The sequence below is a fragment of the Streptomyces sp. NPDC004667 genome (assembly GCF_040609475.1).
Classification (GTDB): Bacteria; Actinomycetota; Actinomycetes; order Streptomycetales; family Streptomycetaceae; genus Streptomyces.
On the sequence record NZ_JBEXKC010000003.1, the window covers coordinates 113489 to 169079 of the forward strand.

The 55591-nt window shown below is 74.6% G+C and carries 52 protein-coding genes and 2 pseudogenes (2 of these 54 cut by a window edge); 25 read left to right on the plus strand and 29 right to left on the minus strand.

The genetic code is table 11. The features are described from left to right. Window positions 1–70 carry the 3' portion of a hypothetical protein gene (locus ABZW32_RS02640; protein WP_356210206.1) on the plus strand. 533 nt of this gene lie to the left of the window's left edge, so the window shows 70 of its 603 coding nt (coding positions 534–603); its start codon lies beyond the left edge, outside the window; the stop codon is at window positions 68–70. On the opposite strand, the gene ABZW32_RS02645 is transcribed toward ABZW32_RS02640, so the two are convergent. Both ABZW32_RS02645 and ABZW32_RS02650 read right to left on the minus strand, forming a co-directional pair. Further along, window positions 48–374 (minus strand): DUF6191 domain-containing protein, encoded by a 327-nt coding sequence (locus ABZW32_RS02645; RefSeq protein ID WP_356210208.1) that lies wholly within the window; start codon window positions 372–374, stop codon window positions 48–50. The two genes, ABZW32_RS02640 and ABZW32_RS02645, sit on opposite strands and share 23 nt — an antisense overlap. A 366-nt stretch (window positions 375–740) precedes the next feature. Further along, window positions 741–2030: a bifunctional GNAT family N-acetyltransferase/ATP-binding protein gene (locus tag ABZW32_RS02650; protein WP_266837077.1), complete on the minus strand. Its 1290-nt coding sequence runs from the start codon at window positions 2028–2030 to the stop codon at window positions 741–743. 218 nt (window positions 2031–2248) lie between these two features. Here ABZW32_RS02650 and ABZW32_RS02655 point away from each other — a divergent pair, with 218 nt between their 5' ends. Beyond that, window positions 2249–3034: a serine protease gene (locus tag ABZW32_RS02655; RefSeq protein ID WP_356210210.1), complete on the plus strand. Its 786-nt coding sequence runs from the start codon at window positions 2249–2251 to the stop codon at window positions 3032–3034. A gap of 11 nt (window positions 3035–3045) precedes the next feature. Here the strand turns inward: ABZW32_RS02655 and ABZW32_RS02660 are convergent, their stop codons facing one another. The 3 genes from ABZW32_RS02660 to ABZW32_RS02670 form a co-directional block, all read right to left on the minus strand. Next, window positions 3046–3534, minus strand: a complete 489-nt coding sequence (locus tag ABZW32_RS02660) for an NUDIX domain-containing protein (RefSeq protein WP_356210213.1) — start codon at window positions 3532–3534, stop codon at window positions 3046–3048. Between the two features lie 37 nt (window positions 3535–3571). Continuing rightward, the gene (lnt, locus tag ABZW32_RS02665; RefSeq protein ID WP_356210216.1) at window positions 3572–5221 is read right to left on the minus strand and encodes an apolipoprotein N-acyltransferase; all 1650 of its coding nucleotides are present in this window, start codon (window positions 5219–5221) and stop codon (window positions 3572–3574) included. A gap of 148 nt (window positions 5222–5369) precedes the next feature. Then, window positions 5370–5885, minus strand: a complete 516-nt coding sequence (locus ABZW32_RS02670) for a hypothetical protein (RefSeq protein ID WP_356210218.1) — start codon at window positions 5883–5885, stop codon at window positions 5370–5372. Window positions 5886–6123: 238 nt separating this feature from the next. Between ABZW32_RS02670 and ABZW32_RS02675 the strand changes: the two are divergent. Next, window positions 6124–6969: pseudogene (locus ABZW32_RS02675) on the plus strand (ADP-ribosylglycohydrolase family protein); the annotation flags it as partial. A 387-nt stretch (window positions 6970–7356) separates the two neighbouring features. Here ABZW32_RS02675 and ABZW32_RS02680 read toward each other — a convergent pair. Then, on the minus strand, window positions 7357–8679 hold the full coding sequence (locus ABZW32_RS02680; RefSeq protein ID WP_356210221.1) for a hypothetical protein: 1323 nt from the start codon (window positions 8677–8679) through the stop codon (window positions 7357–7359). Window positions 8680–8741: 62 nt separating this feature from the next. After that, window positions 8742–9542: an aspartate/glutamate racemase family protein gene (locus tag ABZW32_RS02685; protein WP_356210223.1), complete on the minus strand. Its 801-nt coding sequence runs from the start codon at window positions 9540–9542 to the stop codon at window positions 8742–8744. Window positions 9543–10210: 668 nt separating this feature from the next. On the opposite strand from ABZW32_RS02685, the gene ABZW32_RS02690 reads away from it, so the two are divergent. From ABZW32_RS02690 to ABZW32_RS02710, 5 genes are all read left to right on the plus strand, one after another. After that, window positions 10211–11488, plus strand: a complete 1278-nt coding sequence (locus tag ABZW32_RS02690; RefSeq protein WP_356210226.1) for a glycosyltransferase — start codon at window positions 10211–10213, stop codon at window positions 11486–11488. A 271-nt stretch (window positions 11489–11759) separates the two neighbouring features. Next, window positions 11760–12293: a DUF6643 family protein gene (locus ABZW32_RS02695; protein WP_356210229.1), complete on the plus strand. Its 534-nt coding sequence runs from the start codon at window positions 11760–11762 to the stop codon at window positions 12291–12293. Between the two features lie 73 nt (window positions 12294–12366). Beyond that, window positions 12367–13194, plus strand: coding sequence for an MOSC N-terminal beta barrel domain-containing protein (locus ABZW32_RS02700; RefSeq protein ID WP_356210232.1), 828 nt, complete (start codon window positions 12367–12369; stop codon window positions 13192–13194). A 292-nt stretch (window positions 13195–13486) separates the two neighbouring features. Continuing rightward, window positions 13487–14098: a hypothetical protein gene (locus ABZW32_RS02705; RefSeq protein ID WP_356210234.1), complete on the plus strand. Its 612-nt coding sequence runs from the start codon at window positions 13487–13489 to the stop codon at window positions 14096–14098. 135 nt (window positions 14099–14233) lie between these two features. Continuing rightward, window positions 14234–16684, plus strand: a complete 2451-nt coding sequence (locus ABZW32_RS02710) for a right-handed parallel beta-helix repeat-containing protein (protein ID WP_356210237.1) — start codon at window positions 14234–14236, stop codon at window positions 16682–16684. Here ABZW32_RS02710 and ABZW32_RS02715 read toward each other — a convergent pair. After that, window positions 16635–19031: a hypothetical protein gene (locus ABZW32_RS02715; RefSeq protein WP_356210240.1), complete on the minus strand. Its 2397-nt coding sequence runs from the start codon at window positions 19029–19031 to the stop codon at window positions 16635–16637. The two genes, ABZW32_RS02710 and ABZW32_RS02715, sit on opposite strands and share 50 nt — an antisense overlap. A gap of 215 nt (window positions 19032–19246) precedes the next feature. Between ABZW32_RS02715 and ABZW32_RS02720 the strand changes: the two genes are divergently transcribed. Further along, window positions 19247–19828, plus strand: a complete 582-nt coding sequence (locus ABZW32_RS02720; protein ID WP_356210242.1) for an SRPBCC family protein — start codon at window positions 19247–19249, stop codon at window positions 19826–19828. Window positions 19829–19865: 37 nt separating this feature from the next. Here ABZW32_RS02720 and ABZW32_RS02725 read toward each other — a convergent pair whose 3' ends face one another. Then, the gene (locus ABZW32_RS02725; RefSeq protein WP_356210457.1) at window positions 19866–20972 is read right to left on the minus strand and encodes a PLP-dependent cysteine synthase family protein; all 1107 of its coding nucleotides are present in this window, start codon (window positions 20970–20972) and stop codon (window positions 19866–19868) included. A gap of 267 nt (window positions 20973–21239) precedes the next feature. Here ABZW32_RS02725 and ABZW32_RS02730 point away from each other — a divergent pair, with 267 nt between their 5' ends. After that, window positions 21240–21785, plus strand: a complete 546-nt coding sequence (locus ABZW32_RS02730; protein WP_356210244.1) for an ATP-binding protein — start codon at window positions 21240–21242, stop codon at window positions 21783–21785. A gap of 331 nt (window positions 21786–22116) precedes the next feature. Here ABZW32_RS02730 and ABZW32_RS02735 read toward each other — a convergent pair whose 3' ends face one another. Together ABZW32_RS02735 and ABZW32_RS02740 are read right to left on the minus strand one after the other, a co-directional pair. Next, the gene (locus tag ABZW32_RS02735; RefSeq protein WP_356210247.1) at window positions 22117–23460 is read right to left on the minus strand and encodes an ROK family protein; all 1344 of its coding nucleotides are present in this window, start codon (window positions 23458–23460) and stop codon (window positions 22117–22119) included. 41 nt (window positions 23461–23501) lie between these two features. Continuing rightward, on the minus strand, window positions 23502–24158 hold the full coding sequence (locus tag ABZW32_RS02740; protein ID WP_356210250.1) for an alpha-ketoglutarate-dependent dioxygenase AlkB: 657 nt from the start codon (window positions 24156–24158) through the stop codon (window positions 23502–23504). Between the two features lie 36 nt (window positions 24159–24194). Between ABZW32_RS02740 and ABZW32_RS02745 the strand changes: the two genes are divergently transcribed. The 3 genes from ABZW32_RS02745 (at window position 24195) to ABZW32_RS02755 (ending at window position 26638) form a co-directional block, all read left to right on the plus strand. After that, complete coding sequence (locus ABZW32_RS02745; protein ID WP_356210253.1) at window positions 24195–24938, plus strand: maleylpyruvate isomerase family mycothiol-dependent enzyme; 744 nt, start codon at window positions 24195–24197, stop codon at window positions 24936–24938. Between the two features lie 112 nt (window positions 24939–25050). Then, window positions 25051–26292 (plus strand): GDSL-type esterase/lipase family protein, encoded by a 1242-nt coding sequence (locus ABZW32_RS02750; protein WP_356210255.1) that lies wholly within the window; start codon window positions 25051–25053, stop codon window positions 26290–26292. 31 nt (window positions 26293–26323) lie between these two features. Then, window positions 26324–26638, plus strand: a complete 315-nt coding sequence (locus ABZW32_RS02755; RefSeq protein ID WP_356210258.1) for a hypothetical protein — start codon at window positions 26324–26326, stop codon at window positions 26636–26638. 23 nt (window positions 26639–26661) lie between these two features. Here the strand turns inward: ABZW32_RS02755 and ABZW32_RS02760 are convergent, their stop codons facing one another. After that, window positions 26662–28215: an AMP-binding protein gene (locus ABZW32_RS02760; RefSeq protein ID WP_356210261.1), complete on the minus strand. Its 1554-nt coding sequence runs from the start codon at window positions 28213–28215 to the stop codon at window positions 26662–26664. A 139-nt stretch (window positions 28216–28354) separates the two neighbouring features. On the opposite strand from ABZW32_RS02760, the gene ABZW32_RS02765 reads away from it, so the two are divergent. Beyond that, on the plus strand, window positions 28355–29266 hold the full coding sequence (locus ABZW32_RS02765) for a LysR substrate-binding domain-containing protein (RefSeq protein WP_356210264.1): 912 nt from the start codon (window positions 28355–28357) through the stop codon (window positions 29264–29266). Window positions 29267–29310: 44 nt separating this feature from the next. Here the strand turns inward: ABZW32_RS02765 and ABZW32_RS02770 are convergent, their stop codons facing one another. Together ABZW32_RS02770 and ABZW32_RS02775 are read right to left on the minus strand one after the other, a co-directional pair. After that, window positions 29311–30096: a spherulation-specific family 4 protein gene (locus ABZW32_RS02770; protein ID WP_356210266.1), complete on the minus strand. Its 786-nt coding sequence runs from the start codon at window positions 30094–30096 to the stop codon at window positions 29311–29313. A gap of 591 nt (window positions 30097–30687) precedes the next feature. Then, window positions 30688–31386 (minus strand): TetR/AcrR family transcriptional regulator, encoded by a 699-nt coding sequence (locus ABZW32_RS02775; RefSeq protein WP_356210268.1) that lies wholly within the window; start codon window positions 31384–31386, stop codon window positions 30688–30690. A 149-nt stretch (window positions 31387–31535) separates the two neighbouring features. On the opposite strand from ABZW32_RS02775, the gene ABZW32_RS02780 reads away from it, so the two are divergent. The 4 genes and pseudogenes from ABZW32_RS02780 (at window position 31536) to ABZW32_RS02795 (ending at window position 33465) form a co-directional block, all read left to right on the plus strand. Next, entirely contained in the window at window positions 31536–31994 is a 459-nt protein-coding gene (locus tag ABZW32_RS02780; protein ID WP_356210271.1) for a nitroreductase/quinone reductase family protein, read from the plus strand. 434 nt (window positions 31995–32428) lie between these two features. Continuing rightward, the gene (locus ABZW32_RS02785; protein WP_356210273.1) at window positions 32429–32698 is read left to right on the plus strand and encodes a hypothetical protein; all 270 of its coding nucleotides are present in this window, start codon (window positions 32429–32431) and stop codon (window positions 32696–32698) included. A 14-nt stretch (window positions 32699–32712) separates the two neighbouring features. Next, a pseudogene (locus ABZW32_RS02790) lies at window positions 32713–32796 on the plus strand (IS5/IS1182 family transposase); the annotation flags it as partial. Between the two features lie 228 nt (window positions 32797–33024). After that, window positions 33025–33465: a ribosomal protein L7/L12 gene (locus tag ABZW32_RS02795; protein ID WP_356210275.1), complete on the plus strand. Its 441-nt coding sequence runs from the start codon at window positions 33025–33027 to the stop codon at window positions 33463–33465. Window positions 33466–33608: 143 nt separating this feature from the next. On the opposite strand, the gene ABZW32_RS02800 is transcribed toward ABZW32_RS02795, so the two are convergent. Then, window positions 33609–34802 (minus strand): geranylgeranyl reductase family protein, encoded by a 1194-nt coding sequence (locus tag ABZW32_RS02800; RefSeq protein WP_356210460.1) that lies wholly within the window; start codon window positions 34800–34802, stop codon window positions 33609–33611. Between the two features lie 497 nt (window positions 34803–35299). On the opposite strand from ABZW32_RS02800, the gene ABZW32_RS02805 reads away from it, so the two are divergent. After that, window positions 35300–36664, plus strand: a complete 1365-nt coding sequence (locus ABZW32_RS02805) for a dipeptidase (protein WP_356210276.1) — start codon at window positions 35300–35302, stop codon at window positions 36662–36664. 181 nt (window positions 36665–36845) lie between these two features. Continuing rightward, on the plus strand, window positions 36846–37547 hold the full coding sequence (locus tag ABZW32_RS02810; RefSeq protein WP_356210279.1) for an MBL fold metallo-hydrolase: 702 nt from the start codon (window positions 36846–36848) through the stop codon (window positions 37545–37547). A gap of 49 nt (window positions 37548–37596) precedes the next feature. Here the strand turns inward: ABZW32_RS02810 and ABZW32_RS02815 are convergent, their stop codons facing one another. Beyond that, window positions 37597–38193 (minus strand): XRE family transcriptional regulator, encoded by a 597-nt coding sequence (locus ABZW32_RS02815; protein ID WP_356210282.1) that lies wholly within the window; start codon window positions 38191–38193, stop codon window positions 37597–37599. Between the two features lie 78 nt (window positions 38194–38271). On the opposite strand from ABZW32_RS02815, the gene ABZW32_RS02820 reads away from it, so the two are divergent. Next, on the plus strand, window positions 38272–39267 hold the full coding sequence (locus ABZW32_RS02820) for a class I SAM-dependent methyltransferase (RefSeq protein WP_356210285.1): 996 nt from the start codon (window positions 38272–38274) through the stop codon (window positions 39265–39267). Further along, the gene (locus tag ABZW32_RS02825; RefSeq protein ID WP_356210288.1) at window positions 39264–40700 is read left to right on the plus strand and encodes an MFS transporter; all 1437 of its coding nucleotides are present in this window, start codon (window positions 39264–39266) and stop codon (window positions 40698–40700) included. Before ABZW32_RS02820 ends, ABZW32_RS02825 begins: the two co-directional genes overlap by 4 nt. A 135-nt stretch (window positions 40701–40835) precedes the next feature. Here ABZW32_RS02825 and ABZW32_RS02830 read toward each other — a convergent pair whose 3' ends face one another. Then, window positions 40836–41870 (minus strand): NUDIX domain-containing protein, encoded by a 1035-nt coding sequence (locus ABZW32_RS02830; protein WP_356210291.1) that lies wholly within the window; start codon window positions 41868–41870, stop codon window positions 40836–40838. A gap of 153 nt (window positions 41871–42023) precedes the next feature. Between ABZW32_RS02830 and ABZW32_RS02835 the strand changes: the two genes are divergently transcribed. Further along, window positions 42024–43061 (plus strand): LacI family DNA-binding transcriptional regulator, encoded by a 1038-nt coding sequence (locus ABZW32_RS02835; protein ID WP_356210294.1) that lies wholly within the window; start codon window positions 42024–42026, stop codon window positions 43059–43061. Here the strand turns inward: ABZW32_RS02835 and ABZW32_RS02840 are convergent. From ABZW32_RS02840 to ABZW32_RS02875, 8 genes are all read right to left on the minus strand, one after another. Further along, window positions 43055–43945, minus strand: a complete 891-nt coding sequence (locus ABZW32_RS02840) for a hypothetical protein (protein ID WP_356210297.1) — start codon at window positions 43943–43945, stop codon at window positions 43055–43057. The genes ABZW32_RS02835 and ABZW32_RS02840 overlap by 7 nt on opposite strands. Further along, window positions 43942–44535 carry a hypothetical protein gene (locus ABZW32_RS02845; RefSeq protein WP_356210300.1) on the minus strand — a complete coding sequence of 198 codons (594 nt, stop codon included), beginning with the start codon at window positions 44533–44535 and terminating at the stop codon, window positions 43942–43944. Before ABZW32_RS02845 ends, ABZW32_RS02840 begins: the two co-directional genes overlap by 4 nt. Window positions 44536–44879: 344 nt before the next feature. Continuing rightward, window positions 44880–46178, minus strand: coding sequence for an aldolase (locus ABZW32_RS02850; RefSeq protein WP_356210303.1), 1299 nt, complete (start codon window positions 46176–46178; stop codon window positions 44880–44882). Window positions 46179–46360: 182 nt separating this feature from the next. Beyond that, entirely contained in the window at window positions 46361–47323 is a 963-nt protein-coding gene (locus ABZW32_RS02855; protein ID WP_356210306.1) for an electron transfer flavoprotein subunit alpha/FixB family protein, read from the minus strand. A gap of 58 nt (window positions 47324–47381) precedes the next feature. Then, a complete protein-coding gene (locus ABZW32_RS02860) occupies window positions 47382–48167 on the minus strand; it encodes an electron transfer flavoprotein subunit beta/FixA family protein (protein WP_030232828.1) in 786 nt (261 codons plus the stop codon). 202 nt (window positions 48168–48369) lie between these two features. Further along, window positions 48370–48993: a flavin reductase family protein gene (locus tag ABZW32_RS02865; protein WP_356210309.1), complete on the minus strand. Its 624-nt coding sequence runs from the start codon at window positions 48991–48993 to the stop codon at window positions 48370–48372. 63 nt (window positions 48994–49056) lie between these two features. Then, the gene (locus ABZW32_RS02870; RefSeq protein WP_351032633.1) at window positions 49057–49137 is read right to left on the minus strand and encodes a putative leader peptide; all 81 of its coding nucleotides are present in this window, start codon (window positions 49135–49137) and stop codon (window positions 49057–49059) included. Window positions 49138–49235: 98 nt separating this feature from the next. After that, entirely contained in the window at window positions 49236–49583 is a 348-nt protein-coding gene (locus ABZW32_RS02875; protein WP_356210312.1) for a thioredoxin family protein, read from the minus strand. Window positions 49584–49799: 216 nt separating this feature from the next. Between ABZW32_RS02875 and ABZW32_RS02880 the strand changes: the two genes are divergently transcribed. Then, on the plus strand, window positions 49800–50522 hold the full coding sequence (locus tag ABZW32_RS02880; RefSeq protein ID WP_030232819.1) for a lysophospholipid acyltransferase family protein: 723 nt from the start codon (window positions 49800–49802) through the stop codon (window positions 50520–50522). Between the two features lie 215 nt (window positions 50523–50737). Further along, the gene (locus ABZW32_RS02885; protein ID WP_356210315.1) at window positions 50738–52012 is read left to right on the plus strand and encodes an MFS transporter; all 1275 of its coding nucleotides are present in this window, start codon (window positions 50738–50740) and stop codon (window positions 52010–52012) included. Here ABZW32_RS02885 and ABZW32_RS02890 read toward each other — a convergent pair. From ABZW32_RS02890 to ABZW32_RS02905, 4 genes are all read right to left on the minus strand, one after another. Beyond that, window positions 51948–52547 (minus strand): transglutaminase family protein, encoded by a 600-nt coding sequence (locus ABZW32_RS02890; protein WP_356210318.1) that lies wholly within the window; start codon window positions 52545–52547, stop codon window positions 51948–51950. The genes ABZW32_RS02885 and ABZW32_RS02890 overlap by 65 nt on opposite strands. A gap of 86 nt (window positions 52548–52633) precedes the next feature. After that, window positions 52634–53728, minus strand: a complete 1095-nt coding sequence (locus ABZW32_RS02895) for a low specificity L-threonine aldolase (protein WP_356210321.1) — start codon at window positions 53726–53728, stop codon at window positions 52634–52636. Continuing rightward, window positions 53707–54468 (minus strand): SDR family NAD(P)-dependent oxidoreductase, encoded by a 762-nt coding sequence (locus ABZW32_RS02900; protein ID WP_356210324.1) that lies wholly within the window; start codon window positions 54466–54468, stop codon window positions 53707–53709. Before ABZW32_RS02900 ends, ABZW32_RS02895 begins: the two co-directional genes overlap by 22 nt. A 26-nt stretch (window positions 54469–54494) precedes the next feature. Continuing rightward, a protein-coding gene (locus ABZW32_RS02905; RefSeq protein WP_356210327.1) for a DUF6421 family protein crosses the window boundary here: on the minus strand, window positions 54495–55591 show its 3' portion. It continues 310 nt past the right edge of the window; 1097 of the gene's 1407 nt are visible here — the last part of the coding sequence; its start codon lies off the right edge, out of view; its stop codon occupies window positions 54495–54497.

Sequence of the window (55591 nt, forward strand, 5' to 3'; positions counted from 1 at the left end):
CGAGCTCCAGCTGATCTCCCCCGTCACGCGGTCCGCGGCGACGGACTTCACGTACCGCTGCCGCCCGTAACGGGCAGCCGGATCACGGCGCGGCCGCCGTCGAGGTCCACCCGGGAGTGCGGGGGCGCGCCGTCCTCCTCGTCGTCGCGCAGGACGAAGGCGCTCCGGCGTTCCCGCAGCTCGTTCTGTTTGCCGGGCGAGAAGCTGGCGTGCAGCTGCTCGAAGCCGGTCGAGGAGACCTGGCCGCGGCTGCCGTTCCAGCGCCAGGGCAGCAGTCCGGCCCGGCCCGCCCGCAGCAGCGCCAGGTCGAGGAAGGCGACCGCGGTGAGCCCGAGCGCCAGCCCCGGCAGGGTCATGAAGACGACGAAGCCCATGGCGCGACCGTAACCCACCCGGCCCACGGCCCGTGAGGGTCCGTGCGGCTCGGTCTTCCGGCCGGGGCCGGGGTGGCCGTCCGGCCGAAGCGGGGGACCCGGCCGCGCTGGTTGACTCGTGGACGTGGACGAGGGCGTGCAGGACGCCCTCGGGCACCCCTGCGTGCCGTGTTCCGGCCGGCGGCCGTTCCAGCCGGCGACACCCCAACCGGAGCGTGGCCGTCCCGCACGGATGCCGAGTCCGCGCGGGAGGCCCGCAGCCGCTTTGGGGAGTGGCTGCGGGCCGTTTCGCGTACCGGGCGGGGTGCGGCCCGGCCCGTGCGGATCCGCCCGGCCGGGGGCACGGGGCTCCGGGTGGGGCGGAACTCAGAAGCGGGCGTGGGCGGCGATGTCCGCCTGGAACTCCCCCGTCATCGCCGGGGTGACCGTCGGGCGGCACTGCGCGACCGCCGCCAGGTAGTCCGCCGTCGTCGCCCCGGGCGGGGCGGCCCCCAGACCCCGTGCGACCGCCGCCTCCAGGTCCCGTTCGAAGGACACCTGCGCCGCGATCCGGGCCGCGTGCTCGATGTCGGCGGGGGTGAACAGCTCGCTGGCCTCCACCAGCGCCGCCACGTCCACGCCCGCGCGGCCCGCCGTGTACCGGGACCAGATCGCCGCGCGCGCCCCGGCGTCGGGGGTGCCGATCGGGATCAGGTAGTCGAAGCGGCCCGGTCGCAGGAAGGCCGGGTCGAGGGAGCGGATGGAGTTGGTGGCGCAGACCAGCAGCCGCTCGTCGCCCTCCCGGAAGCCGGGTATCAGCTTGAGCAGTTCGTTGGTCACCCCGTGGATCCCGCCGGGCTGCGCGGGCTCGGTGCGCACGGGGGCGATCTCCTCGACCTCGTCGATGAAGACGAGCACCCGCTCCAGCTCGGCGATCCGGGCGAAGGCGTCGCGCAGCGCGGCCGAAAGGTTGCCCTCGTCGGCCAGGCGCGAGGGCAGCAGTTCCACGAAGGGCCAGCCCAGCCGGGAGGCGATGGCACGGGCGAAGGTGGTCTTTCCGGTGCCGGGCGGCCCGAAGAGGGTGATGGCCCGCGGGGCCCGCACCCCGTGCGAGGCGGCCCGTTCCGGCTCGGCGAGCGGCAGCACCACGCGCCGCTCGATGAGGTCCTTCTCCTTCTCCATGCCGGCGACGCGGTCCCACAGGTCGCTCTGGAGGAACCGGCCGCCCAGGTCGTCGAGGAGCCCGGCGGCCGGTCCGTGCAACGGCTCGGTCTTCTCGAAGTAGGCGACCGCGGGCTGGCGGGTGTAGCCCGCGTTCAGCAGGCCCTCGCCGAGCAGGTCCTCCTCGGGCAGGACGTAGGCGATCCGGCCGACGCGGGCGGCGATCAGCCGCCGCTCCAGCTCGACCAGCAGGGCGCTGGCCAGGCCCCGGCCGCGCCAGCCGGAGGCGATCGCGATGCGCATCACCCAGGCGCGCTCCCCGGTCACGCAGGCGAGGGCCGCACCGATCGGGACGCCCTGGTGGACGGCGACCACGCAGGGCTGCCGGTCGGTGAGCGCGCTGATGCACTCGGCGAGGGAGAAGACCGACTCCTGGCCGAGCTCCGCCGTGGTGTCGATCAGGTGGACCACCGCTGCGAGATCGCTCTCGCGGTAGTCGTGGATGAGCCAGTTCACCGGGTACCGCCCCTCGTTCGTGCTCCTGCGGCGAGGCTAGGGGCGGGCGGGCCCGGCGATCACGCTCCGCGGTGCACAACAACCGGTACGGAAACCCACCGCGCCGTCCATAGACCGGCGGGGCCGGGAACGGCGTCCGGGGACCCCGTGGGCGATTCACAGCGGATTCATACGGAGCACCGGGCTCCGGGCACAGTTTCCCCAGGGAGGCTCAATGCATGATCCAACGCATCCTCCTCCGACAGGCCGGCCGTCCCCGCGCCCGGCGGGCGTCCCGGATCCTGCTCGCGGTGGCCGCGATGGCCGCCCTGCTGAGCGTGGACATGCCGAGCGCCGCGGCCGTGCCCCCGCTCGGCGTGACCGCCACCGCCCTGCCCGACGCGACGGTGGCCCGGGTGGGCGCGCTGTTCGCGGGCGGCCTCGACGGCGGGCACTTCTGCACCGCCGCCGTGGTGCACAGCGCCGACCGCGATGTGATCGCCACGGCCGCGCACTGCCTCGACCACCCGGACACCACCGTGTTCGCCCCGGGCTACCGGGACGGGAAGGCCCCGTACGGGGTGTGGCGGCTGACCGGTGTGAACGTGGCCGGGGACTGGACGGACGGCAAGGACCCCGACGACGACATCGCCTTCGCGACCGTCGCGCCGTCGGACGGGGCGCAGTCGGGCGGGGCGCAGATCGAGGACGTCGTCGGCGGGTTCCCGGTCGTCACCGACCAGCCCGACGACGTGACGGTGACGATCCTCGGATACCCCAGCACACTGGACGCCCCGCTGCGCTGCTCCAACGCCACGAGCCTGTTCTCCGAGAGCCAGCGGCGCATCGACTGCCCCGATCTGAGCGGCGGCACCAGCGGCAGCCCCTGGCTGGTGGACGGCGCGCTGGCGGGTGTCCTGGGCGGCTACGAGGGGGGCGGTACGGTCCCGGAGGTCTCCTACAGCGCGGTGATGGGCGACCAGGCCCTGGAGCTCTACCGCGAGGCGGCCGTCTCGGCGGGCTGAGCCGCCGGGGCCTAGCGTTCGGCGGGGTCCGCGGGTGCCTCGAACCAGGTGGGCTCGTCGCGCTGTGCGCGGCGTACGCGGTCCAGCGCGAAGGGCTCGAGCGGCGGCAGCTCCTCCGGGTCGAACCAGGCGACCTCCAGCAGCTCCCCGTCGGCGGCGCGGGCCTCGCCGCCGGTCGCGCGGCAGCGGAAGGTGATGTCCTGGAACTGGCAGACGTCACCGTTCGGGTAGGTGATCGGTTCGAGCATCTGGACGAGCACGACCCGTTCCGGCACGCACCGCACGGCCGTCTCCTCGTACACCTCGCGCACCGCCGTGTCGGCGGGCTGCTCCCCCGGTTCGGCTATCCCGCCGACGACGGACCAGCGGCCGGTGTCGGCGCGACGGCCGAGCAGCACCCGGCCCCGGTCGTCGAAGACGACGGCGGTCACCCCGGGCAGCAGGAGCAGCAGCTGCCCGGCGCCCGCCCGGATCGCGCGGATGAATTCGGGAGTGGTCATGCCCCGACCTTACGAGGCCGCTCGCCGGTCACCGTCGTCATGCGGCCCGGCGGGCGCGAATGCGGCGGAAGAGGACCGTCCCCAGGCCGGCCGCGGCGACCAGGACCAGCGCGTACTCCGGCAGCGGGCCCAGACGGGTGGCCGGGGTCTGCGTGGAACGCAGCGGGATCTCGGCCACGAGCGCGTCGGCGGTGAACATCTTCGTCTGCGACACGATCGAGCCGTCGGGGCGGATGACGGCGCTGACCCCGCTGGTGACGGGGACGAGGACGCTGCGGCTGTGCTCGACCGCGCGGATCCGGTCCATGGCGAGCTGCTGGTAGGTCATCTCGGTCCGGCCGAAGGTGGCGTTGTTGCTGGGGACGGCGATGACCTGGGCGCCGGCCCGGACGGTCGAGCGGACGGCGTCGTCGAAGGCGGCTTCGTAGCAGGTGACCATGCCGATCCCGCTGCCCCCCATGTCGAAGACGCCGGGCTCCTTGCCGGGTCCGAAGTCTCGGCGCACGCGGTCCACGTCGGAGCTGAAGAGCCGGACGAAGGAGCGCATCGGGATCCGCTCGCCGAAGGGCTGGATCTTGCGCTTGTCGTAGGTGGCGGTGGGGCCCTTGACCGGGTCCCACAGGATCATCGTGTTGCGCAGCGGGCCGGTTTCGGGGGCCAGGACGGAGCCGATCGCGACGGGCACGCCGATGGCCTTCACCGCCCGGTCGATCACGGCGTAGGCGTCGGGCTGGGTGAAGGGGTCGATGTCGGAGGAGTTCTCCGGCCACACCACGAAGTCGGGCTTGGCGACCCGGCCGGCCTTGACGTCCTCGGCGAGCTGGAGGGTGCGGTTCGCGTGGTTGTCCAGGACCTGACGGCGCTGGGCGTTGAAGTCGAACCCGGCACGCGGCACGTTGCCCTGGATGACGGCGGCCACGGCGGTGCCGTCCTCGGCGGCGTCGGAGACCAGCGGACGGGCCGCGAGGGCCGCGCCGACCGGGGCGACGACGGCGACCGCGGCGAGCGCGGCGGTGGTCCGGCCCGGGTGGCGGCGGGCGATGCGGGCAGCCTCGTAGAGCCCGAATCCGCACAGCGCCACGCCGAAGGAGAGCAGCGGGGTGCCGCCGACGGCGGCGAGCGGGGTGAAGACCCCGTCGGCCTGGCCGAAGGCGAGGCGGCCCCAGGAGAAGCCGCCGAAGGGAGCGCGGGCGCGCAGGGCCTCGTCCGCGACCCAGACGGCGGCGGCCCACAGCGGCCAGCCGGGGAGCTTGGAGACGAGGGCGATACCGAGGCCCGCCAGACCGATCAGCAGGGCTTCGAGGGTGACCAGGGCCAGCCAGGGCACGGGGCCGACCCCCTCGCTGGTCCAGACGAGCAGTGGGAGCAGGTAGCCGAGCCCGAAGAGCAGGCCGAGCCCGAAGCCCGCCCGGGCACGGCGACCGCGCAGGCAGCCGGCCAGCAGGGCGAGGGCGAAGGGGGCCAGCCACCACAGGGGGCGGGGCGGGAAGCTGAGGTAGAGCAGGACTCCGGCGACCACGGCGAGGGCGGCCCGCAGCAGCCAGGCCGCCTTCCGCTTCCCCGGCCCGGCGGCGGCCGCGGCCTCGGCTGCGGCCGTGGCTCCGGCCGTGTTCTCGGTACCCGCTTCGGCTCGTCCGGCGGGCTGCGAGGGCCCGCTCCCGGCGGCGCTGGTGACACTGCTGCTCATCTGGCGGAGTGTACGTCCCCGTGTCCCAAGGGTCGGTAAGGAGACACCGGACACCGCACACCGGACGCGGTGCGGCAGAGCGGACGGATGGGCGGACTGGCGGACGGGCGGGCGAAACGGGTGTGGTGGCGGGCGGGCCGGCCGACGGCTAGCCGGCGAGCGCGCGCAGGTGCGTGCGGATGACGCGGACGGCGTTCTCGGCGTCATCGACGGTGACCGTGAAGAGCTTGCCGTCGCCGAGCCTGAGCTCGACGCCCTCGCCGCGCCGGACGATGATCGCGGTGCCCTTGTCCGGTCGCCAGCGGTAGCCCCAGCCTCCCCACTGCTGCGGGGTGATGTTCGGCAGGAACTCGGCGGCGGCGACGTCGCAGAGCCGGATCGTGCGGCGCGGCAGCCCCATGTGGCCGCACCGCACGTCGAGGCGTTCGGAGTCGACGGTGACGGCCACGTGCACGAACGCGAGGGTGCCGTAGAGGATCAGCAGCCCGGCCGCGAGGCAGCCGATCACCGACATGAGCAGCGGCACCATGCCGGAGGTCCAGGCGTTGTCGACGGCGAGCTCGATGCCGAGCGCGAGACACGCCGCGCCGGCCGCGGCGAGCAGCCACTGGACGCGGTTGGAGGCCCGTCCCGTCCACAGCGGACCCGGGGGGTGAACCGTCATGTCCAGCAGCGTACCCACGTTCCGGCGACGCACCACCACCGCTGCGCCGGTCGGCGCAGCGCACGCGGAGGCCGGCGGGCGGGGGCCCTTATGCGCGGCGCCACGTGCGTGGTGGAGTGGCGGAATGGATCAGGAATCGGGGGAACGGCCACGGTGCACGGCCGTGGCGGCACCGACCGCGGGAGCCTGCGTGGACGCCCGGGGCGGCGGGGACAGCGGGGCGGAACGGACGGACCGGCTGGACCGGGCCGTGGGAGCCGTGCTCGGTTCGGCGGCGGGCGACGCCCTCGGCGCTCCGTACGAGTTCGGCCCGGCGGGCGCGCTGAGCGCCCGGGGCGAGGAGATGCGTGGCGGCGGCGGCTGGGATCCGGGCGAGGCCACGGACGACACCCAGATGGCGGTGCTGGTCGGCGAATCGCTCCTCGAACACGACGGTCTGGAACTCGCCGACGTCTTCGCGCGGTTCCGGCACTGGGCGGCCTGGGAACCCAAGGACATCGGCCTCCAGACCGAGGACGTGCTGAGCAGCGGCGCCCCCTGGGACCTGGCGGCCGCCCTGCACTTCCAGGTCAACGCCCGGGCGGCGGGCAACGGTTCCCTCATGCGGGCAGCGACCTCGGCCGTCTGGTTCGCACCCGCCGGGCGCGGCGCCACCATGGACGCGGCCCGGCGGATCGCCGCCCTCACCCACGGCGACCGGGCCGCCTGGGAGGGCACCGCCGTCCTGCACGAGCTGGTACGGGTGGCCCTGGACGGGGCCGATCCGCTCGCCGCCCTGCCCGAGGTGCTGGACTCCGTACACCCGGCGCACCGCGAGCGCTACGCCCGCGTGCTCGGCCCCGGCTGGCATCCGGACCAGGCCACCGAGTTCAACGGAGCGGTGTGGCCCTGCCTGGGCTCGGCGGTGTGGGCGCTGCGCACGACCGGCGGGTTCGCGCCGGCCGTACGGGCCGCCGTGGACCTCGGCGGGGACACCGACACGGTCGCCGCGGTGACCGGGGCGCTGGCCGGGGCGGTCTACGGGGCCCGCGCGATCCCCCGGGAGTGGACGGACCCCCTGCACGTGCCGCTGCCCGGGGCGGGGCCGGGCCACGGGGAGGGCGGCGCCGGCCGGGTGCCGGACCGGGTCCTGGACGCCGGTGCCCTGCGCGCCCTGGCCCGGCGGCTCGCGGGCGCGGGGCCGGGCACCGGGCCGGGCGCGGAGTCCGGGCCGGGGGTGGAGACCGGTCCGGGGGCGGGAGCCGGGCCGAGGGCGGGAGCCGGGCCGAGGGCGGAGGCCGGGCCGAGGGCGGAGGCCGGGGCAGGGGCGGAAACCCGACAAGGGGCGGAAACCGGACCGAGGGCAGAGGCCGGGCCAGGGGCGGAAACCCGACAAGGGGCGGAAACCGGACCGAGGGCGGAGGCCGGGCCAGGGGTGGCCTGACGGGGTGGACGGGCATGGGCCGTCCCGGCTGCGGGCCGCGTGCCGGGGTCAGCCGCAGCCGCACCCTCCGCAGCCGCCGCCACAGCCGCCCCCGCACCCGCTCCCCCCGCAGCCCCCTCCGTCGCCTCCGCAGCCACCGGTGGCCGCGGCGCCCGTGCCGCCGGTGGCTGCGGTGCCCCGGGGGGTCCGCTTGCGCCACGTGGGCGGGTCGTACGTACGGAACCGCTCCCGCTCCCGTTCCCGACGCCGTTCCAGGGTCTTCTCGTAGGAGACCCCGGCCGGGATCCACCGGTCGAGCCCGTGCCGTCGGCGTGGCAGCAGGGCGGCTGCCGTGACGGAGGCGGAGATGCCGGATCCGCCGTGGACCGCGTACTCCAGGACCACCTCGGCGCCGTCGTACGGGGACCCGTACAGGACGGCCTCGAACGGCTCGGCGCGGACGTCTATGTCATGCGATCCGCGCGGGAGGGATCCCTGCGCCCCGCGCGCGAGCAGCCGTACGAAGCCGAGCGTGTCCTCGCGGCGCGGCCGGTAGGGGATCAGCGGCCGCCCCGCGATCGTGTCGGCGTCCGGGTAGAGCCAGAAGTGCCCCGACGGGGCGGCCCGTACGCCGACCAGCAGCACGGGCTGCGGTGCCCGGTGCAGGCGCCGCGCGGCCAGGTCGGCGCTCCAGCCCGCGCCCAGCAGCGTGCTCCCGACGACCAGCAGGGGCAGGGCGAAGCGCTGCTGACCGACGGCGTCGTACGGGTGGGGGCCGCCGTGCGCGCCGAAGTCGCCCAGGATCCCGTCGAGGAGGATGCCCGCGGCGACGAGGCAGAGGAAGGCACCGCCCAGGAGGCGCCCGTTGCCGCGCCGGTCGTGCCCGGTCGGCAGTCGGGCGGGGAGCGGGAAACGGGCCGGGCCGGCGGCGGCGCGGGCGAGCAGGTTCTGCCGGCGGCGGGCCCGCAGCCGCAGGGCGGCCCCGGTCAGCGTCCACAGCGACAGCAGGCAGACGAGGAACAGCCCGGTCCGGCCCGCGGTGTCGGCGGCGGGGCGTGCGGGAAGGGTGACGGCCGACTCCACCGCGAGCAGCGTCGCGGACACGACGGTCGCCCCCGGCAGGTACCGGTACCACAGGGGCAGCGCCACGAGCAGCAGCGCGTCGGGATAGGCCCGCCACGCCGTCCCGGCCGGTGGGCCCGGTGCGTCGTTCCAGAGGATCAGGGTGAGCGCGAGGGCGACGAGCAAGCCGAGGATCCGGCTGCCGGCGCCGGGGGCGAAGACGGCCGGGGCGCGTGCCGCGCGCCAGCGCTCGGCCGCCTCGACTCCCCACGTATTCAAGTCAGTTGCCGGCGTCGCCCCGGTGGGCAGGTGCTTGGCGTAGGCGGTCACCGGCCCAGTATGGGAGCGCCCGGGCCACGGTGGAACGGCTTTCCCGCCCGGTCGTCGCGGGGTCAGCCCGCGACGGGTGCGCCGTGTTCCCGCCCTGCGAGCAGTCGGCCCTCGGCGTAACGCAGGGCCGCCGCCGACAGCTCGGACGTCCTCCCGCTGTGCAGGACGGTCAGCCCGCCGGTGGGGGGCAGACCGGGTGCGGGCTCGGCGCCGATGCGGCGCAGGGCCTGGACGGCGACGGCCTCGGCGGAGCCGTGGTAGGTCGGCTCGGCGCCGCCGGTGCGCGCGGCGAGGGCGGCCCGGATGGCTTCCTCGACCAGCTCGTAGTGGGTGCAGCCGAGGACCACGTCGGTGACGTCGACCGGGGTGAGCGCCGCGGCGGCCGCGACCGTGCGGACGATGGCGGCCTCGTCGGCGGCCTCGACGGCGTCGGCGAGCCCGGGGCAGGGCACCTCGGTGACCCGGGCTCCGGCGGCGAAGTCACGGATCAGCCCGCGCTGGTACGGGCTGCCGGTGGTGGCGGGGGTGGCCCAGATCGCCACGCGCCCGCCGGCCACGGCGGCGGGCTTGATCGCCGGCACGGTTCCGATGACGGGGATGCCGGGCTCCAGGTCGGCCCGCAGGGTGTCCAGGGAGTGCACGCTGGCGGTGTTGCAGGCGACGATCAGCGCGTCCGGGCGCAGGGCCGCGGCGGCCCGGGCAACGCCGCGGGCGCGCTCGGTCAGGTCGGCGGGCGTGCGCGGCCCCCACGGCATCCCGTCGGGATCCGAGGACAGCAGCAGATCGGCGTCGGGCCGCAGCCGACGCGTGGCGGCGGCCGCAGCGAGGAGGCCGATTCCGGAGTCCATGAGGGCGATCTTCACCTGGTCACCTTAGTCGACGCCCCGCCCCCGTCCGGGCCCCACGCCCTCCGCCGGACGGGCGGCCCCGACGCCCCGAGGGCCGCCGCGACGGCCGGGAGCCCGACGACGCCCCAAGCCGAAGGCCCACCGCCACGGCCGGAACCCGGCACCACCACGGCCGTACTCGGCACCACCGCAGCCGGGACTCGACACCACCGCGGCCGTACCCGGCACCGCTACGGCCGCACCCAGCACCGCCACGGCCGCACCCAGCACCGCCACGGCCGCACCCAGCACCACCGCGGCCGTACCCGGCACCACCGCGGCCGTACCCGGCACCGCCACGGCCGGGACTCGACACCACCACGGCCGTACCCGGCACCACCACGACCGGGACTCGACACCACCACGGCCGTACCCGGCACCGCTACGGCCGTACCCGGCACCACCGGGCCGGGTACCGGCGCCCCGCACCGGGACCCCGGAGCGGGCCGGGCCGGGGCGGCTGCCCGGGCGGACCCTGCTCCCTGTGCCCATGGGCGCCGGGCCGGGCCGGGCCGGACCGGACCGGGCCCGGCCACGGCCACGGGCGTGCGGGCCGGGCCTCCGGTGCAGGCCCCGCGCCCCGCGGGAAGCGCCGCACCGGCGGGGCGCGCGACAGGTTCCGCGGGGTTCGGCAGACTGCGGACATGGGCCTCCTCATCGCCGCGTACGCCTCCCTCGCCGCCTGGCTCTGGCTCACCTTCGCCCAGGGCGCGTTCTGGCGCACCGACGTCCGTCTCCCCCCGCGCTCCGCCCCCGCCCGCTGGCCCTCCGTCGCGATCGTCGTCCCCGCGCGCGACGAGGCCGAGGTGCTCCCCCTCAGCCTTCCCTCCCTCCTCGCCCAGGACTATCCCGGCGAGGCCCGGATCGTCCTCGTCGACGACGGCAGCAGCGACGGCACCGCCACCCTCGCCGCCCGGCTGGCCGACGCGCAGCCGGGCCTGCCCCTCACCGTGGTCTCGCCGGGAGACCCCCCGCCCGGGTGGACGGGCAAGCTGTGGGCCGTGCGCCACGGCATCGCCCACGTCCGCACCGAGCACACCCGCGCCCACGTCAACGGACACGCACACGAGCCCGCGCACCAGCCCGCACATGAGCCCGCGCACGCGCCCGGCACCCCGGAAGGCCTCGCCGCGGGCGCCCCGCACGGCCCCGGGCCGGAGTTCCTGCTCCTCACCGACGCCGACATCGCCCACGAGCCCGACAGCCTGCGCGAACTGGTCTCCGCCGCGACCTCCGCCGACCTCGACCTCGTCTCGCAGATGGCCCGCCTGCGCGTGGTGAGCGCCTGGGAGCGGCTCGTCGTGCCGGCGTTCGTGTACTTCTTCGCCCAGCTGTACCCCTTCCGCCGGATCAACCGGCCCGGCGCCCGGACCTCCGCGGCCGCCGGCGGCTGCGTGCTGCTGCGCACGGAGGCGGCCGTCCGGGCCGGGATCCCCGACTCGATCCGTCAGGCCGTCATCGACGACGTCGCCCTCGCCCGCGCGGTCCGCCGCGCCGGCGGCCGGATCTGGCTCGGGCTGGCGGAGCGGGTGGACAGCGTGCGCCCGTACTCCGGCCTCGGCGACCTGTGGCGGATGGTGTCGCGCAGCGCGTACGCCCAACTGCGCCACCGGCCCCTGCTGCTGGCCGGGACGGTGGCCGGGCTGGTCCTCGTGTACCTGGTGCCCCCGGCCGCCCTCGGCGCGGGGCTGGCCGCCGGGCGGCCCGCCGCGGCCTGGGCCGGGGGCCTGGCCTGGCTGCTGATGACCGGCACCTACCTGCCGATGCTGCGCTACTACCGCCGGTCGCCGCTGCTCGCCCCGCTGCTTCCGCTTACCGCGCTGCTGTACCTGTTGATGACCGTCGACTCCGCGGTCCGGCATTACCGGGGGCGCGGGGCCGCGTGGAAGGGGCGCACCTACGCCCGGCCCGATGATGCCTGAATCGTCCCCCTTCCGGCCCGCGGACCCGGTCCGCACGCCTGCTGAGGGAACGTCATCCGAGGTCATCGCATTGTGACCGTGCGTCAGCACCAGATAGGTGCAACACCCAACCGGTGAGTACGAGTAGGAACAAGCCGGGGTGCAAGTGACGAATCGTGCAGGTGAACTTCAAGTGAAAGCTGAGGCCCTGACCTGGGAAGATGCAGGTCAGGGCGGTGTTGACGACACCTCGCTATGGACCCGGTGAAGTCGTGGGCTTAACTTAGGTCCCATGACCTCCCCCCGCTCCACTTATGGCGGCGGTTACTACTCCGCGCCCTCCTTCAAAGACACCCCCATCTACGACTCCCTCGTAGCCGAACGCGGCACTCCGCAGATCGCCCCCATCCGCGTCCCGGCCGCCTACGAGTCGCCGAGTGCCGGCTATTCGAGCGGTGGGTACCTGCCGGCCCTCCCGTCCGCCCTTCCCGCCCTGCCGTCCGCGCCGTCCGCGCCGCAGCAGCAGGGGTCCCCGGGGTACGGGTACCAGTACCAGCAGCAGGCCGCACCCCAGCAGCAGATGCCGACGGCGATGCCGGTGCCGCTCCAGAACGCGCCCGCGCCGTACATCCCGCAGCAGCAGCCGATGGCGGCCCGCGCGGGGTACGTCCAGCAGCCCCAGCCGCAGCAGCAGCCGCGCCCGGCCGCCATGGGCACCGGCTACGAGGCCATGCGCCCGGCGGCGCCGCGTCCGGTGGCGGCCCCCGCGCAGGTCCCCTCGTACGAGGATCCGTACGGCCGCCAGTTCCAGGGGCGCGGCTACTGATCCGGCCCCCCGCCGCCGGGCCCCGCGGAAAACGCGCTGGGGCTCCGGCACGGAAGGCTGGCAAAATGCTCCCATGTCGAATCTGTACGTCCAGTCGCTCCACGTCCATCCCGTCAAGTCGGTAGCGGGGACTGCTCCCGGCGAGGTGGCCGTGGAGCCCTGGGGTCTGTCCGGAGACCGCCGCTGGGCGGTGGTCGACACGGCGGGCGCGGTCGTCACCCAACGCCAGCAGCCGCGACTGGCCTTGGCCTGCGCCCGTCCGCTGCCGGACGGGCGGGTCGCGCTGTCCGGGCCCGGCATGGCGGAGCTGGTGGTGGACGTGCCGGAGCCGGGCCCGCTGGAGCCCGTCGTCCTGTTCGGCAAGAAGATCGACACCGTCGTCGCGGCGAGCACCGCCGCCGACTGGTTCAGCGCCTACCTCGGACAGCCCGCACGGCTGGTCCACCTCGACGATCCGGCCGTGCGCCGTCCCGTGGACCCCGACTACGCGCTCCCCGGCGAGACCGTCAGCCTGGCCGACGCCTATCCGCTGCTGCTGACCACGACCGCCTCGCTCGACGCCCTCAACGAGCTGATCGCGGGGGGCGACCACGCGCAGGAGGGGCCCCTGCCCATGAACCGGTTCCGCCCGAACCTGGTGGTCGGCGGCCCGGCGGAGGCGTGGGCCGAGGACGGCTGGCGGCGGATCGCGATCGGTGACGCCGTCTTCCGCGGCGTGCGCGAGTGCGGGCGCTGCATCGTCACCACCACCGACCAGGAGACGGCGGAGCGCGGCAAGGAGCCGCTGAAGACGCTGGCCGTGCACCGGCGGATCGGGAAGTCCCTCGCCTTCGGAAGGCAGCTGGTGCCGGTGGTCCTGGGTACGGTGCGGGTGGGCGACGAGGTGCGCGTGCTGGAGTGATCTCCCCGGCCCTCACTGCCCCGCAGGACCCGGCAGAGCCCGGCAGAGCCCGCGCGCCGCTGACCACGGCGGGTGGAATGACACCTTCGAGGGGCTCCGGGTGCCCGATGGAACCAACGGGCGGGGCGGGGCCGTTGGAGCAGACAGGACATGTGGACACCCACCGCGACCGTCCGTATCGGATCGGGTGACACACGTCCCGCGCGTCCCGGAATGCGCGTCCGCCGGGCATGCGGAAGGCTTGGACGCGCAGACAGACGGATGGCTGGCGCAAGTAGGGGGAGCCGGGACCGTGCGGACAGCAATGGGTGTGTGGCGTTGGCGGCGCAATCCGCTGCGCAGGCCGACCGATCTCTTCGAGGCGTGGGTGGCGTTCGCCGCGCTCGTGTGCGTACTGCTGGTGGCTCCGGCCCTCGGCTGCGCGGCAGGCCTGAAGGTGGACGGCACGCTGCAGCGGGCCGCGCGCGAACAGCGGCACGAGCGGTACCTGGTTCCGGCGGTGGTGGTCCGGCCGACGCCGGATCCCGTCGCCGGTTCGGCCACCGATCCGGGCGCGGGGCGTCAGGCCCCGGAGCGGACGCGGATCGTGGCGTCCTGGACCGCGCCCGACGGCAGCAGCCACGAGGGCATGGTCCCGGCGGCGGAGGAACCGCCCCTTCCCGGCGACCGGTTCCGGATATGGACCGACATCCGGGGGCGGCTGGTGGGACAGCCCCTCGACCCGTCCGCCGCCTCGTTCCACGCGGGTGTGGCCGGGCTGGCCGCCGCGCTGGCCGCGGCCGCGCTGGCGGAGACGCTCCGGCGGCTGGTCGTACGCCGGCTCATGCATCGGCGGTACACCCGTCTGGACCGCGCGTGGGCCGCGGCCGGGCCCGACTGGGGCCGGGCGGGCGCGGGCAGCTGACCTGGCAACCCACCGGCCCCGCGCGCGCTACGGTGGAGCCGGAGTCCGGTCCGGCCGCTTCAGCCGCGGGGAACGGCTCCGGCCGCTCCGGGAACTTCCGCAACACGAGTACGAGGGTGGGGGCACGACAGCGCGATGGCTCAGGGCACGGTCCAGGTGACGCACGGCGGGGCCTCGCGGTGGCGGCGGCGCTCCGGTGACTATCCGACGCTGAGCGCCGCGCTCGCCGTCGCGGGCGACGGAGACGTCCTGTCCATCGCCCCCGGCACCTACCGGGAGAACCTGGTCCTGCGTCATGCCGTCATCCTGCGCGGGCCCGAGGGCGCCGTGGCCGGCTCGGTGCGGATCGCCCCGCTCGACGGGGTCGCGCTGACGGTGCGCGCCTCGGCGGTGGTCCAGGACCTCCACCTGGAGGGTGCGGACCGGGCGGCGCCCGCGCTGCTCGTCGAGGACGGCTGTCCGGAGCTGATCGACCTGCGCGTGCACACCCGCTCCTCGGCCGGCATCGAGGTGCGCGGCGGGGCCCGGCCGCTGGTGCGCCGGTGCACGGTGGAGAATCCGGCCGGGGTCGGGATCTCCGTCCTGGACGGCGGCGGCGGGGTGTTCGAGGAGTGCGAGGTGGTGGCCGCCGGGCAGGCCGGCGTCTCGGTGCGCGGTGGGCATCCGCGCCTGGAGCGCTGCCGCGTCCACCACGCCACGGGCGCGGGCATCGCCGTGACCGGGGAGGGCTCTGGCCTGGAGGCGCTGGGCTGCGAGGTGTACGAGATCAAGGGCAGCGGGGTGCAGATCGCGGGGCGCGCCGCGGCCCGCCTCACGGACTGCGCGGTGCACCGCACCTCCGCCGACGGGGTCACCCTCGACACCGACGCCGTGGTCACCCTCGCCGGCTGCGACATCCACGACATCCCGGAGAACGCGGTCGATCTGCGTTCCCGTTCGGTGCTGACCCTCAGCCGCAGCACGGTCCGCCGGTTCGGGCGCAACGGTCTGTCGGTGTGGGATCCCGGTACCCGGGTCGATGCCGAGTCCTGCGAGATCCACGACAGCACGGGTGACTACCCGGCGGTGTGGATCAGCGACGGGGCCACGGTCTCCCTGGACTCCTGCCGGGTGCACGACGTGCCGGACGCCCTGTTCGTACTGGACCGGGGTTCGCGCGTCGACGTGGTCGACAGCGACCTCTCGCAGGTCCGCAACACGGCCGTCTCCGTCAGCGACGGCGCCGACGCGCAGCTCGACGACTGCCGTATCCGGGAGGCCGGCACCGGGGCGTGGTTCCGGGACCACGGCAGTGGCGGCACCCTCGCCAACTGCACCATCGAGAACGTGCAGTCCGGCGTGATCGTGACCAAGGGCGCCGACCCGGTGGTGGAGCGGTGCACCGTCGGTTCGGCCGCCGAGGCCGGTTTCTACGTGTCGGCGGGTGGCCGCGGCACGTTCACGGCCTGCCGGGTGAGCGGCAGTTCCGGTTTCGGCTTCCACGTCATCGACGGCTGCCGCACCACGCTGACCCGCTGCCACACCGAGCGCTGCGCGCGCGGCGGGTACGAGTTCGCCGAGGACGGCCCGCTCGCCGAAGGGTGCACCGGCGACGAGTCCGGGGCGCGGCTCGGCGCGCGGGCGGCCGCGGGCGACGCGCTCGCCGGGGCGCAGCCGGGGACCCGTACGGCGTCGGCCGTGCAGGGTCGGGCGGGAGTACCCGCCGAGGTGCCCGGGCAGCGGCCCGCGGACCCGGCGGATCCCGAGGCGGCCGACGCGGGTGCGGGGCGCGGTTCGGGCGAGGTGCTGGGGCAGCTGGACGCGCTGGTCGGTCTGGACAGCGTCAAACGCGAGGTCCGGGCCCTCACCGACATGATCGAGGTCGGGCGACGCCGGCAGCAGGCGGGTCTGAAGGCGGCCTCGGTGCGCCGGCACCTGGTCTTCACGGGCTCCCCCGGCACCGGCAAGACGACGGTGGCCCGGCTGTACGGGGAGATCCTGGCCTCCCTCGGGGTGCTGGAGCGCGGCCACCTGGTGGAGGTGTCCCGGGTGGACCTGGTCGGTGAGCACATCGGCTCGACCGCGATCCGTACGCAGGAGGCCTTCGACCGGGCGCGCGGCGGCGTCCTGTTCATCGACGAGGCGTACGCGCTCGCTCCGGAGGACTCGGGGCGGGACTTCGGGCGCGAGGCGATCGACACGCTGGTGAAGCTGATGGAGGACCACCGGGACGCCGTGGTGGTGATCGTCGCCGGGTACACGGAGGAGATGGAACGCTTCCTGACCGTCAATCCGGGGGTGGCGTCGCGTTTCTCCCGCACCATCACCTTCGGCGACTACGGGCCCCGGGAGCTGCTGCGGATCGTGGAGCAGCAGGCGGAGGAGCACGAGTACCGGCTGGGCGAGGGCACGGGCGAGGCGCTGCTGGCGTACTTCACGGACCTGCCCAAGGGTCCGGCGTTCGGCAACGGCCGCACCGCGCGCCAGACCTTCGAGTCGATGGTGGAACGGCACGCGGGGCGGGTGGCGCAGCTGGCCGAGCCGAGCACGGACGAGCTCACCCTGCTCTTCCCGGCGGATCTGCCGGCTCTGTCCGCGCCGTGCTGATCCGCTGGCCGGGAACCTCCCGGGTGTCGTGTACGTCGCCGCGCGGGGCGGCGTCCAGTCGCGCGAGGAGTGCGTCGCGTTCGGCGGTGAAGGCCGGATCGGCCTGGTAGTCGCCGTGGCCGAGGATCGGCGCGGGCAGCGGGTACCGGGGGCTGCGCCCGTAGGCGAGCGGGTCGCGCAGGGGGCCCCGGTCGACGGGTTCGCCGACGGCGGCGCCGGTCTCGACGGGCCCTCCTATGGGGTCGGTGGCCCGCCACAGGTTGCGCCAGCAGTCGAGGTCGCGGTGCAGGGCGGCCAGCCGGCCGGGGCCGAAGAAGTCGGGGAACCAGCGGCCGTAGAGCCGTGCCAGCGGTGAGCCGTAGGTCAGCAGCCCGACGCGGCCGCGCACTTCGGGCGGCAGTTGCCAGACGGCGGCCGCCGCGAGCACGCTGCCCTGGGAGTGTCCGGAGATGACGAGGCGGCCCCGGGTGCGGGCGGTCCAGCCGGTCATCCGCCAGGTCAGGTCGGGGACGGCCCGCTCGGCGTAGCAGGGCGGGGCGAAGGGGTGGGCGGCGCGGGGCCAGAAGGTGCCGACGTCCCAGAGGATCCCGACGGTGCGGCGGGCGGCGGGGTCGCGGTAGGCGCGGCGGCCCCACGCGACGAAGGCGGCGACGCCGAGCCCTATCAGCCAGGACCCGGTGTCCTGGGCGGCGCGGGCGGCGCCGGCGAGCAGCGGGTGGGCTCCGCGGGCGGCCTCGGCGGGGACCCGTCCGCTGATCCAGGCTCCGGCGAGGGCGCCGGTGCCCAGCACCAGGGTGATCCCGGAGACGGCCCCCACGAACCACGGCGCGGAGTCGGTGAGCGCGGCGGCCGCCCGTGCCCCGGCGATCCGGCGGCTGCGGTCGGGGTCGGCGGGTTCTCCCGGGTACTCGGCGGCGAGGCCCGCGGCCATCCGGCGCCGGTCCAGGGCGGCGCGCGCCACGGCCCAGGCGGCCGGCAGCAGCAGGGCGATCAGCAGCGGCGGCAGCACGGCGGCCTGCCAGGACAGCAGGACGGGCGGTCCGGGCAGCGCGGCCCCGGGCGTGCCGGGTGTGGCGCCCCCGTCGAGCCAGTCGGCGACTCGCTGGGCGACCCCGCCGGACATGACCCCGCCGAGGGCGCAGCCGAGCACGGCGACGGCGGGGCCGCCGAGGCCCCGCAGGGCGGCGCCGGGCTGGGGCGTGCCGCGGTGCAGGCGGTGGGCGACGAAGGCGAGGGCCAGCGCGCAGCAGCCCTGGCCGAGCATGAGCACCCCGAACGCGAAGTCCCCCGGGAGCCGCCCGGCCGATACCCAGCCGGGGCGGGACCAGCCCGCGTAGAGGAGGACCGCGGCGAGCAGGGCGAGGGCGCCGCCGGGCAGCAGGGTGATCGCGGCCCGGTCGAGCCGGTGGTCGGGCCGGGCCTCGGTGCGGCCGCGCCGGCAGACGACCCACAGGACGGTGGCGCCGCCGGTGGCGAGCAGCGCCTCGACGGCCCACCCGGCGGCCTGGAGCGCGGGGGCCGTGGCGGTGGCGGCCCGGTCGTGGCGGACGGCGGGGGCGGCGACGGCCACCGCCACGGTGAGGAGTCCGGCGGCGGTGTGCGCGGCGCGCAGCCGCGCCACGATCCGCCGCCCGTACCAGAACCCGGGCTGACCCAGCGGCGCCTCCTCCCCCGGTCCGGGGGCGTCCGGGGTGGCGGAGCCGGCGGGCGGCGGCTGGGACTCGTAGGCGCTCCAGGTGCGGGTCGAGAGGTACCAGAGCAGGCCGGTCAGGCCGGCCGGGACCAGGGCGCCCACCGCGAGGCGGCGGCCGGGCTGGCCCCACCAGGTGCCGGGCCGCAGGACGCCGAGCGGGGAACGGGAGCCGGCGCAGGTGGTGTTGCCCGCGCACTGCCAGGCGAGGAGGTCCAGCGCGACCTCGCAGGCCGCCGAGACGAGGAGGACGGTGAGGCTGAGGGCGAGGACCCGTACGAGGAGTCCGTACGTGCGCACCGCACGCGCGGCCGCCTTGCCGGGGGCGGCGGCGGGCCGGGCCCAGTGGGCGAGGTTGGCGACCATGAACGGCAGGAGCAGCAGCCACAGGGCCCGGGCTCCGTTGCCGGAGGTGAGGCGGGACCAGCAGTAGGCCTCGGGCACGGGCCGGCCGCCGTGGCGTCCGGGACGGTCCTCGGCATCGGCGTCCTCGGGGCGGCGGAACACGGCGGCGGTCGAGTCGCCGGTGATCCGGACGGGGTACGGGTCCCGCAGCAGTTCCGCGGGGGAGGCTCCGCCCACGCCGTGGACGAGCAGTTCGAGCGCGGGCGGCGGGCCCGGGGGCGGCGGTTCGCAGGCGGCGTCGGGGTCCGGCATGTGGGGGGCCTCCGCAGGTGAGGGGCTGGTGCGCGCGGGGCGGCCCCTTCAGCATCCCGCTCCGGCGCGGCCCTGCCCAGGCCCCGTGCGTGTGACGGGCGTTCGGGCCGGGGCGCGGGTGATGCCCCGGTCGGCGGAGACTTCTGACGGGCCGCCGGTTATGGTGGCGCGGCGGCGGCGCACCCCGCGCCCCGCACCGCCCAGGGGGTAACGACATGACCCGCCGACTCCGCCCCGTGGGGCTGGGTTTCACCGAAGACGCTCCGACGCGCCTGGTGTTCACCGCCCGCGCCTCGGCCGCACCCGACGCCGTGTACCGGGCGCTCGCGGAGGAGGTGACGGGGTGGCCGTCCTGGTTCCGGGCCGTGACGCTGGCCCGGCCCACGGGGGGCGGCGGGGGCCGCGAGGTCCGGCTGATGGGCGGGGTCCGCTTCCGGGAGACGGTCATGGCCGCGGATCCCGGGCGGCGTTACGCCTACCGGGTCGACGAGACCAACGTGCCCGCCGTGCGCGCCCTGCTGGAGGAATGGCTGCTGACCCCGGAGGACCGCTCCCCCGGCTCCGCGCCCGCGCCGGGCACACCCGCCCCCGGCACGCCCGCCGCCCCCGGCACCGCCGGCACGCCCGCCGCTCCCGGCGCCGCCGCCCCGGGCACCCTGGTCCGCTGGACCTTCGCCGCCGACGGCCCGCCCGCCTTCCGGCTGGCGCTGGCCGCCGCCCGCCCGGGCCTCGGCCACTCCTTCCGCACGGCGGTGCGTACGCTCGACGCCCGCCTGGCGGCCCGCACCCGCGGCTGACGGACTGCCACCGGGCGGGCCCTCGCCGCGCGCTCGCTCAGGCGGTGGGCTCGCGCCAGTCCCCCGTCCGCAGGAGCGTCTCGATCGTCTCGGCGTACGGGGCGATGTCGAGGCCCTGCGCGGCCAGCCATTCGTCCGAGTAGTACTTGTCGAGGTAGCGGTCGCCCGGGTCGCAGAGCAGGGTGACGACGCTGCCCGTGCGGCCCTCGGCGACCATCTCGGAGATGATCTTCAGGGCGCTCCACAGTCCGGTGCCGGTGGAGCCGCCCGCCTTGCGCCCTATGGCCTGTTCCAGGGCGCGGCAGGCGGCGACGCTCGCCGCGTCCGGCACCTTCATCATGCGGTCGATGGCGCCCGGCACGAAGCTCGGCTCCATCCGCGGCCGCCCGATGCCCTCGATGCGCGAGCCGCAGTCGCTGCTCGCGTGGGGGTCGCCCTGGGTCCAGCCGTCGAAGAAACAGGAGTTCTCCGGGTCGGGGACGCAGATGCGGGTGTCGTGCTGCATGTAGTGCACGTAGCGCGCGATGGTGGCGGAGGTGCCGCCGGTGCCGGCCGTCGCGACGATCCACGTCGGTTCGGGGTACCGCTCCAGGCGCAGCTGCTGGTACATCGACTCCGCGATGTTGTTGTTGCCGCGCCAGTCGGTGGCCCGCTCCGCGTAGGTGAACTGGTCCATGTAGTGGCCGCCGGTGCGGGCGGCCAGGTCGGCCGACTCCTCGTACATCTTCATCGAGTCGTCGACGAAGTGGCAGGTGCCGCCGTGGAATTCGATGAGTCGGCACTTCTCCGGGCTGGTGGTCTTCGGCATCACCGCGACGAAGGGGACGCCGATCAGCTTGGCGAAGTAGGCCTCGGAGACCGCGGTCGAGCCGCTGGAGGCCTCGATGACCGGGCGGCCGGGGCGGATCCAGCCGTTGCAGAGCGCGTACAGGAACAGGGAGCGGGCGAGTCTGTGCTTGAGGGAGCCCGTCGGGTGCGTGGACTCGTCCTTGAGGTACAGGTCGATGCCCCACGCCTCGGGGAGGGGGAAGCGCAGCAGGTGGGTGTCGGCGGAGCGGTTCGCGTCCGCCTGGACCTTGCGGACGGCTTCCTTGAGCCAGACGCGGTACTCCGCGTCGCTCCGGTCGACGTCGACCGTCGTCATGACCGCGCCCGCGGCCTTGTTCGCGGCCACGCTCGCGTCCGTCGTACCGGTGGTACCGGTGGTGCTCATGCGCCTTGCTCCTTTGTCGGTTCCGTGGCCCCCTGCTTTCGCAATGTACCCCTCCCACCTGCACAAATGGTTACTTTGGGTTTCCATGCGGATCGCTTTCGGTCGCGTTCGGTTGCACCCGAGGCCACCGTGGGTGACCCTGGTGGTGCGCTACCGAGGGTGCAGCACCCGTAACACTGATATCGGGGAGTCGCAGCCGTGATCAGTCATTCCCGCAGGCACTGCGTCGTCGAACTGCAGGCCTTGCCAGCGCGGATCGGTCAGGTCCGCAGAATCGTTTCCGCGCAACTGCGCCACTGGCAGCTCGATCCGCTCATAGACCGGGCTGCGCTCGGCGTGACGGAGCTGCTCAGCAACGTCCACCGCCATGCGCAGCCCGACAAGGTCTGCACGGTCGAGATCGAACTGCGCCTCGGGCGGCTGACCGTCTCCGTCTCCGACGGCGATCCGCGGCTGCCCGTGGTCCGGGCGGCCGACGAGCTGGAGACGTGCGGGCGCGGGCTCGCGCTCGTGGAGGCCGTGAGCGAGGCGTGGGGGGCCCGGCCCCGGCCGGACGGCTCCGGCAAGGTGGTGTGGTTCTCGCTACGGGCCGCCCCCGCGCCGGCGGCGCCCACGGGCACGGTCCGTATCGGCGTGAACAAGCCGGTACGGGAACCCGCGCGGGCGGTGCTCACCGCCGTGGACGCGCAGGCCGTCCCGGTCGCCGTGCCGGTACCGGTCCCGGTCGGCACCGGGCCCGGGTGACGCCCCCGGCCGCGCTCCCGTGGCCCCGGCCCGGACGCCCGCCCCGCCGCACCCCGAGGGCACCCGGGCCCGGCCCCGGCCCGCCACCGGGCCGCCGCCCGGGGCCCCGCGTCGATGCCTCGCGGCTCGCGCCACCGATCCGCGTCACCGCCTCGCGACTCGCGCCACCGATCCGCGTCACCGCCCCGCGGCCGTTCTCCGAATCCATCCGGCGGACCTGGAGGCGCAAGAGCGCGGCCACGGGCCACCGCCCCGCGCCACCGCCACAGAACCCCGACCCGTGGCCCGCCCCCTCCGGAGCCCGCCTCGGGAGCCCGCCCGGGACGCCGCCTCAGGCGGGCGCGCCCAAGGCCCCCAGCGGGTCGTCCAGCACCGGCTGCCACGCCAGCTCCGCCGCCCCGACCAGGCTGTTGTGGTCGAGGGTGCACGGCAGGATCGGCACGCCGCCGCTGCGCCCCCAGAGGCTGCGGTCGGCGACGACCGCGCGCAGCCGCTCCGGGTCGGCGTACAGCAGCTCCCGGTGCAGTCCGCCGAGGATGATCCGGTCCGGGTTCAAGATGTTGACCAGCCCCGCGAGCCCGAGCCCGAGCCGGTCGATGAGCTCCTCGGCGGCGGCCCGCACGCCCGGGTCCGCGTACTCGGCGCGCAGCAGGTCACGGGCCTGCTGGAGCAGGGACACCTCGGGGCCGGGGATGCGGCCCGCGGCGGTGAGGAAGGCCAGCGGGTCGGCCTCCACGTCCAGGCAGCCCCGGCTGCCGCAGTGGCAGGGCCGCCCCTCCGGGTTGACGGTGAGGTGTCCGACCTCCAGGGCCAGCCCCGCGCTCCCGCTGTGCAGCCGGCCGTCCAGGACCAGCGCCCCGCCGACGCCGCGGTGCCCGGTGGCCACGCAGAGCAGGTGCTGGGCGCTGCGGCCCGCGCCGTGCCGGTGCTCGGCGAGCGCGGCGAGGTTGACGTCGTTGCCGGTCAGGGCCGGTCCGTCGATCCCGGCCGCCTTGACGCGCTCCGCGAAGATGGCCCGTACCGGAGCACCGGCCGGCCAGGCCAGGTGCAGCGGGTTCAGGGCGGTGCCCTCGGGCTCGGCGACCGCGGAGGGCACGGCCAGGCCGGCGCCGACGCAGCGCCGCCCGGACTCGGCGAGCAGCCCGGCGCCCGCGTCGACGACCGCGCCGAGGACCTGCGCCGGGTCGGCGGAGACCGTGACCTTGCCGGGCGCGGTGGCCACGATCCGCCCGCCGAGGCCGACCAGCGCCGCCCGGAACCCGTCCGGGTGCACCTGGGCGGCCAGTGCCACCGGGCCGTTCTCGTCGACCGACAGCCGGTGCGAGGGGCGGCCCTGGGCCCCGCCCGCCCCGCCGGGGCGGGAGTCGACGCGGATCAGGCCGAGCGCCTCCAGCTCGGCCGCGACCGCGCCCGCGGTGGCGCGGGTGACGCCGAGCTCGGCCGTCAGGACCGCCCGGGTCGGGGCCCGGCCCGTGTGGACGAGCTCCAGCGCGGGGCCGAGCGCGCCCCGGCCCCGTTCCAGCCTGGTCCTCGCGGAGGCGGCCGAAGCCGCCGAGGCCGCGGCGGCCGCCGATGTCCCGGAGGTCCCCGATGTCCCGGAGGTCCCCGCGGCGCCGGCCGCCGTGGACGCCGTGGACACATCCCCCACCCGCGGCGGGGCCCCGTTGCCGTTCATGACATGGATCCTCGCATGATCGGGAGGCGCCGGGCGCCCGGCTACGACCCGAGGCCGCCGACCCGCAGGGTGATGTTGAGCCTCCCGGTCAGCCCCAGGCCGGGCGGCGCGGTGCCGGGCAGCACCTTCGGCACCCCGTGGAAGGCCCGCCGGCTCGGGCCGCCGAAGACGAACAGGTCACCGCTGCGCAGCTCGACGTCCCGGAACGGACGTCCGCGCGAGACGGTGTTGCCGAAGCGGAAGAGGCAGGAGTCGCCGAGACTGAGCGAGACCACCGGGGCCCCGGACCGCTCCTCGGCGTCCCGGTGCATGCCCATCCGGGAGTCGCCGGCGTAGAAGTTGACCAGCGCGATGTCGTACTCCTCCCCGGGCGGCAGCGGCGTGCCGTACGCGGCGAGGACGGCTTCCCGTCCCAGTGCGGCCAGCCATCCGGGCATCGGTTTGACGGGGGCGCCGTCGCCGTCGACGGCCGTCCGCGCGTATCCGTACGGGTACCAGTGCAGCCCCAGGCACACCTGCCGGGCGGTCATCGTCCCGCCGCCGGGGGTGCGTACGGTGCGCAGTCCGGCGGGCGGGCGCGCCCACTCCCGGCAGGCGGCGAGCAGCTCGCCCTGGCGCCCGGGTCCGATCCAGTCGGGCAGGTGGACGGCGCCGGGGGCGATCTCGGCCCGCTCGCGCGGGAACAGTTCACCGAGCACCCCTCCATTGTCAGGGCGCGCTGGCAGACTCGCGGTATGAAGATCACCGAATACGTGGAAACCCTCGCCCGGGAGGGCGAACTGCTGGCCGACACCGCCGAACGGACCGGTACGGAGGCCCTGGTACCGACCTGTCCGGGGTGGCGGGTCGGCGACCTGCTGCGGCACACCGGGGCGGTGCACCGCTGGGCGACGGGCTTCGTCGCGGACGGCCTGGTGGATCCGGTGCCGTTCCCGGACGCGCCGGAACTGTCCGGGGCCGAGCTGCTCGCCTGGTTCCGGGAGGGGCACGCCGACCTGGTGCGGGCGCTGGCCGATGCCCCGGCGGAGCTGGTGTGCTGGACCTTCCTGCCGACGGCGCCGCCGTCGTCGCTGGCGTTCTGGGCCCGCCGCCAGGCGCACGAGACGACCGTGCACCGCTTCGACGCCGAGTCCGCGCTCGGGCCGGGCTTCTCGTCGGTCACCCCGGAGTTCGCCGAGGACGGGGTGGACGAGCTGCTGACCGGATTCCACGCGCGGCCGCGCAGCCGGGTGCGGACCGAGGAGCCAAAGGTGCTGCGCATCCGGGCGGCGGACACCGGCGCGGTGTGGACGGTGCACCTGTCGAAGGAGCCCGCGCGCACGGTGCGCGGCGACACCGGCGACCCGGTGGACTGCGAGCTGACCGGCGCGGCGTCCTGGCTGTACGCGGCCCTGTGGAACCGGCTCCCGCTGGCCGGCCCGGAGGTGAGCGGCGACGCCTCGCTGGCGGCGCTCTGGCAGGAGACCGGCCGCATCTGACGGCCGGAACGGCCTCCCCGGGAGGGGAGGCCGCGGCCGGCCTCGGACGGGCACGGCGGCGCACCGCGAAAAGGGTGTGCGGATCGGGAATCCGGTTGACAGGGTGGTGGGCATGAACTCCCAGCTCAACGACGCGACCGACGATCCGCACACGGCGGGCGCGGCCGGATGGATCACCACACCGATCGGGGCGGACCTGCTGCGCGGCGCCCTGGAGGTGGAGCGCACCGCGCGCGGCGTGCTGCCGCACCGGCTGCCGGCGCGGGCCCGCCGGCAGTTCCCCGACGCCTACCTCGCCACCGTCGAGACACAGCCCTCCGGGGTCCGGCTGGCCTTCCGCACGCGGGCCACCACCGTCGAACTCGACGCGCTCCGCACCAAGAACGGCTACCGGGGCGTGCCGCCCCGGCCCGACGGCCTGTACGACCTGCTCCTGGACGGCCGCCCGGCCGGTCAGGCCACCGCGAACGGCGGCAACGTCCTGATGATGGACATGGCCACCGGCTCCGCGGAACTCGTGCCCGGCCCGGTCGGCACCGTCCGCTTCGAAGGGCTGCCCGCCCGGCTCAAGGACGTCGAGATCTGGCTGCCGTACAACGAGGTCACCGAGCTGATCGCGCTGCGCACCGACGCTCCCGTCGAGCCGGCGCGGGAACACGGGCGCCGGGTGTGGCTGCACCACGGCAGTTCCATCAGCCACGGCTCCAACGCGGCGGGACCCACGACGATCTGGCCGGCGCTGGCCGCCTCGCTGGGCGGCGTCGAGCTGGTCAACCTGGGGCTGGGCGGCAACGCCCTGCTCGACCCGTTCACCGCGCGCGCCCTGCGGGACACCCCCGCCGACCTGATCAGCGTGAAGATCGGCATCAACATCGTCAACACCGATCTGATGCGGCTGCGTGCCTTCGGCCCGGCGGTGCACGGCTTCCTCGACACCATCCGCGAGGGGCACCCGGACACTCCGCTGCTGGTCGTCTCCCCCGTCCTGTGCCCGGTCCAGGAGGACACCCCGGGGCCGCTGGCCCCGGACCTGCACGACGGGAAGCTGAGCTTCCGGGCCCTGGGCGACCCGGCGGAGGTCGCCGCCGGGCGGCTCACGCTCACGGTCGTCCGACGCGAGCTCGCCCGCATCACCGCCGAGCGCGCCGCCGACGACCCGAACCTCCACCACATCGACGGCCGCTCCCTCTACGGGGAGGCCGACTTCGCCGAGTTCCCGCTGCCGGACGGCCTGCACCCGGACCCGGCCGGCCACCGCCGGATCGGGGAGCGCTTCGCCGAGCTGGCCTTCGCGAAGGACGGGCCGTTCGGGGAGGGCCTGCCGTCCGGGGAGGGCAGGCCGTCCGGCAGATGATCTCGCCGCCGGGGGGAGGAAGGTGACGGACGTGGTGTCGAGGCGGATCCACGTGGTGGGGAAGGTGACGCTGGAAGAGGCCGAGCGGCTCGCGCGCGCCTTCTTGCGCGCTCAGATCCGAGGATGGACGGACGACGGCTGGACGCTCGCCTGGGACGAGTGGGCGACCCGCGACGACGGGTACGTCTTCGCGATCGCCCGGGCCGGCGGGCTGCCCGTCGGGGCACCGGTGTTCATCGACCGGGCCGACGGCGCGTGCCGGCTGATGCCGGCCCGGGAGTACTCCCGGCGCAAGCGCCCGCGCCCCCTCGGCCCCCGTCCCGGGCGCGCCCCCGGGCCGGCCTGACGGTTCGCCCCGTGGGGTGGTCGTCAGAGCGGATCCGTCCCTCCCCCGTACCGGCTCCGCAGGCGGGTCTTGTCCGGTTTGCCCGCCTCGGTGAGCGGCAGCCGGTCCATGACGTGGATCGCGGCCGGTTCGTACACCGCGCCCAGGCGGGCGGTCACGAAATCGGTGAGCAGCCGGGTGGCGTCCGGGGCCCGGCCCGGGGTGGGGACGACCGCGACGTGGAGTTCCTCCTTCCCGTCCGCCGCGCGGATCCCGAAGGCCGCGCAGCGGGCGACGGCCGGGTGCGCGTGCAGGACCTCCTCCACCTCCGCCGGGTGGAGATGGGCGCCCACGACGATGACCGTCTCCTTCAGCCGGTCGACGAGGTGGAGGTAGCCCTCGCCGTCGAGGAGTCCCAGGTCCCCGGTGGCCGCCCAGCCGTCGCGGACCACCTCCGCGGCCGGTTCGGGGCACCCCCAGAACCCGGCCATCGCCGTGGGTGTGCGGACGTGGACCTCTCCCGTACCCCCGGGAGGGAGGACGGCGCCCGACGGATCCCGGATCTCGATGCCGACGCCGGGCAGCGGCCGGCCGGCGGTGATGCGGCCGCCGGGGCCGGTGACGGTGTGCTCGTGCGGGAGGACCTCCGCGATCGGGCCCGTCTCGGTCTGCCCGTACGAACCGTGCAGGACGGGGCCGAAGACCTCCGCGGCCCGGCGCAGCAGCGCGGCGGACGCGGGGGTGCCCCCGTAGAAGAGGCGACGGAGGGAGCGGACGTCGGTGGTGGCGAGGTCGGGGTGGTCCAGCAGCTCGTGGAGGAGCGGCGGCAGGAGCCAGAGGTCGGTGACGCGGTACCGCTCGACGGCCGCCAGGACCCCGGCCGGCTCGAACCCCTCCCGCAGGACGACGGAGCCACCGGCGAGCAGGGTGGCGTCGGCGACGATGCCGGCCACGTGCGCGAGGGCCGTGCAGGCGAGGAACCGGGCCGGGGTGCCGGAGGGGAGGTGGGCGGTGTGCGCGGCCAGGATCCGCCGGTAGGGGCCGTGGGCCAGCCGGACCAGCTTGGGCGGACCGGTGGTTCCGCCGGTGAAGCGCAGGCACCAGTCGTCCTCGGGGCGGACCGCGGCCGGTGTCGCTGCGGTGTGCCGGTCCGGGAGCCGGCCGGGCCGGTCCTCGGTGAACAGGCCGGGGTCCAGGGTCAGCCGGAGGGGCTCGGGGCTCCCGGCCGGCAGGTCCCGCGTGGCGGGGTCCACCAGGAGCAGGACCGCACCGGTGGCCTCCAGGATCCGGCCCCGCGCCGCGGCCGGCGCGGTGGGGCTCAGGTGCACGACCCTGGCGCCGAGCAGGTTGGCTCCGTAGCGGGCGATGAGGGTCTCGGGGTGGTTCCCGGTGAGCAGGGCGACCGTGCTCGCGCGGGTGACGCCGTGGGCCGCCAGCAGCCCTGCGGCCCGGTGGATGCCGGTGTGCAGGGCGCGGGCGTCGACGGTCCGGTCGGCGGTGGTGAGCACGGTCCGCGCGGGCGGGGACTCCGGGCGCGCGAGGACGGCGAGGAGGGCGTCCACGTAACTCTCGTAGGGCGGTCGCGGGGATCCGGGCATGACGGTGCTGCCCCTTTCTTCGTGGGGTCCTGTGGGAGTGGCGGGGTCTTCCTCGGAGGCTAGGAGGCGCTCGATCGTGTCGTCCAAGACCGGTTCCGCCATGAGAACGTGCTCGCAGGGTTATGAAAGGGGGCGGTCGGTGGACCTGCTGTCGTTGCGGTGCTTCCAGGTCGTCGCGCGGTGCGAGCACATCAGCCGGGCCGCGGACGAACTGCGCACCGCCCAGCCGTCGGTGAGCCGGACGATCGCCCGGCTGGAGGCCGAACTGGGGGTGCCGCTCTTCGACCGGCGGGGCCGCCGGATCCGGCTCAACCGGCACGGCGCGGCCTTCCTGCGGCGGGTGGACCGGGCGCTCACCGAACTTGAGGACGGGCGCCGCGAGTTGGCGGACGCCGCGCGCGATGGCGGGGGCGGCAGCGTGACGGTGGCGAGCGAGACCCTGCTGACCCTCACCGGGCTGCTGGCCCGTTTCCGCGCGGCCCGTCCCGGGGTCGACGTCCGGCTGCGGCAGGCGTCCGCCGAGACGATGGCGCGCCTGCTGCGGACCCGGGAGGCGGACTTCTGCTTCGCCTCGCAGCCGCTCGCCGGGCCCGCTCTGGAGTCGGTGGTGCTGCTCACCGAGGAGGTACTGCTCGCGGTGCCCCGCGGGCACCGGCTGGCCGGGCGGGAGCGGGTGGCGGTGACGGAGCTGGACGGGGAGCCGTTCGTGACCCCGGGGCGGGGGCACTGGCAACGGGTGCTGGCCGACGGGCTGTTCGAGCGGGCCGGGGTGCGGCCGACGATCGTGTGCGAGGGTGACGAACCGGGGGCGGTACTTGACCTGGTCGCCGCCGGGCTCGGAGTGGCACTGGTGCCGGCCCTCGCCCGGGAGTCGGGCACCCGGGACATCGTGGACTGGGCCCGACTGGCCTCGCCCGAGGCCCGCCGGGAACTGCGCCTCGTCCGGGCCGGGGGCGCCTACGCGTCCACGGGCGCCCGGAGCTTCGCGGACTTCGCGGTGGGGTACTTCGGGGACGCCTCGGCACGGGCCGGCGGGGCCGGCGCTCCGTAGGCCGTCGGGCCGTCGGGCCGGGCGGGGCGGGCCGTCGGGCCGGTTCAGCCGAGGGTGGCCGCGTAACCGGTCTGGAGGCCGTACGCCCACTCGGGAGCGGCGTTCCAGGGGTTGGGCATGGCCGCGCTGGTGGCGTAGGCGTAGCCGGCGCCGCGTTCGAAGGCGGTGCGCAGGGTGGTGCGCATGGCCGCGGCGTCGGGGACGTCGTGGACGAGATGCCAGAACGCGGTCCCGCCCGGGTCGAGTTCGGCGCCCGAGCGGTAGCCTCCGAGCGGGTCGAACACGTTGCCGCCGTACCGGCCGCCCGAGGTGTACGCCGCGTACGTGTCCTCGAAGGTGACGAAGACGTCGGCGGTGCGGTGGCCGGGTTCGAGGTAGCAGTCGGCAATGGCCGTGCCGGGGTTGTCGACGACCAGTTCGGCGGCGTCCGGGTCGGCGGCGTGCATCGTGTCCTGGACGTAGCGGCGCAGGGCGGCGTAGCGGTCGCGGGTGGCGTTGCCGGGGCCGCAGTCGCGGCTGACGACGTCGAAGAAGATGCCGTCCACGTGGAGGCGCCCGTCCCCGTTGCCGGAGGGCTTGAGGTAGTTGTCGACGGACGCCTTGACCGCGACGGGGTCCCGGCTGCCGTGGTCGGTGTGGACGTAGCCGAGGACCTTGGTCCTCTCGCCCGTGGCCGTCGTCCCGGCGCGCAGGGCGTCCGCGCGGGCCTGCCACGACGCGTCGAAGGGGGCGTCCCCGTTGCCCGGGTTGAGGACGACCACGGAGGGGGCCGGGGCGGTGGCGGCGAGGCCGTCCAGTACCGGGTCGTCCGCCCGGACGTAGGCGGGCACCGCTATCTCCAGGCCTCGGACGCCGGGACGGCGGGGTATCGGCGTGACCGCGGGGGTGGGTACTGGGGCGGGCGCGGAACCCGTATCGGGTCTCGCCCCGCCAGGTCTGGAGGGCACGGGCCGCGGTGACGGGCCCCGGTCGACGGGGACCACCCGGTCGGCGGGGGCCGCACGGGTCGCATCGGCCGAGGCGGGCGGAGCGGGTGCCGGGGCGGTGAGCAGCAAGGTCACCAGAACGGCGTACAGGGCCTTCACGGCGCGGGCGCGGGCCATGGGCTGTTCCTCCGGCGGGCAGGGGGCGACCCGAGGAACAGTAAACGCGCGGCAAGTCGGTGAAAGGCGAACCACCCACATTGACGGGAGGAACAGAGAAGCGATCCGTCACCTCGCCATCCGAACCCGGCGCCGGGCGGGTACCGGTGCCTCGACGGTGGGGGCCCGCCCGCGCCTCGACGGTGACACTTGGGCTCGCGCGTTGACGGTGGGGGCGCGCCCGCGCCTCGACGGTGACGCCTGGGCTCGCGCCCCGCCGGCCGACGCCCCTCCGGGCAACGCTCCTCCCGACGGCGCCCCGCCGACGCGCGCACCCGGTCAGGCGGCGGGCAGTCCCACCTCGTGCGCCAGCCGGCCGACGGCGTGCGCGAAGAACATGTCCCGTTCCTCTACGACCCGGTTGAACTGGCCGAACAGCTCGAAGGAGATCAGACCGACGAGCTGCGCCCAGGCCGCGACCAGGGCGGCGGTCACCTCGGGGGGCAGCCCCTCGGCGAAGTCGGCGGTCATCCGGTCCGCTTCGGGGCGCAGGGCGGGGGGAAGCGGCGGCAGGGACAGGCCGCGGCCCTCGCAGGCGGAACGGAGGAGGCCGATGAGGACGTTGGCGACCCGGGAGGCGGGGCCGATGGTGTCCGCGGGGGCGCTGTAGCCGGGGACCGGGGAGCCGTAGATCAAAGCGTATTCGTGCGGGTGCGCGAGCGCCCAGGCGCGCACCGCTTCACAGACGGCGATCCAGCGGGCGCGGGGCGCGGCACCTGCGGCGAGCGAGGCCGCGCCGGCCGATTCGGCTGCGGCGCCGATGCTGTCGTAGGCGTCGATGATCAGGGCGGTCAGCAGGTCGTCGCGGCTCGGGAAGTAGCGGTAGAGGGCGGAGGAGACCATGCCCAGCTCGCGGGCCACGGCGCGCAGCGAGAGCTTGGCGGCGCCCTCGGCGGCGAGTCTGCGGCGCGCCTCGTCCTTGATGGCGGCGGTGACCTCAAGGCGGGCCCGTTCCCTGGCTCCTCGCACGGTGCTCATGCGGGTCAGTGTGCCATACATGTGGAGCACTGCACAAAAACGGGAGCGGCGCTCACTTGCGAGAGCACTGCTCTTGTTTTGGTGCGGCGATCCGTGCACACTGGTCTCAAGCGAGAGCACTGCTCTCCCAATCCGCCCCGGAGGTCACCGTGAACGCGCCCACCCCCTACTACGTCCAGGCCAGCCCGCTCGGCATCCGCTTCAACGCCCTCTTCGGCCGGCTCGCCCGGCTCGGCATCAGCCTCGCCGGAACGGCCGAACTCTCGGTGCGCGGCCGCAAGTCCGGCGAGATGCAGCGGATCCCGGTCAACCCCCACACCCACGACGGCGCCCAGTACCTGGTCTCGGCCCGGGGCCACTCCCAGTGGGTCCGCAACATGCGGGTGGCGGGCGGCGGCGAGCTGCGCGTGGGCCGCAAGATCCGGACCTTCACCGTCACGGAACTCACGGACCCGGCGCAGAAGGCGGTCGTACTGCGCGCCTACCTGGAGAAGTGGGGCTGGGAGGTCAACCGGTTCTTCCAGGGCGTCACCGCCAAGTCCTCCGACGCCGAACTCCAGGCGGCCGCCGGGGACCACCCGGTCTTCCGCATCACGGTGTCGAACTGACCGCGGGGACGGCCGACCACCCGCCCCCACCCGAACGGCGGGCACACGCCGGCCCCCAGACCCCCAGACCCACGGCCCGCCGGACGCTCCCGGCATCCCGCCCACCGGACACGCGGCCCACGCGGTCCGGCAGCCCGCCCCCGGACGGACACGCGACGACCGGGCCGCAGACCTCCCACCCGGCACCACCCCCGAGCGCACCGCCCCGCGAAGCCGACCGGCCGCGCGCCGCATCGAGAACGACGGAGGCAGGGGCGGCCCGGGCACCGTTCCACCGTGGTGCGGGCACCGGTGCGGTGCTCTAGCGTCGGAAGGGCGGGGGTGACCGATGCGCCGAGCCGGTCGCCCCCTGAGCGCCCGCTCCGCGCCGCCCCCGCCCGCGGTCCGGCGCACCCTCGGATCGCGTGACCGCCCGAGAGAGCAGGTGCATCCGCATGCGTCGTTCGGCTCGTATCCCCAGCATCCTCGCCGGTCTGGCCCTCGCCGCCGGCGGCGCCTTCTTCGCGGCCCCGGCCGCCTCCGCCTCCTCCGGCGTCCAGGACTGTCAGCAGTACCTCCAGTCGCACGGCAAGCAGACCACGTCTGACACCACCCAGGCGTGCTACCAGGGCTCCATCGGCAACCAGACCAGCTGCGTCGCGAGCCTCAAGGCGGCCGGCATCTCCACGGACGACTCGAACGGAGCCTGCCGCGCGGCCCACTAGAGCCTGTCCCTTGGTCCCGCGGCGGCCTGAGTACGAAAGTCCACCTGGCCGGCGACAGCCTGGCCCAGCCTCTGGCCCTCCGGGTCACCGCAGGCCAGGCGGGTGACACGCCGGCCTTCCAGACCGTCATGGCGAGCATCCGTGTTCCCCGTACCGGTCCCGGGAGACCAGGACTCGGCCGGAGACGGACAAGCTCACCATCGCCCACCAGGCCGCACACCACCTCGCCGCCATCCTTGTCCGGGCCCGGCGACAGCCCGCCGCATGGCGTTCAGCTGCGGGGATGCTTCACTTGCCGGACAGCTTGAGGCCGCAGGGGAGGGCGTGTGCAAGAGCCAGGATTCCGGGTTCTGCTCACAGAGGCGGGAGGCCGGAAGGCAGAGGCGATCCGTGCGATCCGAACGATCACCGGCCTCAGCCTTTGGAACAGCAAGCTCCTGCTGGACAGCGCGCCCGTAGCGGTCACAGAACCCGACTGGCTCGAAGCCGCCCGGGACGCGGCCGATGCCCTTGAGGCCGCAGGTGCCCACGCGGCACTGCTTTGCGACTGGTGCGACCGCACCATCGGGCGAGAGGCCGGCCCGCTTGACCCCGCCCCGTGTAGTGGGCCATGGCCTCCCGAGACCTGTCGAGCGAGTTGCCCACCGGCGACGGACTGGGTACGGCCACTGCTGACGGACTCACAGCCAGACCTGAGGGACACGCTCCAGGCGTGTCGTCCGGACGGGTCGGCGACTCCCCCGCTTCCCAGCGGACAAGGACGGTGACAGGAGCGACGGCGGCTGCGACCAGCCGCCGGGCGGCCATCGACCGGGCGGCCCTCCGCCCCGCGGCCCCGCACATCCGGGCCGCGAGGTGATCCCCGCGAGACGGCCGGCCGGCTGGCGGGGACGGAGGGAACCGCGTCGGGTCAGCCGCGGCCGGTGCGGCGGCCCTGGCGGGCGTCCAGCAGGTGCAGCGCCTTCCGCGCGAGCGGGTAGGTACGCACCAGGTCGGCCAGCGTCGTCGACCCCCGCGTGATGCGGGCGAAGGCCAGCCACGCGGGCCGCAGGCCCGTGAGCGCCGCGTGGAACATCCCGGGGCGGGACTCGAACAGGCTCAGCATCCGCTTGCCGACGCCCATTTCCACACCCAGCCCGGCCTTGACCGCGAAGGCGTAGTTGAGCGCCTGGCGCCGCGCGTCCACCGCGTCCTGCGCCTCCGAGATCTTGACGGCCCACTCCCCCGCGAGCCGCCCCGAGCGCAGCGCGAAGGAGATGCCCTCACGGGTCCACGGCTCCAGGAGTCCCGCCGCGTCCCCCGCCACCAGCACCCGGCCGCGCGAGAGCGGCGAACCGGGCTTGCGGCAGCGGGTCAGGTGCCCGGAGGAGACGGCCGGTTCGAAGCCGGCCAGGCCCAGCCGGGCGATGAAGTCGTCGAGGTACCGCTTGGTCGCGGCGCCCTCGCCCTTCGCCGAGATGACCCCGACGGTGAGGGTGTCGCCCTTGGGGAAGACCCATCCGTAACTGCCGGGCAGCGGGCCCCAGTCGATCAGGACGCGGCCCTTCCAGTCGTCGGCCACCGTCTGCGGGACGGGGATCTCCGCCTCCAGGCCGAGGTCGACCTGGTCCATCTCGACCCCCACGTGGGCGCCGATCCGGCTGGCGCTGCCGTCCGCGCCGACCACGGCCCGTGCCAGCACCGTTTCGCCGTCGGCGAGGACCACGGCCACCGTGCGCCGGTCGGGGACCGCCGCGCCGTGCTGCTCGACGCGGGACACGGCCGTACCCGTACGGAGCGTCGCCCCGGCCTTCTCGGCCTCCGCGACCAGCGCCGCGTCGAACTCCGGCCGGTTGATGAGCCCGAAGAGCATGCCCTTCGAGCGCCGGGTGCGGGCCAGCTTCCCGTCGTAGGAGAAGGTGACCGCGTGGATGCGGTCCTTGAAGGGCAGGACGAAGCCCGGCGGGAGGGCGTCGCGCGAGGGGCCGATGATGCCGCCGCCGCACGTCTTGTACCGGGGGAGTTCGGCCTTCTCCAGCAGCAGGACGCGGCGCCCCGCGGTGGCCGCCGCGTAGGCCGCCGAGGCGCCGGCCGGTCCCGCGCCGACCACGACGACGTCCCACACCTCGCCGGTGCCCCCGGGCGCCGGCTCGGAAGCGGCCGTCTCGGGAAGCCCGTCGGGGGCCGGCACGGGAGCCGGCACGTGGACCGGTACGGGGACCTCCCCCGCCGCCCCGCCGGGAGCGGCGTCCTCGTCCGCCGCCGCGGCCGCGACCGTCTCCGACGCCACCTCCACCGTCACCTCGGCCGCACCCGCTGCCGTCCCGTCCCCCGGACCCTTCCGGGCCCCCGTGTCCGCCCCTGCCACCGCCCCTGTCGCCGCCCCGGCGTCCGTCCCTGCGTCCGCCCCCCGAGCGACCTGCCCTGCGCCTGCGCCGTGTACGTCGTCGTCGCTGCTCACGATGTGCTGCTGCTCCTGATCACGCGGTTGCTCCGATGCCGTGGAAATCCTACGGCGAGAGTGCCTCCCGCCCCTCTGTGCGAGGATCGGCACTGTCTTTCGCCTTACTTTCGCCGCACCCCGGCACATACACCAACGTCGCACCCACGAGGAGCGTGCCCATGTCCCAGAATCCGATCGCCGAGACCATCGCCTCGCTGATGCCCCGCGCCAAGGCGGAGCTGACCGAGCTGGTGGCCTTCCAGTCGGTCGCGGACTGGGCGCAGTTCCCCAAGAGCGAGAGCGAGGGCGCCGCGAACTGGGTGGCCGACGCCCTGCGCGCCGAGGGGTTCCAGGACGTGGCCCTGCTCGACACCCCCGACGGCACCCAGTCGGTGTACGGCTTCCTGCCCGGCCCCGAGGGCGCCCCGACCGTCCTGCTGTACGCCCACTACGACGTCCAGCCCCCGCTGGACGACGACGCCTGGGTCTCCCCCGCGTTCGAACTGACCGAGCGCGACGGCCGCTGGTACGGGCGCGGCGCTGCGGACTGCAAGGGCGGCTTCATCATGCACCTGCTGGCGCTGCGTGCGCTGAAGGCGAACGGCGGCGTGCCCGTCGGCGTGAAGGTGATCGTCGAGGGCTCGGAGGAGCAGGGCACCGGCGGCCTCCAGCAGTACGCCGAGGCGCACCCGGAGCTGCTGACCGCCGACACCATCGTCATCGGCGACGCGGGCAACTTCCGCCTGGGCCTGCCGACGGTGACGGCCACCCTGCGCGGCATGACCCTGGTCAAGGTGAAGATCGACACGCTGGGCGGCAACCTGCACTCGGGCATGTTCGGCGGCGTCGCCCCCGACGCGCTGGCCGCGCTGATCCGGCTGCTGGACTCGCTGCGCTCCGCGGACGGTTCGACCACCGTCGACGGACTGGCCTCGGACGCGGTGTGGGAGGGCCTCCAGTACCCGGAGGCGGACTTCCGGGCCGACGCCAAGGTGCTGGACGGGGTCGGCCTGATCGGCGAGGGCACGATCGCGGACCGGCTGTGGGCCCGTCCGGCCGTCACCGTGCTCGGCATCGACTGCCCGCCGGTGGTCGGCGCCACCCCCTCGGTGCACGCGAGCGCGGGTGCGCTGATCAGCCTGCGCGTGCCGCCGGGCGTGGACACCGCCGAGGCCATCAAGCTGCTGGAGGCGCACCTGATCGCGCACACCCCGTGGCAGGCGAAGCTGGAGCTCGAAGTCGTGGGTCAGGGGCAGCCGTTCCAGGCGGACACCTCCAGCCCGGCGTACGCGTCGATGGCCGCGGCCATGCAGGTCGCGTACCCCGGCCAGGAGATGCAGGTCAGCGGCATGGGCGGGTCCATCCCGCTCTGCAACACGCTGACGTCGCTGTACCCGCAGGCGGAGATGCTGCTGATCGGCCTGAGCGAGCCGGAGGCGCAGATCCACGCGGTGAACGAGAGCGTCTCCCCGGAGGAGCTGGAGCGCCTGTCGGTGGCCGAGGCCCTCTTCCTCGTCAACTACGCGGATTCCAAGCGCGGCTGATTCCCGCGGACACGGACCCGGCCCGTGGACGCACGGGCCGGGTCGCCCTCCCGGGGCGCACGGACGCTGGGAGGCCCGGACGCCCGGAGCCCCGGGTTCCCGTGGACCCTGCGCTCTGCGCGTACTCCGCTCCCGGCGAAGTCGCGCGCGGGGGCCGGGGCCGGGTGCCTACGTTCGCTGCATGGAACTCGTCGAAGTCATCCCGAACCGGCTCCACATGCTGCGCTTCCCCATCGGCCAGGCCTACCTCTGGCAGGACGAGGGGGCCCTGACGCTGATCGACGCCGGACACGCCGGGTCCGCCGACGCCATCGAGGAGGCGATACGTTCCCTCGGCCTCGCGCCCGAACGGCTGGAACGGATCGTCCTCACCCACTGCCACCGCGACCACGTCGGCGCCGCCGGTGAGCTCGCCGCCCGCCGGGGCGCGGAGGTGGCGGCGCACCGGCTGGACGCCCCGGTCATCCGCGGTGAGCAGCCGGTTCCCGAACCGGTGCTGCTGGACTGGGAGGTCCCCCTCTACGCGCACGGCCTCACGGTTCCCGAGGCCCCGCCCACCCCGGTCGACCGGGAGCTCCTGGACGGGGAGGTGCTGCCGTTCGGCGGTGGGGCGGTCGTGGTCCACGCCCCCGGTCACACCCCGGGCAGCATCGGCGTCCATCTGCCGCGCCACGGGGTGCTGTTCACGGGTGACTGCGTCGCGGGGGTGGGACAGGTGATGCCGGGTGTGTTCAACGTGGACCGGGACCAGGCACTCGCCTCGTTCCGGCGGCTGGCCGCCCTGGACCCGGAACTGGCCTGTTTCGGCCACGGAGACCCCTGTGTGACGGAGACCGCGGCCACCCTCCGGGCGGCGGCGCAGGCCCCCGCGCACGCGGGCTGAGCGGCCGGGCCCCGCGGACCCGCAGACCCGCAGACCGGGTGGAGCGGCGTCAGTCCCCGCCCGTGCCCTGGGGCCTGGCCCGTACGTGCATGCGCTCGCCCTGCCTCCCGAAGAGGCTCAGGACCTCGACGGGCTGCCCGTCCGCGCTGCTGAACCAGTGGGGCAGACGGGTGTCGAACTCGGCCGCCTCGCCGGGCCCGAGGACGAGGTCGTGGTCGGCGAGGACGAGCCGCAGTCGGCCGTTGAGCACGTAGAGCCACTCGTAGCCCTCGTGCGTGCGGCGGTCGGGTTCGGAACCCCGGTCCGTGATGATCATCTTGTACGCCTGGAGGGGGCCCGGACTCCGCGTCAGAGGTACGAACGTACCGCCGTGGGGCAGGGGGTGGGGCTTCAGCCGGACCCGGGGGTCCCCCACCTCCGGCGCCCCGACGAGGTCGTCGAGGGGGACCCGGTAGGCGCCGGCGAGCGGGAGCAGCAGCTCCAGGCTCGGACGGCGCTGCCCGGCCTCCAGGCGGGACAGGGTGCTCTTGGAGATGCCGGTCGCCTCGGAGAGGGCGGCCAGGGTGAGGCCGCGCTGGGCGCGCAGCCGCTTGAGCCGGGGAGCCACCTCGTCGAGGACGGTCTGGTAGGGGGCCGGTGTGTCCATGCGGGCATTCCACCCCGGTTTCCCGGAATCGGCAACAGGAGTTGCCGGATCCCTTCCGCCGGACGCACCCTCCTCGGCATGAACGCACCGAAGGATCCCGGACAGCACCACGACCACCCCGGCCACGCCCCGGGCCACGCCCACCGGCACGGCGACTCCCACACCCCCGCCCCCTCCCACACCAGCGGCCACGGCCACACCCACAACGTCGTCGCCGACGACCTCGACTGGGAACGCCTGGCCACCCACCTGGAGACCGGTGGCGAGCTGCACCTCCCGGCCCACCGGAGCACCGCGGCCCGCCTGCGCGAACTCGTCGGTCCCGGCCGTCAGGTCCGGCGCGTCCTCGACATCGGCAGCGGTCCCGGCGTGATGACCTGCGTGCTCGCCGAGGCCTTCCCGGACGCCGAGGTCGTGGCCGTCGACGGCACGCCCGCGCTGCTCGACCGCGCCCTGGCCCGCGCCGAGCGCCTCGGCCTCGCCGGCCGGGTGAGCGTCCGCCACGCCCGGCTGCCCGAGGGCCTGGCCGAGGACGCCCTCGGCACGGCGGACCTGGTCTGGAGCAGCAAGGCCGTGCACCACCTCGGCGACCAGCAGGGCGCCCTGGACGCCCTGGCCCGCGTGCTGCGCCCCGGAGGGACGCTCGCCGTCGCGGAGGGCGGCCTGCCGATGCGCTTCCTCCCCCGCGACCTCGGCTTCGGCAGGCCGGGGCTGCAGACCCGGCTCGACGCCCTGCAGGAGGACCGGTACCAGGCCATGCGGACCAGCCTGCCCGGCAGCGTCCCCGTGGTCGAGGACTGGCCCGCGATGCTCCGCCGCGCCGGGCTGACGGGCGTGGGCGCCTTCACCACCCTGCTCGACCTGCCCGCCCCCCTGGGCGAGCCGGGCCGCGACTTCCTGCACTCCCAGCTGACGCGGCTGCGGGACGCCTCGGACGGTTCCCTGGACGCGCCGGACATGGACACCCTCGACCGGCTGCTCGACCCGGCCGCGCCGGAGGGCCTCCTGCGGCGCCCCGACGTCTTCCTGCTGTCGGCGGCCACCGTCTTCGCCGGAACGCGTCCGGCCCGATGAAGCCGACGCGACCACGGCCCGCGGCGCGGTGGGCCCTCGCGGGCCTCGCCCTGTCCATGCTGCTGTCCTCGCTCGGCACCGGCATCGCCAACGTCGGCCTGCCGGCCCTGGCGCAGGCGTTCGACGCCTCCTTCCAGGAGGTGCAGTGGATCGTCCTCGCGTACCTCCTCGCCGTCACCACCCTGATCGTCAGCGTCGGACGGCTCGGTGACCTCATCGGGCGGCGGCGGCTCTTGCTGGCGGGCATCCTGCTGTTCACCGGGGCCTCGGTCCTGTGCGGGGTCGCTCCCGGCCTGTGGCTGCTGATCGCCGCGCGGGCGGCGCAGGGCCTGGGAGCGGCCGTCATGATGGCCCTCACCATGGCCTTCGTCGGCGAGACGGTCCCCAAGGAGGCCACCGGCCGGGCCATGGGGCTGCTCGGCACCACCTCGGCCATCGGCACCGCCCTGGGCCCGTCGCTGGGCGGAGTACTGCTCGCCGGACCCGGCTGGCGGGCGATCTTCCTCGTCAACGTCCCGCTGGGCGTCATCACGTTCCTCCTGGCGCGGCGGCACCTGCCCGCCGACCGGCGTGAGTCCCGGGCGGGGCGGGCCCGCTTCGACCGCCTGGGCACCCTGCTGCTCGCGGCGACCCTGGGCGCGTACGCGCTCGCCCTGACCCGGGGCGGCGGCTCCTTCGGCCCGCTCACGCTCGTCCTGCTGGCGGGCGCGGGCTGCGGGGCCGTGGTCTTCGTACGCGTCGAGGCGCGGGCGGCCTCGCCGCTGATCCGGCCGGCGGCGTTCCGCGATCCGGTGCTGAGCACGAGCCTCGCCATGAGCGCACTCGTCTCCACGGTGATGATGTCGACCCTGGTGGTCGGCCCGTTCTACCTCTCGCGCACGCTCGGGCTCGACACGGCGCTCGTCGGACTCGTCCTGTCGGCGGGACCGTTGGTCGCCGCGGCGGCCGGTGTGCCGGCGGGCCGCCTCGTGGACCGGTTCGGTGCGCGGCGGACGACGTTCGCCGGGCTCATCGTCATGGCGGCCGGCGCCGGCCTGCTGTCGCTGCTGCCGGCCCGGCTGGGCATACCCGGCTACGTGGGCCCGCTCGCGGTCGTCACCCTCGGCTACGCGGTGTTCCAGACGGCCAACAACACCGCCGTCATGGCGGAGGTCCACCCGGACCGGCGGGGCGTCGTCTCCGGCCTGCTCAACCTGTCGCGCAACCTCGGGCTCGTCACCGGAGCCTCGGTCATGGGCGCCGTGTTCGCCCTCGCCTCGTCGGCGGCGGACATCACGACGGCGGGCCCGGAAGCCGTCGCCACGGGAACCCGGACCACCTTCGCGGTCGCCGCCGCCCTGATCACGGCCGCCCTCGCCCTCGCCGCGTACGGCCGCTCCCTCGGCGGCCGACGGGCCGCGGGCGTGCCGGACGGCGCGGGCCTGGTCGGGTGAACGGGCCGCCCGGCCGCCGATGCCGCGCCCGGACCTCCCTCCGCGCCCACGCGCACGCCGGTCTCCGGCCTCCGGGGACGGTTCACGCCCCGCCGACCGGGGCGGGCGGCCCGGGTGGCGGGGCGTGAACCGGTGTCACGGTGTCGGGCGGCCCGCCTCCAGGTACAGCGGGTGGCCCCGCTCGCGGGCGCGCAGGGCCCAGCGCAGCCGTTCGTAGCGCTGCGGGGGCAACATCCCGGCCGCCTCCCTCTCGGTGACGAACCGCCAGGCGCGCAGCTCCGGCCCCGGGAGCCGCAGGCGCGCCGTGTCCGCCTCCGTCAGCCGGCCGCCGTCGAACAGCAGTCGCAGGCCTCCGTAGGCGGGTGAGCGGGGCGGCTCCCAGTCGACCACGAGCAGCCCCGGGACACGGTCCAGCGTCAGACCCAGCTCCTCCGCGACCTCCCGTACGCCCGCGCACGCCGGTGCCTCGCCCGCCTCGACCACGCCGCCCGGGAACTCCCAGCCCGGCTTGTACGTCGGATCCACCAGGAGCACCCGGTCCCGGTCGTCGAAGAGCAGCACCCCCGCCGCCACCGTCTCCCGCGTCGGCTCCGGGGTCTGCACGATGTCGCAGACCCCCGCCGCGTCGGTGCGGACGGCCTCGGCGATCCGCTCGGCGGTCTCCCGTACCGTCAGCGGACCGTTGTCGATGACGTGCGCGTCGGCGGTCAGCCAGCCCAGGGCCTGCCGGTACACCGGGATGTGGTCGTACGCCCAGGTCTTGTCCCGGGGGTCCGCCGGTTCGGGCTCCGCCTCCTGACGCCGTGCTATGCGCTCCCGCAGGATCGTTTCAGCCGGGGCCAGGAGCACGTGTCGCACCGGTATCCGGCGCGCGGCCAGGCCACCGAAGATCTCATCGCGGTACTCCTGGCGCAGCAGTGTCATCGGCACCACCAGCACCCCGCCCAGCTCCGCGAGCATCGCCGCGGCCGCGTCCACGACGAGCCGCCGCCAGCTCGGCAGGTCCTGGTAGTCGCAGACCTCGGCCAGGCGTTTGTGCGGCAGGAGCCGACGCACCGCGTCGCCCACGACCTCCGGGTCGTACAGGGTGCCGTCGGGCAGGAGCCCCGCCAGTTCGCGCGCCGTGCTGGTCTTCCCGGCACCGAACGTGCCGTTGATCCAGACAATCACGTCTACCCCTCTCCCAATGGCTCGCCTCCGAACCCCCTGTGCCTTGCCCGCACCACCCTGCCACGGAAACCCGCTCACCGGCCGAGTGCTTATCCTCAAGGTCAGCGGCGGGATCGAAGCCCCGCCCCCGTCACCTCCGGAGGTTCCCCCGCCGTGCCGCAGACCCGCCAGCCGTCCGAGCCCCGCTACGGCAACCGGCCGACCATGAAGGACGTGGCGGCCAGGGCCGGCGTGGGACTGAAGACGGTCTCACGGGTCGTCAACGGCGAGCCGGGGGTCACCCCCGACACCGAGCGGCGGGTGCAGGAGGCCATCGAGGCCCTCGGCTTCCGCCGCAACGACAGCGCGCGCGTGCTGCGCAAGGGCCGTACCGCGACCGTGGGCCTGGTCCTGGAGGACCTCGCCGACCCCTTCTACGGTCCCCTCAACCGGGCCGTCGAGGAGGTCGCCCGGGCCCACGGCGCCCTGCTCATCAACGGCTCCAGCGCCGAGGACCCGGACCGCGAGAAGGAGTTGGCGCTCGCGCTGTGCGCCCGCCGGGTGGACGGGCTGATCGTGATCCCGGCCGGGGAGGACCACCGCTACCTGGAGCCCGAGATCCGCGCGGGCGTGGCCACGGTGTTCGTGGACCGGCCGGCCGGCCGGATCGAGGCGGACGTCGTCCTCTCCGACAGCTTCGGCGGCGCCAGGGACGGGGTGGCCCACCTGATCGCCGGCGGCCACCGGCGGATCGGGTTCATCGGCGACGACCCCCGCATCCACACCGCCACGGAACGTCTGCGCGGCTACCGCGAGGCCATGGGCCGGGCGGGTCTGGCGGTGGCCGACGCGTGGGTGTCGCTCGGCGCGACGGCCCCCGGCCGGGTCACGGCGGCGACCCGGTCGATGTTGGAGGGACCCGAGGCGGTGACGGCGGTCTTCGCGGGCAACAACCGGGTGACCGTGACGGTGGTCCGCGTCCTGGCCGAACACCCGCGCCCGGTGGCGCTGGTCGGCTTCGACGACTTCGAGCTGGCCGACCTGCTGCGTCCGGGCGTCACCGTGGTGGCCCAGGACGCGGCGGCCCTGGGCCGGGTGGCCACGGACCGCCTCTTCCAGCGCCTGGCCGGCGCCACCCTGCCCCCGTCCCGCATCGAACTCCCCACCCGCCTGATCCCCCGCGGCTCGGGCGAACTCCCCCCGCTCTACTGAGCTCCGAGCAGCGGCGCCAGGGCGTGGTCGATCCCCAGCAGGACCGCCTGGCCGGCCAGTGCGGGCGCCTCCTGGAGCAGCCTCGCCCTGATCCGGCGCCAGGCCCCCGCCCGGCGGGCCGGGGCCTGGTCCGGGTCCTGGAGCACCTCGATGTCCCCGTCGAACAGGGGCCCGGGCAGGCCGTGTTCGCTCAGCAGGACCCGTAACCGTCCGATGAGCAGGGCGGTCTCCGTCTCGGAGCGACCGACGTTCTGGGTGAAGGCCACTCCCTGGGCGGCAGCTCCCCCGTAGACGTTCTGGGTGAAAGCCGGTGCCGCCGTCTGCTGCTGGTCGTTCATGTACTGCCTCACGGTCAGAGTGGAGACGGCGCAGTCCTCGCCGCGTGGAGTGAGCATCAAGGTCGCCGGCTTCCCGTCCGCCGTCAGGAGACGGGCCAGCCGGCGGTCCACCAGGTAGCGAACGGCCCTGTCGAGGATTCCGGGGTGGACGGGGACGCCGAGGAAACGCGTCCCGGCACGGAACGGCCCCAGTCCGACCGTGCCGCAGGGAGCCCCGGCGGCCTGGCGCAGCAGTTCGCCGAGGAGGTACTCCAGCTGGCGGTCCACGCTCCCCCGGTCCCGCACGACCCTCTCGGCTTCGGCCAGCCCGGCCTGCGTCGCCGCCACGAGCGCGGCGCCGAACGTGTACTCCAACGTGACGTGGCCCCTGTTCCTCAGCATGCGGGCCGCCGCGTCGGCCCGCCCGGCGCGCTGTTCGTCGTCGGCGACGAAATCGCCGAGCACCAGCTGTGCGCCGGTGGCGGCCGGAGCTTCCAGGAGCCACATGAGCAGCTCGACCGCCAGGTCTTCGGCCAGGTCCCGGCCGAGCGGGCCGGCGGTGCTCATGACGGGCCGGCGGTCTCCGCCGCCGCGCAGAACTCGTGGATCTCCGCCAGCAGACCGGGGTGGCCGCTCAGGTCGACCTTCTCCGGGTCCCGGGCCTCGTGGAGCAGCTCGGAGAGCCGCTGGGCGTACTTGCTGCGCCATACGGCGGCGTATTCCGGGCTCCCGTTCCCGTCGCCCCTCGTCTCCACCGCCGCCAGAGCGGCCAGGGCATCGGCGAGCTCACCCCACCAGGCGGGTTCCCTCACCTCCAGGTCCGGCAGTGTCGTCAGGCGCCGGGCGAGCGCGGCGCCGGGCGCGTCCGGCGGCTGCGGCCGGGCGGCTTCGTCGGGCCGGTCGCGCAGGGAACGGGCGTAGGCGACCCGATCCGCCTGCCGGAGCGGCTTGCCGTCGGCCCCGTCGAGGTCGGAACGCAGCCGGAGGAAGCGGCGTTCGGCGGCCTGCCTGGACTTCAGCCCCAGGGCCTTGGCGAGGCGGGCCCAGGTGACCCTCTTGCGCCGGGCGACGCGGAGCAGGTCGGCTTCGTCGGCCTGGAGTTTTTCGCGGAGTTCCCGGATCACCAGCAGTGTGGCCAGCAGGTCCGTCTCCGTCACCTCGTCGACCGCGTCGAACCGGGCCGCGTAGGTGAAGCGGTCGTCTTCTGCGCGATGGCCCCGAGCAGCCGGGGCATGTCCCGCACTCTCGGCATCCCCGGCGGCAGACCGGGCCCCTCGTCCTTTTTTCTTCCTGCCCTGTCGTCAGGTGCCGCCATCCTCCGGCAGGCCCCGCCCCCCCTTGGGGCACCTCAGAGAATTCGCCAGGGTCCACAATCACCCTGGACCAGGTCATTTCATCCTTGGTCGGCAGAAGTGCCGCGAACGCACCGCAGCCCCGGCCGGAAGCGTCCGGGCGGGGCTGCGGGTCAGGTGTCGGCGGAGGCCGGTCAGGCGGAGGCCGGTCAGGCGGTGGCCGTCAGGGTGGCCGAGCGGCGGGGGATCGCGAAGGCGTCGAGTTCGGCGCGGGTCAGGCCCGTCAGGGCGGTGACCTCGTCGGTGCCGACGGCGCCGCAGTCCAGGCCGCGGACCAGGTAGCCGGCCAGGGCCTTCGCGGTGGCGGGCTCGTCCATCACGTCGCCCTCGATCTTGGCCACGTAGGCCTTGAGGCGCGCGGCCGCGGCTTCCAGGCCCTCGCGGTAGAACGTGAACACCGCCGCGTAGCGGGTCGGGAGGTGGCCCGGGTGCATGTCCCAGCCCTGGTAGTACGCGCGGGCCAGGGCGCGGCGGGTGAGGCCGTAGTGGAGCTTCCAGGCCTCGTGGACCTTGTCGGTGGTGCCGATCGGCAGGACGTTCGTCGAGCCGTCGGAGACGCGTACGCCGGTGCCGGCGGCCGCGACCTGCATGATCGCCTTGGCGTGGTCGGCCGCCGGGTGGTCGCTGGCCTGGTACGCGGCGGAGACGCCGACGCAGGCGCTGTAGTCGAAGGTGCCGTAGTGCAGGCCGGTGGCGCGGCCCTTGGCGGCCTCGATCATCCGGGCGACGGTGGCGGTGCCGTCCGAGGCCAGGATGGACTGGCTGGTCTCGATCTGGATCTCGAAGCCGATCCGGCCGGGGCGCAGGCCGCGGCTGGTCTCGAAGGCCTCCAGCAGCTTGACGAAGGCGCTGACCTGTTCGGCGTAGGTGACCTTGGGGAGGGTCAGCACCAGGCCCTCGGGGAGGCCGCCGTGCTCCAGGAGGCCGGAGAGGAAGACGTCCGTGGTGCGGATGCCGCGGTCCCGGACGTTGGACTCCATGCACTTCATGCGGATGCCCATGTACGGGGCGTTGGTGCCGTTGGCGAAGGCCTCGGAGACGAGGCGGGCGGCGCGGGCCGCGGCCTGGTCCTCCTCCTCGTCGGAGCGGACGCCGAAACCGTCCTCGAAGTCCACGCGGAGGTCCTCGATGGGCTCGGAGGCGAGCTTGGCGCGGACGCGGTCGTAGACGGGGACGGCCAGTTCGTCGGAGATGCCGAGCACCTTGGCGAAGGTGGCGGCGTCCGGGGCGTGCTCGTCGAGGGCCGCCAGGGCCTGGTCCCCCCAGGAGCGGATGGTGTCGGCGGCGAAGACGTCACCCGGCACGTAGACGGTGTGGATGGGCTGACGGGTGCCGGGGTCGCCCGGGTAGTGACGCGCGAGTTCCGCGTCCACCGGCGCCAGGGAGGCGCTGATGCCCTCGCTGACCGCGCCTGCGAGGCTCGTCGCCACCTTCTCCTGCTGACCCATCGTGCACTCTCCTCTTTTCCGCTTCACGGAAGCTTAGATCCGCATAGCAGAATTTAGCCACGGGGTTCCGCTCCGTCAATGGTGCCTCCGCCGTCCTGGACAAACGACTCGGGGCCGTGCGGTGACAATCACCACACGGCCCCGGAGGCGGAGAGTACGCAGGTCAGCGAGTGACCCGGGGTTTAGCCCTTGCGCGCCTTGATCTCGCCGGTCAGCTGCGGGACGACCTCGAAGAGGTCGCCGACCACGCCGTAGTCGACCAGGTCGAAGATCGGGGCCTCGGCGTCCTTGTTGATGGCCACGATGGTCTTCGAGGTCTGCATGCCGGCCCGGTGCTGGATCGCGCCCGAGATGCCGGAGGCGATGTACAGCTGCGGGGAGACCGACTTGCCGGTCTGGCCGACCTGGTTGGAGTGCGGGTACCAGCCGGCGTCCACGGCGGCGCGGGAGGCGCCGACCGCCGCACCGAGGGAGTCCGCGAGGTCCTCGATGATGTGGAAGTTCTCCGCGCCGTTGACGCCACGGCCGCCGGAGACGACGATCGCGGCCTCGGTCAGCTCCGGGCGGCCGGTCGACTCGCGCGGGGTGCGCGAGGTGACCTTGGTACCGGTGGCCAGGGCGCCGAAGGTGACGGCGAGCGCCTCGACGGCACCGGCGGCCGGAGCGGCCTCGACCGGGGCCGAGTTCGGCTTCACGGTGATGACCGGGGTGCCCTTGGAGACGCGGGACTTGGTGGTGAACGACGCGGCGAAGGCGGCCTGCGTCGCGACCGGACCCTCGTCACCGGCCTCCAGGTCGATGGCGTCCGTGATGATGCCGGAGCCGATGCGCACGGCGAGGCGGGCGGCGATCTCCTTGCCCTCGGCGGAGGACGGGACGAGCACGGCGGCCGGGGAAACGGCGTCGTACGCGGCCTGGAGCGCGTCCACCTTCGGTACGACGAGGTACTCGGTGAACTCGGGGGCGTCGGCGGTGAGGACCTTGACCGCACCGTGCTCGGCGAGCACCGCGGCGGTGGCCTCGGCACCGGCGCCGAGGGCGACGGCGACGGGCTCGCCGATGCGGCGGGCCAGCGTCAGCAGCTCGAGGGTGGGCTTGCGGACGGCGCCGTCCGCGTGGTCGACGTAGACGAGAACTTCAGCCATGGGACTGCTCTCCTGCGATTGCGAAGTGTCTGGGGGGCTACTGAGGGGGCTGAAGTTCTTAGATGAACTTCTGGCCGGCCAGGAACTCGGCCAGCTGCTTGCCGCCCTCGCCCTCGTCCTTGACGATCGTGCCGGCGGTGCGGGCCGGACGCTGCGCCGCGGAGTCGACCGCGGTCCAGGAGCCTTCGAGACCGACCTCTTCGGCCTCGATGTCCAGCTCGTCCAGGTCCCAGGACTCCACCGGCTTCTTCTTGGCGGCCATGATGCCCTTGAAGGACGGGTAGCGGGCCTCGCCGGACTGGTCGGTCACGGAGACGACGGCGGGGAGGGAGGCCTCCAGCTGCTCGCTCGCGGAGTCGCCGTCGCGGCGGCCGGTCACGGTGCCGTCCTCGACCTTGACCTCGGACAGCAGCGTGACCTGCGGGACGCCCAGGCGCTCGGCCAGGATCGCCGGGAGGACACCCATGGTGCCGTCCGTCGACGCCATGCCGGTGATGACCAGGTCGTAGCCGGCCTTCTCGATCGCCTTGGCGAGCACCAGGGAGGTGCCCATGACGTCGCTGCCGTGGAGGTCGTCGTCCTCGACGTGGATGGCCTTGTCGGCGCCCATCGACAGCGCCTTGCGCAGCGCGTCCTTGGCGTCCTCGGGGCCCACGGTCAGAACGGTGATCTCGGCGTCGTCCGCCTCGTCGGCGATCTGCAGCGCCTGCTCGACGGCGTACTCGTCGAGCTCCGACAGCAGGCCGTCGACGTCGTCGCGGTCCACGGTCAGGTCATCGGCGAAGTGCCGGTCACCGGTGGCGTCGGGCACGTACTTCACACAGACAACGATCCTCAGGCTCACGCCGACTCTCCTACCGCATCGTCTTTTACTGGTACCGCCTTGTGCAGGCAGCATAGGCGCCTTGTGGGGCGGATCCCGGTCGGGGCGGCCCGCGCTCCGAAGGGAATGTTACTCGTCAGTACACAGCGGGTCCCTCCAAGAGGCAAGGCCACTGAACTGTGATCTGGCCAACGCCGCCCGAACCCGCCCCAGCAGGGACGATTCAGTCGCGCAACGCGTTGAAGCGTCCCTGGTGGTACAGCAGCGGCCGGCCCTCGCCCGCCGGGTCCCCGGCCACCGCCTCCGCGATGATCACACGATGTTCGCCGGCGGGCACCCTGGCCACCACCCGGCACACCAGCCACGCCAGCACCCCGTCGAGCAACGGCACGCCGTGCGGCCCCGCGGCCCAGCCGGTGCCGGGGCCGAAGCGGTCCGCCCCGCTGCGCGCGAAGAGGCCGGCCAGCTCCTGCTGGTGCTCGCCGAGTATGTGGACGCCGAGGTACTCGCAGTCCCGTACGGCGGGCCAGCTGGAGGAGCCGGTGCCGATGGTGAACGAGAGCAGCGGCGGTTCGGCCGAGACGGAGTTCAGCGAGGTCGCGGTGAATCCGGCGGGCCGGCCGCCGGACTCCGCGGTGATCACGGCGACCCCGGCGGCGTGGCGGCGGAAGACGGAACGCAGCAGCTCCGGCGATCCGGGCCGGGCGGCGCCGCCCTCGGGACCGGGGGACCCGTCGGCGGCCCCGGCGGGAGCCGCCCGGTCCGCACCGCCGGAGGCACCGGAGGCGGTGGAGGCGTCAGGGGTGAAAGGTGCGTACGAGGCCGTCGGGAGCGTCGGGGCCGTCATGGGAGGACTTCCTTCTGCCGCGGGGATCGCGGGCGCAGTCGAGGGATCGGGGGCCGGGGGCGTTCAGTGATCCCGACAGCGCGCGCTCGCGTAGCGGACGAGGTCCACGTGGACCCGCCCGTAAAGCAGGAGTTCGTACCGCATGCCGTCAGCCTGGCGATCTCACGTGTACACAGTCAAGCCGCGACGGTCAGATGTCAGGCGCGTCACGCTGCGTGCGGGCGCACGGACCGGCGCGCCCGTCATACCGCGGCCCCCAGGGCCGCGATCACGTCCGCCTTGCGCGGCATCCCCGCTGCACGCCGGACGATCCGCCCGGCGGAGTCCAGGACGAGCACGGTCGGGGTCTTCTCGATGCCGAGGGCGCGCACCAGGGGGAGGTTCCGCTCGGCGTCGATCTCGATGTGCGCGACCCCGTCGACCATGGCGGCGACCTCGGAGAGGATCCGCCGGGTGGCCCGGCAGGGCTGGCAGAAGGCGCTGGAGAACTGGACCAGACTGGCCCGCTCCCCCGGCTCGTGCCCCAGCTCGGCGACGCCCAGCGGGCCCTGCCCGCCCGCGTCCCGACCACCCTGTTCGCGCCCCTGCACGCCCGCTCCCGTCCGCCCCGTCCGTATGTACGTACGCTGATCGCAGCACCCGTCCGGCGCCGCGCATTCCCCGCGTGACGAGAATCTCCCCGGGCACGGGCGTCTGAGCTGGCCAGCGCGCCGTGTTTGGGGCACCATCCCCATGGTCGCGTACCTACGCTTCCGTAACTTCCGGCCGGGAGCACCTCCCCAGGCAGAAAGCGGGGTCTCCCCACCATGGCTGAGCTCGTCTACCCCCCAGTGATCGGCGCCGCGCACACCCTCTTCCGTGCGCTGGACATCCGCATCGACATGAAGGGCACCGAGAACATCCCGCGCAAGGGCGGGGCGGTCCTGGTGTCGAACCACATCGGGTACCTCGACTTCATCTTCGCGGGCCTGACCGCGCGGCCGCAGAAGCGCCTGGTCCGCTTCATGGCCAAGGAGTCGGTGTTCCGGCACAAGGTGTCCGGCCCGCTGATGCGCGCGATGAAGCACATCCCGGTGGACCGCAAGCAGGGTGAGGCCGCCTACCAGCACGCGCTGGACTCGCTGCGGTCCGGCGAGATCATCGGGGTGTTCCCGGAGGCGACGATCTCCCAGTCCTTCACCCTCAAGAGCTTCAAGTCGGGTGCCGCGCGCATGGCGCAGGAGGCCGGTGTCCCGCTGATCCCGGTCGCGCTGTGGGGTACCCAGCGGCTGTGGACCAAGGGCCGGCCCAAGGACCTCAAGCGCAGCCACATCCCGGTGACGATGCGCGTCGGCGAGCCCCTGGAGGCCCCGGCCGACCAGTACGCGGGCGCCATCACGCGCCGCCTGCGCGAGCGCGTGCAGGAGCTGCTGGACGCCGCGCAGGCCGCCTACCCGGCCAAGCCGAAGGGCCCCGAGGACTCCTGGTGGCTGCCCGCGCACCTCGGCGGCACGGCCCCGACGGCGGCGCAGGTCAAGGAAGCCGGCTGACCCACCCCCTGCGGGGGCGGTCCACCGGGGGGGGCGCTCCGGCCGCGCACGCGCCGTCGGCCGGGTCACTCCCCGTGTCGATGTTCGAGCCCGACGGCCCTCCCCGCGGATCCTTCCGCTGCGACGGGCCCCCTGCGGATCCTTCCGCCCTCCACCCGTCCGGCGTAACGTCCTGATCGCGCAGCACGTTACCGGGAGGCGGAGGGGGTTCGCCGGTGGGCGGGTTCGGGCGGTATCTGGCAGCGGCGCTCGCCGCTCGCTTCGCCTCCGAGGGCATGGGCATGGGCGTGGTGCTGCTCGCCCTGGAGCGGACGGGGAGCGCCGCGCACGGGGCGTTCGTCCTGACGGCCTGGATGGCCCCGCACGTGCTGGCCGCGCCGCTCGCGGGCGCCGCCGCGGCACGGGCGCGACGGCCCCGGCTGTTCTACGCGGGCGCGCTGGCCGGTTTCACGGCGGCCGTCGCGGCGCTGGCGGTGCTGCTGGGCCGGGCCCCGGTGCCGGTGGTGCTGGCGGTGGCGGTACTGGGCGGTTCCTGCGGGCCGGTGGTGACGGGCGGGCTGTCGAGCCTGGTGGCGGGGCTGGTTCCGGAGGGCCCGGGGCGCGACCGGGCGTACGCCTGGGACGCCTCCACGTACAACGCGGCCTCGGTCACGGCCCCGGCGGCGGTCGGCCTGGCCGGGGCGATGGTCTCGGCGGGCCCCGCGATGGGGGTGCTGGCGCTCTCCGCGGCACTGGCGGCGGCGCTGGCCGCCTCCCTGCCGTACGGGGACCCGGGCGGGAGCCCGCGGGGGGAGGCCCACGAGGACCGGGGCGCGGGCCCGCCGGGCAAGGCGCCCCGGGCCGGTCTGGGCGCGGGGCTGGCCACGCTGTGGCGGGTCCGGGAACTGCGGGCGATCACCTCGGCGACGACGCTGGCCTTCGTCGGTGTCGGGGCGCTGACCACCACCTCGGTGCTGCTGGCCCGCGGGCTCGGCAGGCCGGGCGCGGGCGGGGTGTTGATGACGGCCTTCGCGGTGGGCGCGCTGGCCGGGTCGCTGACGCTGGGCCGGATGACGTCGGTGGCGCCCGGACGGCTGGCCCGCTGGGCCATGGCGGGGACGGGGGCCGCCCTCGGGGTGGCGGCGTTCGCGCCGTCGGTCGCGCTGACGGCGGCCGCGTTCGCGGCGGCGGGGGTGTGCGACGGGCCGCTGCTGACGGCCACGCTGCGGATCCGCTCGGAGCACGCCCCGGGCGCGGTGCGGGCCCAGGTGTTCACCCTGGGGGCGGGACTGAAGGTGACGGCGGCTTCGACGGGCGCCGCCCTGGTCGGGCTGGCCGCCGGTGCGCCTCCGTGGACGCTGCTGCTCGGGATCGCCGTGCTGCAGCTCGCGGCCGCCGCGCTGCACCTGCTGGTGTCGGCGCGCGGGCGGGTGGCGCGGGTCCCGGCTACAGGGCGGCCGGCAGCTTCCGCCACAGCTCCTGCCGGTCGGCGGACTCCTGGAGGGCCTTGAGCGCGGCGGGGTGTGGGGCGGCGTGGAGCTCGGGGTGGTCGGCCTCGCCGAGTTCCGGGCGTACGGGGAAGGCGAGTCGTTCGTGGTCGAGGGTGAACCGGGCGTCGACACCGGGCTTGTTGCCGCGCGGGTCGACGCGGGCCCAGCGTTCGGCGCCGGGCAGCCGCAGGGCCACCAGGCCGTGGACCACCGTACGGGAGCCGTCGTCGTCGGCGAGCAGCTGGTAGCAGAGGGCCGCGGGGATCCCCCGGGCGCGCAGCAGGGCGACGAGGGCGTGGGCTTTGGCGTGGCAGATGCCGTTGCGCGTGCCCAGTACGTCGGAGGCGCGCCAGGAGACCCGCGCGTCCCCGGAGTCGGCGGAGTGCGGGATCGTGTCGCGGACGAACTCGAAGGCGGCTTCGGCGTATGAGTATGCATCGCCGGTGGCGGTCCAGAGGGCGTCGGCGGTTTCCTGCACCAGGGGATGCCCGTGGTCGATGGCTTCGTCGGACGCCAAGTAGGCGTTGATGTCCGGGTTCTGCTGGATGAGTTCCATGATCTGGAGCATAGGCATGCCTCCGACCGCACATCAATGGATTTGCGGTCGGAGGCATACATATTCAGTTCTCTATGAGGAGGTGGCTATCGGGCCAGCTCCTCCTTGAGGGCCTGGAGGAAGCCGTCCACGTCCTCCTCCTGGGTGTCGAAGCCGCACATCCAGCGGACGTCACCGGCCGCCTCGTCCCAGAAGTAGAAGCGGTAGCGCTGCTGGAGCCGGCGCGTGACCTCGTGCGGCAGCCGCGCGAAGACGGCGTTGGCCTGCACCGGGTAGAGGATCTCCACCCCGTCGGTCTCGCGCACACCGGCCGCGAGCCGCTGCGCCATCGCGTTGCCGTGGCGGGCGTTGCGCAGCCACAGGTCCTTCGCGAGCAGCGCTTCCAGCTGCACCGAGACGAACCGCATCTTGGAGGCGAGCTGCATCGACATCTTGCGGATGTGCTTCATCTGCCGGACCGAGTCCGGGTTCAGCACCACCACGGCCTCGCCGAACATCATGCCGTTCTTCGTGCCGCCGTACGACAGCACGTCCACCCCGACCGCGTTGGTGAAGGTGCGCATCGGTACGTCGAGCGAGGCCGCGGCGTTGGCTATCCGGGCACCGTCGAGGTGCACCTTCATGCCGAGGCCGTGCGCGTGCTCGCAGATCGCCCTGATCTCGTCCGGGGTGTAGACCGTGCCGAGCTCGGTGTTCTGCGTGATCGAGACGACCTGCGGCATCGCCCGGTGCTCGTCCTCGAAGCCCCAGGCCTCCTGGTCGATCAGCTCCGGGGTGAGCTTTCCGTCCGGCGTCGGTACGGCGAGCAGCTTGATGCCCGCCATCCGCTCGGGCGCGCCGCCCTCGTCCACGTTGATGTGGGCGCTCTTGGCGCAGATCACCGCGCCCCAGCGGTCGGTCATGGCCTGGAGGGCGGTGACGTTGGCACCCGTGCCGTTGAAGACCGGGAAGGCCTGCGCGGTCGGCCCGAAGTGGCTGCGGAAGATCTTCTGCAGGTGTTCGGTGTACTCGTCCTCGCCGTAGGAGACCTGGTGGCCACCGTTGGCGAGCGCGACGGCGGCGAGCACCTCGGGGTGCACGCCCGCATAGTTGTCGCTGGCGAATCCGCGCACGGCCGGGTCGTGGTGACGCCGGGCGTCGGTCTTGCCGGTCTCGGTCCTCACGGTTGCGGGGTGAGCCACAGACGCTGTCCGTTCACTTCGGAGGCGGGCCGCTCCCACACGCCGGCGATGGCCTCGGCCAGCTCCTTGACGTCGGTGAAGCCCGCGAACTTCGCATTGGGACGCTCGGCGCGCATCGCGTCGTGCACCAGTGCCTTGATGACCAGGATCGCAGCCGCCGCGCTCGGACCGTCCTCACCCCCGGCCTTGCGGAAGGAATCCGCCATGGCGAGGGTCCAGGCCTCGGCGGCCGCCTTGCCCGCGTTGTACGCGGCGTTGTTGGCGACCGGCTTGTGCGCTCCGGACTGGCTGATCAGCACGTAGCGGCCGCGGTCGCTGCGCAGCAGGCCGTCGTGGAAGGCCAGCGAGGTGTGCTGGACGGTGCGGATCAGGAGCTTCTCCAGGAAGTCCCAGTCCGCGAGGTCCACGTCGGTGAAGGTCTTGCTGCCGCGCCAGCCGCCGACCAGGTGGACGACGCCGTCGATCCGGCCGAACTCCTTCTCCGTGCGCTCGGCCCAGGCCTTGGTGGCCGCCAGGTCGAGCAGGTCGACGGTGTCACCGGTGACGGTCGCGCCGCCGTGGGCGTAGCGCGCCGCGTCGACGGCCTCCGCGAGCCGTGCCGCGTCCGCGTCGGCGGCGACCACGGTGGCGCCCGCCTCGGCCAGGCGGAGCAGGGTGGCGCGGCCGGCGGGGCCGGCGGCGCCGGCGACGGCCACCACCGCTCCGCGCAGCGCGCCGTTGCCGTTCCCGGAGCCGTTCATCCGTTCAGCCTCCTGAGGGCGAGTGCTCACGCGTCGGCCCGCTCGGCCGTTGCGGCGTTCAGGGCGGTGATGCCCTTGGTCGAGGCGATCACACCCTTGAGCTTCTTGGCGAGGGCCTCATAGAACATGCTGAGCGGAAACTCGTCCGCGAGCACGTCGTCGACGAGCTTGCGCGGCGGCTGCGTCAGGTCGAGGGCGTCGGCACCCTTGGCCCACTTGGAGCCCGGGTGCGGGGCGAGGTAGGTGGAGACGAGCTCGTACGCCTTGAACCAGTGGACGAGCTTCGGGCGGTCGATGCCGGCCCGGTAGAGGTCCTCGATCTCGGCGCACAGCTGGTTGGTGACCTGCGGGGCCCGCATCCAGTCGATCTTCAGCTTGTTGTCCGTCCAGCGCACGACGTCGTGCTTGTGGAGGTACGCGAAGAGCAGCTGGCCGCCGAGACCGTCGTAGTTGCGGTTGCGGTCGCCCGACACCGGGAAGCGGAACATCCGGTCGAAGAGGACGGCGTACTGGACGTCACGGCCGTGCTCGTTGCCCTCGGACTCCAGCTTCACGGCCTCCTTGAAGGCGGTGAGGTCGCAGCGCAGCTCCTCCAGGCCGTACATCCAGAACGGCTGGCGCTGCTTGATCATGAAGGGGTCGAACGGCAGGTCGCCGTGGCTGTGGGTGCGGTCGTGGACCATGTCCCACAGGACGAAGGCCTTCTCGCAGCGCTCCTGGTCCTCGACCATGCGCGCGATGTCCTCGGGCAGCTCGATGCCCAGGATGTCGACGGCGGCCTCGGTCACCTTGCGGTAGCGGGCGGCCTCGCGGTCGCAGAAGATGCCGCCCCAGGTGAAGCGCTCGGGGGCCTCGCGGACGGCGATGGTCTCCGGGAAGAGCACGGCGGAGTGGGTGTCGTAGCCCGGGGTGAAGTCCTCGAAGGTGATGCCGAGGAACAGCGGGTTGTCGTACCGGGTGCGCTCCAGCTCGGAGAGCCACTCGGGCCACACCATCTTCAGGACGACGGCCTCGAAGTTGCGGTCGAGGTTGCCGTTCTGCGTGTACATGGGGAAGACGACGAGGTGCTGGAGCCCGTCGGCGCGCTCGGCGGCCGGGTGGAAGGCCAGCAGGGAGTCCAGGA

Coding starts and splice junctions, on each gene's coding strand:
- ABZW32_RS02645 (WP_356210208.1), bottom strand. CDS start 374: ATGGGCTTCGTCGTCTTCATGACCCTGCCGGGGCTGGCGCTCGGGCTC.
- ABZW32_RS02655 (WP_356210210.1), top strand. CDS start 2,249: ATGATCCAACGCATCCTCCTCCGACAGGCCGGCCGTCCCCGCGCCCGG.
- ABZW32_RS02660 (WP_356210213.1), bottom strand. CDS start 3,534: ATGACCACTCCCGAATTCATCCGCGCGATCCGGGCGGGCGCCGGGCAG.
- lnt (WP_356210216.1), bottom strand. CDS start 5,221: ATGAGCAGCAGTGTCACCAGCGCCGCCGGGAGCGGGCCCTCGCAGCCC.
- ABZW32_RS02670 (WP_356210218.1), bottom strand. CDS start 5,885: ATGACGGTTCACCCCCCGGGTCCGCTGTGGACGGGACGGGCCTCCAAC.
- ABZW32_RS02690 (WP_356210226.1), top strand. CDS start 10,211: ATGGGCCTCCTCATCGCCGCGTACGCCTCCCTCGCCGCCTGGCTCTGG.
- ABZW32_RS02695 (WP_356210229.1), top strand. CDS start 11,760: ATGACCTCCCCCCGCTCCACTTATGGCGGCGGTTACTACTCCGCGCCC.
- ABZW32_RS02700 (WP_356210232.1), top strand. CDS start 12,367: ATGTCGAATCTGTACGTCCAGTCGCTCCACGTCCATCCCGTCAAGTCG.
- ABZW32_RS02710 (WP_356210237.1), top strand. CDS start 14,234: ATGGCTCAGGGCACGGTCCAGGTGACGCACGGCGGGGCCTCGCGGTGG.
- ABZW32_RS02715 (WP_356210240.1), bottom strand. CDS start 19,031: ATGCCGGACCCCGACGCCGCCTGCGAACCGCCGCCCCCGGGCCCGCCG.
- ABZW32_RS02720 (WP_356210242.1), top strand. CDS start 19,247: ATGACCCGCCGACTCCGCCCCGTGGGGCTGGGTTTCACCGAAGACGCT.
- ABZW32_RS02725 (WP_356210457.1), bottom strand. CDS start 20,972: ATGACGACGGTCGACGTCGACCGGAGCGACGCGGAGTACCGCGTCTGG.
- ABZW32_RS02735 (WP_356210247.1), bottom strand. CDS start 23,460: ATGAACGGCAACGGGGCCCCGCCGCGGGTGGGGGATGTGTCCACGGCG.
- ABZW32_RS02745 (WP_356210253.1), top strand. CDS start 24,195: ATGAAGATCACCGAATACGTGGAAACCCTCGCCCGGGAGGGCGAACTG.
- ABZW32_RS02750 (WP_356210255.1), top strand. CDS start 25,051: ATGAACTCCCAGCTCAACGACGCGACCGACGATCCGCACACGGCGGGC.
- ABZW32_RS02760 (WP_356210261.1), bottom strand. CDS start 28,215: ATGCCCGGATCCCCGCGACCGCCCTACGAGAGTTACGTGGACGCCCTC.
- ABZW32_RS02775 (WP_356210268.1), bottom strand. CDS start 31,386: ATGAGCACCGTGCGAGGAGCCAGGGAACGGGCCCGCCTTGAGGTCACC.
- ABZW32_RS02785 (WP_356210273.1), top strand. CDS start 32,429: ATGCGTCGTTCGGCTCGTATCCCCAGCATCCTCGCCGGTCTGGCCCTC.
- ABZW32_RS02805 (WP_356210276.1), top strand. CDS start 35,300: ATGTCCCAGAATCCGATCGCCGAGACCATCGCCTCGCTGATGCCCCGC.
- ABZW32_RS02810 (WP_356210279.1), top strand. CDS start 36,846: ATGGAACTCGTCGAAGTCATCCCGAACCGGCTCCACATGCTGCGCTTC.
- ABZW32_RS02815 (WP_356210282.1), bottom strand. CDS start 38,193: ATGGACACACCGGCCCCCTACCAGACCGTCCTCGACGAGGTGGCTCCC.
- ABZW32_RS02820 (WP_356210285.1), top strand. CDS start 38,272: ATGAACGCACCGAAGGATCCCGGACAGCACCACGACCACCCCGGCCAC.
- ABZW32_RS02825 (WP_356210288.1), top strand. CDS start 39,264: ATGAAGCCGACGCGACCACGGCCCGCGGCGCGGTGGGCCCTCGCGGGC.
- ABZW32_RS02840 (WP_356210297.1), bottom strand. CDS start 43,945: ATGAGCACCGCCGGCCCGCTCGGCCGGGACCTGGCCGAAGACCTGGCG.
- ABZW32_RS02850 (WP_356210303.1), bottom strand. CDS start 46,178: ATGGGTCAGCAGGAGAAGGTGGCGACGAGCCTCGCAGGCGCGGTCAGC.
- ABZW32_RS02855 (WP_356210306.1), bottom strand. CDS start 47,323: ATGGCTGAAGTTCTCGTCTACGTCGACCACGCGGACGGCGCCGTCCGC.
- ABZW32_RS02865 (WP_356210309.1), bottom strand. CDS start 48,993: ATGACGGCCCCGACGCTCCCGACGGCCTCGTACGCACCTTTCACCCCT.
- ABZW32_RS02870 (WP_351032633.1), bottom strand. CDS start 49,137: ATGCGGTACGAACTCCTGCTTTACGGGCGGGTCCACGTGGACCTCGTC.
- ABZW32_RS02880 (WP_030232819.1), top strand. CDS start 49,800: ATGGCTGAGCTCGTCTACCCCCCAGTGATCGGCGCCGCGCACACCCTC.
- ABZW32_RS02890 (WP_356210318.1), bottom strand. CDS start 52,547: ATGGAACTCATCCAGCAGAACCCGGACATCAACGCCTACTTGGCGTCC.
- ABZW32_RS02900 (WP_356210324.1), bottom strand. CDS start 54,468: ATGAACGGCTCCGGGAACGGCAACGGCGCGCTGCGCGGAGCGGTGGTG.